The sequence below is a fragment of the Acinetobacter legionensis genome, from assembly GCF_057165765.1.
The window spans coordinates 3,171,930-3,229,600 of sequence record NZ_CM169896.1; the positions used below are offsets into that span (position 1 = coordinate 3,171,930).

The 57,671-nt window shown below is 37.6% G+C and carries 27 protein-coding genes and 1 pseudogene (1 of these 28 only partly in view); 9 read left to right on the forward strand and 19 right to left on the reverse strand.

Going from position 1 to position 57,671, the window contains the following annotated elements; all coding sequences use genetic code 11:
• The 4 genes from AC2G3J_RS14475 to AC2G3J_RS14490 all read right to left on the reverse strand — a co-directional run.
• Positions 1–275: the 5' end (the start) of an alpha/beta hydrolase gene (locus AC2G3J_RS14475; RefSeq protein ID WP_483770184.1), read on the reverse strand. Its footprint begins 829 nt before the window's first position; only the first 275 of its 1,104 coding nucleotides appear in the window; the start codon lies at positions 273–275; the stop codon falls past the left edge of the window.
• An 11-nt stretch (positions 276–286) separates the two neighbouring features.
• Positions 287–1,420, reverse strand: coding sequence for a cupin domain-containing carboxymuconolactone decarboxylase family protein (locus tag AC2G3J_RS14480; RefSeq protein WP_483770185.1), 1,134 nt, complete (start codon positions 1,418–1,420; stop codon positions 287–289).
• A gap of 87 nt (positions 1,421–1,507) precedes the next feature.
• Entirely contained in the window at positions 1,508–2,557 is a 1,050-nt protein-coding gene (locus AC2G3J_RS14485) for an alpha/beta hydrolase (protein WP_483770186.1), read from the reverse strand.
• Positions 2,558–2,578: 21 nt separating this feature from the next.
• Positions 2,579–3,430 carry an aldo/keto reductase gene (locus tag AC2G3J_RS14490; RefSeq protein ID WP_483770187.1) on the reverse strand — a complete coding sequence of 284 codons (852 nt, stop codon included), beginning with the start codon at positions 3,428–3,430 and terminating at the stop codon, positions 2,579–2,581.
• Between the two features lie 155 nt (positions 3,431–3,585).
• On the opposite strand from AC2G3J_RS14490, the gene AC2G3J_RS14495 reads away from it, so the two are divergent.
• A complete protein-coding gene (locus AC2G3J_RS14495; protein ID WP_483770188.1) occupies positions 3,586–4,488 on the forward strand; it encodes a LysR family transcriptional regulator in 903 nt (300 codons plus the stop codon).
• 288 nt (positions 4,489–4,776) lie between these two features.
• Here AC2G3J_RS14495 and AC2G3J_RS14500 read toward each other — a convergent pair.
• The 7 genes and pseudogenes from AC2G3J_RS14500 to AC2G3J_RS14530 form a co-directional block, all read right to left on the reverse strand.
• Positions 4,777–4,994: pseudogene (locus AC2G3J_RS14500) on the reverse strand (transposase); the annotation flags it as partial.
• Positions 4,995–5,472: 478 nt separating this feature from the next.
• A complete protein-coding gene (locus tag AC2G3J_RS14505; protein ID WP_483770189.1) occupies positions 5,473–5,742 on the reverse strand; it encodes a hypothetical protein in 270 nt (89 codons plus the stop codon).
• A gap of 32 nt (positions 5,743–5,774) precedes the next feature.
• Positions 5,775–6,374, reverse strand: coding sequence for a recombinase family protein (locus AC2G3J_RS14510; RefSeq protein ID WP_483771084.1), 600 nt, complete (start codon positions 6,372–6,374; stop codon positions 5,775–5,777).
• A 2,087-nt stretch (positions 6,375–8,461) separates the two neighbouring features.
• Positions 8,462–31,090 (reverse strand): Ig-like domain-containing protein, encoded by a 22,629-nt coding sequence (locus AC2G3J_RS14515; protein WP_483770190.1) that lies wholly within the window; start codon positions 31,088–31,090, stop codon positions 8,462–8,464.
• Positions 31,091–31,415: 325 nt separating this feature from the next.
• Entirely contained in the window at positions 31,416–32,606 is a 1,191-nt protein-coding gene (locus tag AC2G3J_RS14520; RefSeq protein ID WP_483770191.1) for a beta-barrel domain-containing protein, read from the reverse strand.
• Positions 32,603–34,747, reverse strand: coding sequence for a type I secretion system permease/ATPase (locus tag AC2G3J_RS14525; RefSeq protein WP_483770192.1), 2,145 nt, complete (start codon positions 34,745–34,747; stop codon positions 32,603–32,605). Before AC2G3J_RS14525 ends, AC2G3J_RS14520 begins: the two co-directional genes overlap by 4 nt.
• Positions 34,744–36,261: a TolC family protein gene (locus AC2G3J_RS14530; RefSeq protein WP_483770193.1), complete on the reverse strand. Its 1,518-nt coding sequence runs from the start codon at positions 36,259–36,261 to the stop codon at positions 34,744–34,746. Before AC2G3J_RS14530 ends, AC2G3J_RS14525 begins: the two co-directional genes overlap by 4 nt.
• Positions 36,262–36,777: 516 nt before the next feature.
• Between AC2G3J_RS14530 and AC2G3J_RS14535 the strand changes: the two genes are divergently transcribed.
• The 7 genes from AC2G3J_RS14535 (at position 36,778) to AC2G3J_RS14565 (ending at position 45,625) form a co-directional block, all read left to right on the forward strand.
• On the forward strand, positions 36,778–37,242 hold the full coding sequence (locus tag AC2G3J_RS14535; RefSeq protein ID WP_483770194.1) for a MarR family winged helix-turn-helix transcriptional regulator: 465 nt from the start codon (positions 36,778–36,780) through the stop codon (positions 37,240–37,242).
• A gap of 693 nt (positions 37,243–37,935) precedes the next feature.
• Positions 37,936–38,997 (forward strand): HlyD family secretion protein, encoded by a 1,062-nt coding sequence (locus AC2G3J_RS14540; RefSeq protein WP_483770195.1) that lies wholly within the window; start codon positions 37,936–37,938, stop codon positions 38,995–38,997.
• Between the two features lie 24 nt (positions 38,998–39,021).
• The gene (locus AC2G3J_RS14545; RefSeq protein WP_483770196.1) at positions 39,022–40,569 is read left to right on the forward strand and encodes a DHA2 family efflux MFS transporter permease subunit; all 1,548 of its coding nucleotides are present in this window, start codon (positions 39,022–39,024) and stop codon (positions 40,567–40,569) included.
• Positions 40,570–40,707: 138 nt separating this feature from the next.
• A complete protein-coding gene (locus tag AC2G3J_RS14550) occupies positions 40,708–41,523 on the forward strand; it encodes a hypothetical protein (protein WP_483770197.1) in 816 nt (271 codons plus the stop codon).
• A gap of 43 nt (positions 41,524–41,566) precedes the next feature.
• Positions 41,567–43,114 carry a GH3 family acyl-acid amido synthetase gene (locus AC2G3J_RS14555; protein WP_483771085.1) on the forward strand — a complete coding sequence of 516 codons (1,548 nt, stop codon included), beginning with the start codon at positions 41,567–41,569 and terminating at the stop codon, positions 43,112–43,114.
• Positions 43,115–43,131: 17 nt separating this feature from the next.
• Positions 43,132–44,439 (forward strand): TolC family protein, encoded by a 1,308-nt coding sequence (locus AC2G3J_RS14560; RefSeq protein ID WP_483771086.1) that lies wholly within the window; start codon positions 43,132–43,134, stop codon positions 44,437–44,439.
• Positions 44,440–44,449: 10 nt separating this feature from the next.
• Complete coding sequence (locus tag AC2G3J_RS14565) at positions 44,450–45,625, forward strand: hypothetical protein (RefSeq protein WP_483770198.1); 1,176 nt, start codon at positions 44,450–44,452, stop codon at positions 45,623–45,625.
• 362 nt (positions 45,626–45,987) lie between these two features.
• On the opposite strand, the gene AC2G3J_RS14570 is transcribed toward AC2G3J_RS14565, so the two are convergent.
• The 6 genes from AC2G3J_RS14570 to AC2G3J_RS14595 form a co-directional block, all read right to left on the reverse strand.
• Complete coding sequence (locus tag AC2G3J_RS14570; protein ID WP_483770199.1) at positions 45,988–47,475, reverse strand: tryptophan 7-halogenase; 1,488 nt, start codon at positions 47,473–47,475, stop codon at positions 45,988–45,990.
• Between the two features lie 300 nt (positions 47,476–47,775).
• On the reverse strand, positions 47,776–47,979 hold the full coding sequence (locus AC2G3J_RS14575; protein ID WP_483770200.1) for a hypothetical protein: 204 nt from the start codon (positions 47,977–47,979) through the stop codon (positions 47,776–47,778).
• Positions 47,980–49,300: 1,321 nt separating this feature from the next.
• Complete coding sequence (locus AC2G3J_RS14580) at positions 49,301–49,684, reverse strand: hypothetical protein (protein WP_483770201.1); 384 nt, start codon at positions 49,682–49,684, stop codon at positions 49,301–49,303.
• 28 nt (positions 49,685–49,712) lie between these two features.
• Complete coding sequence (locus AC2G3J_RS14585) at positions 49,713–50,480, reverse strand: hypothetical protein (RefSeq protein WP_483770202.1); 768 nt, start codon at positions 50,478–50,480, stop codon at positions 49,713–49,715.
• A gap of 23 nt (positions 50,481–50,503) precedes the next feature.
• Positions 50,504–52,093, reverse strand: coding sequence for a CAP domain-containing protein (locus AC2G3J_RS14590; RefSeq protein ID WP_483770203.1), 1,590 nt, complete (start codon positions 52,091–52,093; stop codon positions 50,504–50,506).
• Positions 52,094–52,117: 24 nt separating this feature from the next.
• A complete protein-coding gene (locus tag AC2G3J_RS14595; protein WP_483770204.1) occupies positions 52,118–52,726 on the reverse strand; it encodes a hypothetical protein in 609 nt (202 codons plus the stop codon).
• 1,043 nt (positions 52,727–53,769) lie between these two features.
• On the opposite strand from AC2G3J_RS14595, the gene AC2G3J_RS14600 reads away from it, so the two are divergent.
• Complete coding sequence (locus AC2G3J_RS14600) at positions 53,770–54,105, forward strand: hypothetical protein (protein ID WP_353164312.1); 336 nt, start codon at positions 53,770–53,772, stop codon at positions 54,103–54,105.
• Between the two features lie 151 nt (positions 54,106–54,256).
• Here the strand turns inward: AC2G3J_RS14600 and AC2G3J_RS14605 are convergent, their stop codons facing one another.
• Together AC2G3J_RS14605 and mobC are read right to left on the reverse strand one after the other, a co-directional pair.
• The gene (locus AC2G3J_RS14605) at positions 54,257–56,686 is read right to left on the reverse strand and encodes a MobA family protein (RefSeq protein WP_483770205.1); all 2,430 of its coding nucleotides are present in this window, start codon (positions 56,684–56,686) and stop codon (positions 54,257–54,259) included.
• 38 nt (positions 56,687–56,724) lie between these two features.
• Positions 56,725–57,294, reverse strand: coding sequence for a plasmid mobilization relaxosome protein MobC (mobC, locus tag AC2G3J_RS14610; RefSeq protein WP_483770206.1), 570 nt, complete (start codon positions 57,292–57,294; stop codon positions 56,725–56,727).
• Positions 57,295–57,671: the final 377 nt, after the last annotated feature.

The window sequence follows — 57,671 nt, forward strand, 5'->3', positions numbered from 1 at the left end:
AGAAATACCAATGGATAAGGACGGGTATGTTCAGGGATTTGATAAAATACCGAAGCATGATCACCATGCAAGGTTTGACCTTGCGGGTTAAATAGTTGTTTATCATCAAACTGTCCTGCACTTTGAATAACTTTACCCCCTGCGGCAAAATTGCCTTGCTGGGCAATACTTAAAGCAGTCGATTGATGCGGAGTTGTAGAACAGGCTGAAATGGTCAGCACAACTCCTATTGAAAGCAAGGTATTTCTAAATCTTGTGTTTAGGCGTTTATTCATTGTCATTATTCCTATTGCAACTGTTGTAAAACGTCTTGTGCATTATTTGCCAGACCACGTCCAACCGCCTGCTGTAAGGTGCTGATGATTTTTTGCATCTGGGTAGCATCTACCCCCAGATTTCGGGTAATTCTTAAATGCGAACGCAGTTGGGCATTAACATCACCCATGGCAGACAATGTGCTCACTACAACAATTTCACGTTCCAGAGGCGTCAAGTTGTCCTGACTAAACAAATAGCCAAATAAATGGGCTTTTAAGGCGAAATCCATCGTGGGTGAGAAGTTTTCAACCAGTGGTTTTGAACTTTTCTCAATTGAGGTCTTGTTAAGATCAGCTAACTGTTCTATACCGAGTTGATAGTAGTCAGTACCACTTGGTAACTTGCTTGGCAGTGCGCCCTGTATATCCTTAATGCCCTGTTTTTGGCGCTCCTCAAGCAGGCTTTTAAAGGTCAATGTGCCATTTAAGGCACGGGGAAAACCCGCATAGGCGTATTGATGAGCAAACACTTGCTTGATTTCATTTACCGTTAAGCCCTTTTCTAATCCCTTGATTAAAGCAGGTTTTAGTTTTTCCAGCTCCCCTGTTGCAGTAAATGCAGCAATTGGGATTAAGCTTAATTGTTTTGTGCTGAGCTGTACTGTTTCAGCCTTTACAGGTGTTCGTAAAGGTTTTGCTTGTGTAGGTAAATCCACTTTTTCCAGCCATGTTACACTCTTGCCATCTGTTGCCACAGGGGTCATGGCAATATGCAACATCGCACTATGCTCACTTGCACCATGCCAGTGTTTGACATTGGGTGGACACCAGATCGTATCGTCCTTACGAATGGTCTGGATGGGTTTGCCCCATTCCTGAGTACGCCCCTCACCCTCTGTCACAATCAGATATTGACCGTGTGGATGGGTATGCCAGTTGGTGATTGTCCCTGCTTCAAAATTGACAATGGCAGGTGCAACATCACCTTGTGAGGGCATCACTGGATAACGGGAAAAATTTGCCTTGCCAGAAAAATTACTTCTAGGCGCCTGACTAATCTCGTGCTGATTCACTGAAGTAATCTGCTGGTCCATTTTATCCTCAGCCCAGACCATACCTGATAGAGAACTCATCACCAATAATGCATTAACCTGATGTTTCATGTTATCCCCGTTACCCCTATTCAAAAAATAGGTCAATGATTCAAGAAAATTCACTCAATGATTGCTTATCATTCAGTCCAGTACTCTTTATTTCAGGTGCTTGCCATAAAATGCAGTCAGTTGCTCCATCGCCTGTTTGACATATACAGGCTTCCAATAGGTTTCAATATGGGTGGCATCTGGGATTATGAATAAGGTTTTGTCTTTTGTACCTGTGGCTTTAGCAAAGGCATCTTCAGTCATGTAAAGACTGTCTGCTTTACTGCCTGCAATCATGAGTAAGGGCTGATTGATCAATTCAATTTGATCTGTTGCATCCCAGCGCATCAGGTCAAGCAAGCTGCTCATGGTATATTTAAAGGTTGAATTTGGATGGGCATGGGTACGCCAATAGTATTCATACCCCTGTCTGTACATCTCAAATGGCAATGCAGCAATTTGCTCATCGGTCATATCTGCATCACCTGCATAAAGAACTTTGCCACCTGCAACTTCTTGTGCGCGGGCATCCGTGGCTTGTTTCAAACGCTGCTGAATGGTATCCAGTTGTGAATCCGCAAAACCATTACGACGTACTCGTCCAGAATTGAACATACTTAGCGTAGCTACCACTTTAAAACGTTTATCCGTTTCTGCTGCAGCCAATGAATAGCCACCACCACCACAGATTCCGAGTAAACCTAAACGGTTGTTGTCCACCCCAGCATATTGGGTAATAAAATCAGCCATACCATGTACATCTTCAATACGGTTGACAGGTTTATCAACACTGCGGGGCTGCCCACCACTGCCACCTTGATAGGCTGCATCGGCAGTAATTGTGATATATCCCTGTTCAGCCAGACGCTGGGCATATAAGCCTACGACCTGTTCCTTGACACCGCCATTTGGATGCGCCACTACAACCGCAGGATACTTTTTACTTGAATCATAATTGGCAGGCGTATAAATATTGGCAACAATATCCAGTCCATTAAGTTTATAGCTAACATGATGAATATTAACCTGACCTTTGACATTTTCAGTAATTGCACCGTTGTACACTAATCCAAAAGGATTCGATTTTTTATCTGCGGCAAAACCCGCACTTGAAGTCGTAATGGCTGCCGACATTAAAACAGTTTGTAAAATTTTCATGTTCGCACCTGAATTTTAAGTTTAGACATCCATTTTTCGACTAGCCAGCCATTCAATCATGGCGGGGTCACGATGAGAGAAAAAGGAACTGGTGGCGGTATCCATTGCCGTGATTTGGGTCATATCCTCAATTGACAGCTCAAAATCAAAAATATCAATATTTTCCTGCAAACGTTGTTGACGTACCGATTTAGCTAAGGACACAACATTTCGTTGTAGTAACCAGCGTAGTACCACTTGCCCAACGGATTTACCATATTTCTTGCCAATCTCAACCAATACAGGTTGGTTGAATAAATTATTGCGCCCTTCTGCAAACGGTGCCCAAGCTTCTGGTTGAATATCTCGTGACTGCATCCACGGCACGGCATGGAGTAGCTGGTTAAATGGATTCACTTCAACCTGATTCACCGAGGGTTTGACCTGATTAAATGCCATCAGATCAGCTAAACGATCAGGGTGAAAATTACTCACGCCAATAGCACGAATTTTACCTGCGGCATACAGTTCTTCCATTGCTCGCCATGCCCCATGTACATCACCAATCGGTTGGTGAATCAGATACAGATCAAGATAATCCAATTGTAAACGGTTCAGTGAACGCTCAAACTGCGCTTTCGCCCCCTCATAACTGGCATCTTGTAACCATAATTTTGTGGTCACAAACAATTCTTCACGTGCAATCTGGCTTTGGCGAAATACATTACCGACCTGAGTTTCATTCTGGTAAGAGGCTGCGGTATCAATCAATCGGTAGCCTGCATCAATTGCATGTAAGACTGCCTGTTCACATTCCACGGGGTCGTTCATTTGGAAGACACCAAAACCAGCGAGGGGCATTTCAATATCATTGTTTAATCGAATTGTTTTCATTGCTATCTCTCACCACGTTCATGCAGGACATCGGTTAAAAAATAACTATACCCTGACAATAAACGATTTATTAGTCAGGCAATTTCGATTACATTTATATTGATTTTTGATTAATTACATTCAATTAACAAAATAATCGTATTTTGAGGTAAATCATGTCTGAGAACTTAGATGACTTAAAAGCATTTATCGTAGTCGCCCAAACTGGCAGTTTTACCAAGGCCGCAGGACAGTTGGGAGTTTCACAATCAGCCCTGAGTTATACCCTCAAAATGCTGGAACAACGTCTTGGCGTTAAATTACTCAATCGAACGACTCGAAGTGTTTCTACCACACAAGAGGGAGAACAGCTTCTGAATGATATTGCCCCACTCATTACTGGTATTGAACAAAAACTCTATAACCTCAACGAATTTAGAGATTCTCCTCGTGGGCGATTGAGAATCAATGGAACTGAAATCAGCCTTAACTTTTTATTGTGGGATAAATTATCCAAATTTTCTCATGATCATCCCAATATTCAGCTTGAATTAACCATGGATTATGCCTTTGCAGATATTGTTAAAGACCGCTATGACATTGGTATTCGATTAGGAGAAAATGTCCATAAAGACATGATTTCGGTTAAGATCAGTGATGAATTAGAAATGATGACTGTCGCCTCTCCTCATTATTTAGAGACTTATGGGACACCACAAAAACCTGATGAGCTACATCAGCATCGATGTATTGGACTACGCTTACCTAGCCATGAACGCATTCAATCATGGGAATTTAAAAACTCAAAACTAAATCAAGAAGTTCAAACCATATCTCCAGAATCCTCCATGGTCGTCAGCCATGCGAGATTACAACTAAAGGCCGGACTAGATGGTCTTGGAGTAGTATGGCTACCCAAGATGATGGTTGAAACAGAAATACAAAAAGGAAATTTTGTCAGAGTATTAGAAGATTGGGATATGAGCTATTCTGGATACTACATGTATTATCCAAGCCGTCGTGAATCTTCACCATTATTTAGGCAATTGGTTGATGCTTTACGCTTATCTAACTCCTAAATTTCAACAAAAAATAATGAGGTTCGTCATCTCCCCCAAAATTATTTCAAAGCTTGAACTAATGGCATTAAACCTTGGTAATCTTTCGGTGGAGTTGACGTCAGTTGAAGTAAATCCATAACTTTTTGTTTTATTCTTTTAAGAGTTACAATTCACCATATTTTAACTCATAACTTTTTTGGATAATTTTTGATAGGGTTTAAAATTCTGATCCAATAAAATCAAAGGGAACCCATGCAGCTCTTGAATTGATAATGCATCTTGAAGAATATCTGCTTTAAGACTTTAGTCAGCATACATACATTCTATACGAGCATTTTCCGCTTTAACTCTTCAAGTCGTGTCATCATGGCAATATCCAACAGCAATATTTCGCATTCCATTTATTTAATATAGCGGAACTCATTCCATGTTCATGACACAGATTAGGAGAAGAAGCCCAGATTCAGTCTACTTAAAATACTCAAGATTAAACTTTCTGAATATTTAGATGTTTTAAAAAAAATAGCGTTTAAAAGATTATTCAATTTTGTATTTTTAAGTTCAATAATTTTGAAGAAGATTGCCAAATTTCATCACCAAACTTAAGCCTTGTAAAACTTTTATTAATTTAAGCTGATTCAAAATTTTATAACACACTTACAAAATAATTTAATTCTGACAAGTATTATTTAGAATTTAAATTTCATTAAATTAATAAAACTTCCAACATCTATACATCAAAAACAAGAATCAAAGGTGGAAATGGTATTTTAAAATTAACAAACTCTTCACAAAACACAATTTTACAATTTTACAATTTTACAATTTTACAATTTTACAATTTTACAATTTTACAATTTTACAATTTTACAATTTTACAATTTTACAATTTTACAATTTTACAATTTTACAATTTTACAATTTTACAATTTTACAATTTTACAATAAATATTCTACTTTTATAAAAAAGCAGAATATAATTACTCAAATTAAAATTTACAACTAAATTTCACAAGAACATACTCCAAACATATTATAGATAAACGCTACAGGAGCATTTGATGGATATACTTTGCATTTATCAACTCTAGAAAACCCAAGACAACTTACAACATAAACATAATCAAATTCTAAAAATAATACACACCCAGCCATATACCTTAAAAAAGGACCTTCTTTACATATCAAAAAATCAACACTATCACCTATATTAACATCTTCAAACTTAAATAAAATATATTTATTACAAAAATCACACTTCCATCTTTTCATAAAATAAATTCCACATATAATTTAAAATAAAATTAATTATTCTTTATATTAATAAGCTTCTCACTTTCCTTATTTAATAATCTTTGTATTACTGTCCTTGTAACAGAATATTCTTTTGCAAGAGAATAAACACTAAAACCTTTTTTAAACTTATCAATAACTTCTCTTTTTTGTTCTAAACTTAAAATTTCTGGCCGCCCTACTCTTTTTACAGCACTACTTCTGATTGAATTTTTTCTATTTTTCTTAAAATTCATTTCAAAATTTGCCCCCAATTTAATAAAATGGAAAAAAATTTTTTTAACATCACCTTTAATCTCATTTCGAGAATAATCCAAACAAATCAATACAATTTTTTTGGAATCAATCAAATTAATAAAATCGTAAATCTCTATAAAATTAGCACCTAAACTATCCAATCCTTTTATAATGAGTATATTATCTTCTTCTAAACTATAATTAATTAAATTAACTATTTTATCTCTATAATAGATTGGCGTATCGACAGCAACTTCCTCACAAATTAACCGATTTTTTTGAATATGATAACCAAATTTATTAAAAAAAGTATAATTCTCATTTAAATCATCAGCATACCCTGGATCAATTCTCAAATAACCATATATTCTCATATAGACACCCCTGTCAAAAAAAGTTAACTGATTCACATTTTACATACTTTTCAATTTGATTAAATATGTATAAAAATAATTAATATTAATCATAAAATAGAACATATTATTAAACATATATTTTTCTTAAATACAATAGATAGAGTTTTTTTTTACCTTTCAAAAACACATAGTTGATCGTTAACAAATCTTAATATTTTATATTGTTATTAAAATAATAATTATCAATATAGAAGTTAATTTTAATATTTGGTAAAAACCAACAAATTAAAAAAAATAAAATAAAAAAACTTTATTATTAAGCTTTATTTAAAACAATTATAAAAAAAAATAAAATTATCACTTTTAAAAATATTTTTAGATTAGTAAATCTTTTATATTAAATCTATAAGTAAAATTTTAAATAATTTAAATATAAAATTTTAATTAATTAGAATAAAAACCCTTATTTTAAAGTAAATATTAATTTATTTTACCGTATAAGAATTTACACTTATTCCTCATATCTTGTTATTTAAAATATAATTATTTAAAAAATTTAAATCCATATAAAATATAATTTTTAAATCACATACCAAATAAGTAAAAATACATATTAAATTAACAATATACATTTAAAACCCTAATTTTCTTAAAAATTATAATAAAAAAGCTCAATTCAAATTCTTTACCATAAATACTCATTTTGCAACTTATTGAGATCATGCCGTCTTAACATCTTAGATCTCAAACCCTTCGATGATTTTTCATGATTACCCCCTTAAATCACGATAAATTTTAATAAATATTCACCTTGAAAACATCATTACACATTCATATTATTATTTTAAACTATGTTAATTTTCTATATATGTTTTACTATGAACCTCTAAAATTAAATAAAATTACTTTATAAAAATTATTAATTAAATATAATTATATAAGAACTATAGTCATAAAAATAGCACCCTGATTTAAAAAAACTAAAACATTATCAAAATAATTATATTTCATCAAAAATTTCACCCCTATGATTCAAACATCTTTTTTAATTTTTTTATTTTTAACCATAGATTATTCCATTTCATTCATTGCATTTTCTTCAGTAGAATAACCACTATTGATAAAATATATTGCATCAATCTAACTAATAAATAATTCTACGACATTTAAATGGCATTTATAGCAGTAGCATGACTAACTAACTCTGGCTTAATTTAGGTGATATATGAAACCGATTTTTAATAGACAACCATTAGACAAAACTTGAGCAACTTTATAACTATTAAAATTTAAAGATGGCCAAACTCTTTGACCGCTATTTGATAAGATTTTTTCTGCTTCTTGTTGCGAAGTTCCACTAATTAATACATTAAAAGCAGGTATTGCATTGCTTATGGAATAAATTGACGTACAAACTTTCAGATAATTTTCATTTAGATATGCTGAAAATAGGCTAATTTCAAATTGTCAAAAAGACGTTAAAATTTATCTAATTTTCTACCAGCGTCTCCTAATTTAAATACCCACTATTCATATCTTTGGATTCTCCATAAGTTTAATTAGACAAGTAGAATTAAATATCTTTCTTAAGGTTAAAGTACAAACCATGTATCAGAACTTCATCTAGTAAAGATATATTGTTTATATTTCGTAAATCTATCATCATAATGTACTTATATAGTTACGTCCATAATCAAAAAACTTAATATTCCCCCCAAATTTTTCCCAAAAAATTAAGTTTTAAATTTTTTAAACAGTTATCATTAATGATGTTGTTAATGGCTTCCATTTGGCTAAGGTCGGTACAGATAGCAATGCAGATATCATTGATTTACATGAATTATTAGATCGTTATACTGGAACACCAAGTTTATATACTGATACAGATGGTGTAAAATTAGAAGTCATATACTTGAAAAATTTCAAGTGATGGAAGTAACACTACTATTGCAATTGACCGTGATGGTGGGGCTGATAACTATTCGAATGTTTTGACTTTGAACGAGATTGATACAGATTTAATTACTCTACTATTGAATAATCTGTTAGTTATTTAAAATTAAAAAAATGGCGCCTAGGCGCCATTTTTTATTACTCAACAAATTTTAGCCAATTACAATTTGATGATTTGCAAGCAATGTTTCCAAATCTGTATGAATATTATTTAGAGTTACTAATGGTGTGTAATTTGTACCACCAACCAAACCATCACGGTCTATACTCACTACAGTATTATTACCAACTTGAGTTACACTGAGATAATTAGCAATCAGATCACCAGCGTCAATCGTCGCTGTACCATTGATATAATGAGCAGCACCATCAGCATCCGCTGTGTAACCAATCAATAAATCTTTGATATTGATAATATCAGCATTTGGCGTTGCTTCAACCGTACCGACTTTAAAACCATTGACAGTATCTGAACCGTTTCCACCTGTTGCATCTGCTGCAAGCAACTTATACATCAAGGTATCTTGTCCACCACTGGTGAGATTGAAGGTATCATTTCCACCACGACCATCGAAGTAGTTGTTCAGCGCATTGCCTGTAAAGGTATCAGCCGCTGATCCACCTGCAATTCCTTCAATATTCTTAAAGGTTGCTGTACCAAACCCAGTATTTTGTGCAGTTATCAATGATAAATCAATCGTCAATGCTGCACCTGAGAGCTTATAGTCCACAATATCTAGACCACCCGTATTACTCCAAGCTTTAACACCTGAAATCGTGGTGGTACCACCTGCACCGTTATAGATATCCACTCCCAAAGTCGCAAAGAATGTATCGTTATAACCTGTGCCGACAATACCATTGACTTTATTGGCATTTGCAACATTAGTACTAGATTCAGTAGTGAGTACATAAGCATTATTTGCTTCAGTGGCTTTTAATCCAGCCCAAGCCGCATTCACAATTTCAACCGTATTACTACCCACTGTTGCAACACCACCCACATCTGCGGCAGCATTATTTTTCTGACGCAAGATCACCGCACTATAGGTTTTAGTTGCATCTAGATTATAGAAGTCAACAATTGCCGTACTGTCATTGGTCTGGTTGCCTGATTGTGCATTGATAATCTGGGTCGAAACAACTAACCCAGTCGCCTGATCAATCAATTGAACCGTATTACCATATAAAGAGTTAATGCCTTCTTCATCAAGAATTCGTAAATGAATACTTGTTCCATAAGCCACATTATTTTTGTTCTCGATATACGTGGTTTGGCCATTTACTGTAAAGGCAAGTAAGTCACGATCGCCATCCCAATCGATATCCACCGCAATAGCACCTGTCACTGGACCACTATTGGTTCCTGTAGTACTGCTGGTACCAATCGTTGTTTTGCCCACTTGGGTCAATAAATTACTGGTTGAGAAACTGTTCGTCGTAATACCAGCAACTGTAGTTGTGGTATTGGTATATAAGTTAATTGGACCGGTATTGGCAGCATTATTCACACCACCATTATTACCCATACCAGGCAATTCGATCACATCTATCTTGCCATCATGATTCCAATCTAACGCAATAGATGCTCCACCTGCAATATTATCGGTAAAGGTATATTTGCCAGTCAGTGTATTTGGGTTACCAATACCATTAGCATCAGGATCAATAAACGATAATTTGCCCGTACCATCGTTGTAATAAATACGGCTTGCATATTCACCCGCATTATTACCCGCGCCAGAGCTCGCTATATCCGACTCACTGCCTCGACCAAGGAACAGATCCATATAGCCATCGCCATTGAAATCTGCCCAAGTCATGGCAACACCATTACCAATATTAGGGTCATCATCTGTGCCACGCTGGAATACGTTTTCAACAATCTGATCTACATTCCAAGCACCAGTATTTGTTCCTTTGGAAATTACTAAGCGTGCCTGATTCGTACTAATTGCACCTGAAGCAGTAATTCTTGAACCATCAGCAACAATATTTTGACTATGCATAGCAAAATCGACAATACCATCATTGTTAATATCTACGCCTGAAAGTTCCATATCAGGTTGAGATTGATCACGTCCAATAGGCTGATGTGTACTATCTGCCGCATAATCAGTCGCAAAATTACCATCCTTCGACATTCCAGTTATAGTTCCATCATTGTTGAGAATAATTTGAGAACCATAACCACCACGTATTGCAGAGTCATTTGGTGTTTGATCACCATTGATTAGATCAACTAAGCCATCACCGTTTTTATCGATAGCGACAATACCGCCATACCAAGACCAGCTATTTGCACTTCCAGCGGTATTTGCATCACCTGCAAAAGCGCCAGTTTGCGGTGCATTTGTATTTGCTCCGACTTGATAAGCTGTGTATGTAGTTCCATTGTAGTAGAACATTTGCTGACCATCATCAAATCGATTATCAATCGCAAATAAATCCATCAGACCATCACGGTTATAATCCATAAAGGTTGCATTTTGTACATAGTTTTGTGTGTCATACCCTGTACCACCATTATTACTTACCAAAGCTGTGCTTGTAAAACTTCCTAGTGTTGAAGATGAAGTACCATTGGCATCCAACATAGTCTGGTTGCTATGAATACGCCATGTACCATCCTGACCAATGGTTACTGCAGTTGCTTTTTGATCAGGGTCGCCACCACCAGCACCCACCGTTACCACAGGTGTAGCAGCAACAACTAATTCATTAGTTGTATCATCTTGAGTAATCGTCGTTCCAGTCGCATCTTTTAATAATGCACTTACATTATAAGTTCCTACAGCTAGAACATCCGCTGCTGGAATTTGCACATACCAAGTATTGTTAAGAGGATCAACTACTACAGCACCCGTCTGAGATGAATAAGTTTTACCATTCACCGTAACTTCAAGATACTCACCTGGAAGAATTTTGAAACCTGTCGATCCACTGACAATCGGGGTGGTATCCAAAGTGTTCTGAGTGTTCACATTGACTGTTAAGTCTACATTAATCACAAAGTTTGCACTTTGGGCACCTGTATTTCCTGATGTATCCACCACTCGAGCATAATAGGTATAGCTTTGACCATCATTTAAATTAGAGTTAATTTCATAGGTCCATGCTGTCCCAACAGTGTTGGCATAACCAAGTAGACTAGTTACTGCACCATTTACCTGATAAATCGCAATTTGCTCGCCTGCACCCAATGTTGCATTCACTGTTCCATTTAATACTGGTGTACGATCATCTGTGGTCGTTCCACTATTAAAGTTACCCGTACTTACGCCAACATCATCGGTATAAGTTGTAATTGCTACAAGCTGAGTTGGTGCAGTGGTATCAATCACTATTGCTTGACTGTCGGTACTTCCAATATTTCCTGCTGTATCAATGACACGTGCTTGATATGTAAAGTTGCTGCTATGAACTACTGCATCAACTAAACTCCATGTTGTACCTGTCGTGATTGCATCAATCCAAGTCGTACCACCATCATTTGATACTTGTACTTTTTCTCCGGCATTCAATGCTGTCGTTAATGTACCGCTGAGAGTCAATGTTGTATCACTGGTAATAAAGTCAGTACTTGATGTGCCGGTATCTGTACTAATTGCTGTGATATCAATCACAGATGTTGGTGCAGTGGTATCAATCACTATTGCCTGACTATCTGTACTTCCAATATTTCCTGCTGTATCAATGACACGTGCTTGATATGTAAAGTTACTACTATGAACTACTGCATCAACTAAACTCCATGTTGTACCTGTCGTGATTGCATCAATCCAAGTCGTACCACCATCATTTGATACTTGTACTTTTTCTCCGGCATTCAATGCTGTCGTTAATGTACCGCTGACAGTCAATGTTGTATCACTGGTAATAAAGTCAGTACTTGATGTGCCGGTATCTGTACTAATTGCTGTGATATCAATCACAGATGTTGGTGCAGTGGTATCAATCACTATTGCTTGACTGTCGGTACTTCCAATATTTCCTGCTGTATCAATGACACGTGCTTGATATGTAAAGTTACTACTATGAACTACTGCATCAACTAAACTCCATGTTGTACCTGTCGTGATTGCATCAATCCAAGTCGTACCACCATCATTTGATACTTGTACTTTTTCTCCGGCATTCAATGCTGTCGTTAATGTACCGCTGACAGTCAATGTTGTATCACTGGTAATAAAGTCAGTACTTGATGTGCCGGTATCTGTACTAATTGCTGTGATATCAATCACAGATGTTGGTGCAGTGGTATCAATCACTATTGCTTGACTATCTGTACTTCCAATATTTCCTGCTGCATCAATGACACGTGCTTGATATGTAAAGTTACTACTATGAACTACTGCATCAACTAAACTCCATGTTGTACCTGTCGTGATTGCATCAATCCAAGTCGTACCACCATCATTTGATACTTGTACTTTTTCTCCGGCATTCAATGCTGTCGTTAATGTACCGCTGACAGTCAATGTTGTATCACTGGTAATAAAGTCAGTACTTGATGTGCCGGTATCTGTACTAATTGCTGTGATATCTACAAGGTTTGAAGCACTAGGAGCAGTTGTATCTACAGAAATCGCATAGTTGTTCGATACTGAACCTTGGTTACCAGCCGCATCTTCTACTCGTGCTATATAACTATAAGTCGTACCATCAACTAAGCCATTATCAGCATAGGTCCAAGTTGTACCTGATACCGTTGCTGTGCCAACCTTGACACCATCACGATATACCACAACAACTTCACCTGAACCCAATGTAGTACTAATCGTACCTTGAACTTCTGGCGTTACATCATTTGTTGCACCGTTATTAGCAACAATACCTGTTTGTGGATCAACATCATCGATTACTTGAGTAATTACGGTCGTTTGTGTCGGCGCTATAGTATCAACAGTAATTGTATATGCTGAAGATGCTGGGCTTTGATTACCACCCGCTGTTTCAACGCGTGCTGTATATACATAGGTATTGCCGTTACTTAATCCACTGTCATTAAAGGTCCATGTTGTACCTGTAACTGTTGCAGTGCCAATCACCACACCGTCACGTAATACTACAACTGTTTCTGTACCTGTAAGTGCTGTTGAAATTGAACCTGTTAATTGCGGCGTCGTATCATTTGTTGCACCATTATTGGCAACAACTCCTGTTTGCGGAGCAAAGTCATCTAATACAGATAAGATTTGTACAGATTGACTTGAACCACTGGTATCTACAGAAATCGCATAGTTGTTCGATACTGAACCTTGGTTACCAGCCGCATCTTCTACTCGCGCTGTATAGCTATAGGTTGAACCACTTGCCAAACCTGCATCAGCATAGGTCCAAGTTGTACCTGATACCGTTGCTGTGCCAACCTTGGCACCATCACGATATACCACAACAACTTCACCTGAACCCAATGTAGCACTAATCGTACCTTGAACTTCTGGCGTGTCATCATTGGTGAAAGCACCATTGGCAACATTTCCTAAACCTGGTGCAACGTTATCAACAACTGTTGTAATCGTTGTGGTTTGTGTCGGCGCTACAGTATCAACAGTAATTGTATATGCTGAAGATGCTGGGCTTTGATTACCACCCGCTGTTTCAACGCGTGCTGTATATACATAGGTATTGCCGTTACTTAATCCACTGTCATTAAAGGTCCATGTTGTACCTGTAACTGTTGCAGTGCCAATCACCACACCGTCACGTAATACTACAACTGTTTCTGTACCTGTAAGTGCTGTTGAAATTGAACCTGTTAATTGCGGCGTCGTATCATTTGTTGCACCATTATTGGCAACAACTCCTGTTTGCGGAGCAAAGTCATCTAATACAGATAAGATTTGTACAGATTGACTTGAACCACTGGTATCTACAGAAATCGCATAGTTGTTCGATACTGAACCTTGGTTACCAGCCGCATCTTCTACTCGCGCTGTATAGCTATAGGTTGAACCACTTGCCAAACCTGCATCAGCATAGATCCAAGTTGTACCTGATACCGTTGCTGTGCCAACCTTGGCACCATCACGATATACCACAACAACTTCACCTGAACCCAATGTAGCACTAATCGTACCTTGAACTTCTGGCGTGTCATCATTGGTGAAAGCACCATTGGCAACATTTCCTAAACCTGGTGCAACGTTATCAACAACTGTTGTAATCGTTGTGGTTTGTGTCGGCGCTACAGTATCAACAGTAATTGTATATGCTGAAGATGCTGGGCTTTGATTACCACCCGCTGTTTCAACGCGTGCTGTATATACATAGGTATTGCCGTTACTTAATCCACTGTCATTAAAGGTCCATGTTGTACCTGTAACTGTTGCAGTGCCAATCACCACACCGTCACGTAATACTACAACTGTTTCTGTACCTGTAAGTGCTGTTGAAATTGAACCTGTTAATTGCGGCGTCGTATCATTTGTTGCACCATTATTGGCAACAACTCCTGTTTGCGGAGCAAAGTCATCTAATACAGATAAGATTTGTACAGATTGACTTGAACCACTGGTATCTACAGAAATCGCATAGTTGTTCGATACTGAACCTTGGTTACCAGCCGCATCTTCTACTCGCGCTGTATAGCTATAGGTTGAACCACTTGCCAAACCTGCATCAGCATAGGTCCAAGTTGTACCTGATATCGTTGCTGTGCCAACCTTGACACCATCACGATATACTACAACAACTTCACCTGAACCCAATGTAGCACTAATCGTACCTTGAACTTCTGGCGTGTCATCATTGGTGAAAGCACCATTGGCAACATTTCCTAAACCTGGTGCAACGTTATCAACAACTGTTGTAATCGTTGTGGTTTGTGTCGGCGCTACAGTATCAACAGTAATTGTATATGCTGAAGATGCTGGGCTTTGATTACCACCCGCTGTTTCAACGCGTGCTGTATATACATAAGTATTGCCGTTACTTAATCCACTGTCATTAAAGGTCCATGTTGTACCTGTGACTGTTGCAGTACCAATCACCACACCGTCACGTAATACTACAACTGTTTCTGTACCTGTAAGTGCTGTTGAAATTGAACCTGTTAATTGCGGCGTCGTATCATTTGTTGCACCATTATTGGCAACAACTCCTGTTTGCGGAGCAAAGTCATCTAATACAGATAAGATTTGTACAGATTGACTTGAACCACTGGTATCTACAGAAATCGCATAGTTGTTCGATACTGAACCTTGGTTACCAGCCGCATCTTCTACTCGCGCTGTATAGCTATAGGTTGAACCACTTGCCAAACCTGCATCAGCATAGGTCCAAGTTGTACCTGATATCGTTGCTGTGCCAACCTTGACACCATCACGATATACCACAACAACTTCACCTGAACCCAATGTAGCACTAATCGTACCTTGAACTTCTGGCGTGTCATCATTGGTGAAAGCACCATTGGCAACATTTCCTAAACCTGGTGCAACGTTATCAACAACTGTTGTAATCGTTGTGGTTTGTGTCGGCGCTACAGTATCAACAGTAATTGTATATGCTGAAGATGCTGGGCTTTGATTACCACCCGCTGTTTCAACGCGTGCTGTATATACATAAGTATTGCCGTTACTTAATCCACTGTCATTAAAGGTCCATGTTGTACCTGTGACTGTTGCAGTACCAATCACCACACCGTCACGTAATACTACAACTGTTTCTGTACCTGTAAGTGCTGTTGAAATTGAACCTGTTAATTGCGGCGTCGTATCATTTGTTGCACCATTATTGGCTACAACTCCTGTTTGCGGAGCAAAGTCATCTAATACAGATAAGATTTGTACAGATTGACTTGAACCACTGGTATCTACAGAAATCGCATAGTTGTTCGATACTGAACCTTGGTTACCAGCCGCATCTTCTACTCGCGCTGTATAGCTATAGGTTGAACCACTTGCCAAACCTGCATCAGCATAGGTCCAAGTTGTACCTGATACCGTTGCTGTGCCAACCTTGGCACCATCACGATATACTACAACAACTTCACCTGAACCCAATGTAGCACTAATCGTACCTTGAACTTCTGGCGTGTCATCATTGGTGAAAGCACCATTGGCAACATTTCCTAAACCTGGTGTAACGTTATCAACAACTGTTGTAATCGTTGTGGTTTGTGTCGGCGCTACAGTATCAACAGTAATTGTATACGAATTAGATACACCACCTGAAATTGATGCCGCATTTTGTACATATGCTGTGTAGGTATAACCCAACCCATTGCCCAAACCACTGTCATTAAAGGTCCATGTTGTACCTGTGACTGTTGCAGTACCAATTACAACACCATCACGAACAACAACTACACTTTCACCAACATTTAATACTGCACTAATCGTACCTTCAATTAGAGGAGTCGTATCATTTGTTGCACCATTATTGGCAACAACACCAGTTTGTGGAGCGAAGTCATCTTGCACCGCAGTGATCATAGTCGTTTGTGTTGGACCACCTGTCTGAATGGTCACACTATAATCAGCTGAACTATTTCCTGTATTACCCGCTGCATCTTCAACACGTGCTGTATAGCTATATGTTGATTCACTCGCCAACCCACTATCAGTATATGTCCAACTTGTATTAGTTACTGTTGCTGTGCCAACTTTAACACCATCACGGTATATCGCAACAACTTCACCTGAACCCAATACAGTGCTGATCGTACCTTGTAATTCTGGTGTTGTGTCATTCGTTGTACCGCCATTAGCAACATTTCCTGTTTGTGGTGCAACATCATCAACTATGTTACTGATCACTACAGTTTGTGTTGGTGCACTGCTATCTACTGAAATACTATAATTAGTAGAAATCGCACCACGGTTACCCGCTGCATCTTCTACACGTGCTGTATAGATATAAGTACTACCATCCACTAAACCAGCATCAGCAAATGTCCAAGTTGTACCTGTGACTGTTGCAGTTCCAACCACTGCTCCATCACGTAAAATAACAACTCGCTCACCACTGTTCAAAGCAGCACTGATTGTTCCACCAAGTAATGGTGTAGTGTCATTGGTTGAACCACCATTAGCAACATTACCTAAGCCTGGTGCTACATCATCTGTAACTGTTGAGATGATGACTGATTGTGTTGGTGCACTGGTATCTACAGAAACTGCATAGTTATTTGATACTGAACCTTGGTTACCAGCCGCATCTTCTACTCGTGCTGTATAGACATAATTTACGCCATCAGCTAAACCTGTATCTGCGAATGTCCAAGTCGTATTGGTCACAGTTGCTGTGCCAATCTTAACTCCATCACGATATACCGCAACAACTTCACCTGAACCCAATACAGTACTGATCGTACCTTGCAATTCTGGTGTTACATCATTCGTTGTACCGCCATTAGCAACATTTCCTGTTTGTGGTGCAACATCATCAACTATGTTACTGATCACTACAGTTTGTGTTGGTGCACTGCTATCCACTGAAATACTATAATTAGTAGAAATCGCACCACGATTACCCGCTGCATCTTCTACACGTGCTGTATAGATATAAGTACTACCATCCACTAAACCAGCATCAGCAAATGTCCAAGTTGTACCTGTGACTGTTGCAGTTCCAACCACTGCTCCATCACGTAAAATAACAACTTGCTCACCACTGTTCAAAGCAGCACTGATTGTTCCACCAAGTAATGGTGTAGTGTCATTGGTTGAACCACCATTAGCAACATTACCTAAGCCTGGTGCTACATCATCTGTAACTGTTGAGATGATGACTGATTGTGTTGGTGCACTGGTATCTACAGAAACTGCATAGTTATTTGATACTGAACCTTGGTTACCAGCCGCATCTTCTACTCGTGCTGTATAGACATAATTTACGCCATCAGCTAAACCTGTATCTGCGAATGTCCAAGTCGTATTGGTCACAGTTGCTGTGCCAATCTTAACTCCATCACGATATACCGCAACAACTTCACCTGAACCCAATACAGTACTGATCGTACCTTGCAATTCTGGTGTTACATCATTCGTTGTACCGCCATTAGCAACATTTCCTGTTTGTGGTGCAACATCATCAACTATGTTACTGATCACTACAGTTTGTGTTGGTGCACTGCTATCTACTGAAATACTATAATTAGTAGAAATCGCACCACGGTTACCCGCTGCATCTTCTACGCGTGCTGTATAGATATAAGTACTACCATCCACTAAACCAGCATCAGCAAATGTCCAAGTTGTACCTGTGACTGTTGCAGTTCCAACCACTGCTCCATCACGTAAAATAACAACTCGCTCACCACTGTTCAAAGCAGCACTGATTGTTCCACCAAGTAATGGTGTAGTGTCATTGGTTGAACCACCATTAGCAACATTACCTAAGCCTGGTGCTACATCATCTGTAACTGTTGAGATGATGACTGATTGTGTTGGTGCACTGGTATCTACAGAAACTGCATAGTTATTTGATACTGAACCTTGGTTACCAGCCGCATCTTCTACTCGTGCTGTATAGACATAATTTACGCCATCAGCTAAACCTGTATCTGCGAATGTCCAAGTCGTATTGGTCACAGTTGCTGTGCCAATCTTAACTCCATCACGATATACCGCAACAACTTCACCTGAACCCAATACAGTACTGATCGTACCTTGCAATTCTGGTGTTACATCATTCGTTGTACCGCCATTAGCAACATTTCCTGTTTGTGGTGCAACATCATCAACTATGTTACTGATCACTACAGTTTGTGTTGGTGCACTGCTATCTACTGAAATACTATAATTAGTAGAAATCGCACCACGATTACCCGCTGCATCTTCTACACGTGCTGTATAGATATAAGTACTACCATCCACTAAACCAGCATCAGCAAATGTCCAAGTTGTACCTGTGACTGTTGCAGTTCCAACCACTGCTCCATCACGTAAAATAACAACTTGCTCACCACTGTTCAAAGCAGCACTGATTGTTCCACCAAGTAATGGTGTAGTGTCATTGGTTGAACCACCATTAGCAACATTACCTAAGCCTGGTGCTACATCATCTGTAACTGTTGAGATGATGACTGATTGTGTTGGTGCACTGGTATCTACAGAAACTGCATAGTTATTTGATACTGAACCTTGGTTACCAGCCGCATCTTCTACTCGTGCTGTATAGACATAATTTACGCCATCAGCTAAACCTGTATCTGCGAATGTCCAAGTCGTATTGGTCACAGTTGCTGTGCCAATCTTAACTCCATCACGATATACCGCAACAACTTCACCTGAACCCAATACAGTACTGATCGTACCTTGCAATTCTGGTGTTACATCATTCGTTGTACCGCCATTAGCAACATTTCCTGTTTGTGGTGCAACATCATCAACTATGTTACTGATCACTACAGTTTGTGTTGGTGCACTGCTATCTACTGAAATACTATAATTAGTAGAAATCGCACCACGGTTACCCGCTGCATCTTCTACGCGTGCTGTATAGATATAAGTACTACCATCCACTAAACCAGCATCAGCAAATGTCCAAGTTGTACCTGTGACTGTTGCAGTTCCAACCACTGCTCCATCACGTAAAATAACAACTCGCTCACCACTGTTCAAAGCAGCACTGATTGTTCCACCAAGTAATGGTGTAGTGTCATTGGTTGAACCACCATTAGCAACATTACCTAAGCCTGGTGCTACATCATCTGTAACTGTTGAGATGATGACTGATTGTGTTGGTGCACTGGTATCTACAGAAACTGCATAGTTATTTGATACTGAACCTTGGTTACCAGCCGCATCTTCTACTCGTGCTGTATAGACATAATTTACGCCATCAGCTAAACCTGTATCTGCGAATGTCCAAGTCGTATTGGTCACAGTTGCTGTGCCAATCTTAACTCCATCACGATATACCGCAACAACTTCACCTGAACCCAATACAGTACTGATCGTACCTTGCAATTCTGGTGTTACATCATTCGTTGTACCGCCATTAGCAACATTTCCTGTTTGTGGTGCAACATCATCAACTATGTTACTGATCACTACAGTTTGTGTTGGTGCACTGCTATCTACTGAAATACTATAATTAGTAGAAATCGCACCACGATTACCCGCTGCATCTTCTACACGTGCTGTATAGATATAAGTACTACCATCCACTAAACCAGCATCAGCAAATGTCCAAGTTGTACCTGTGACTGTTGCAGTTCCAACCACTGCTCCATCACGTAAAATAACAACTTGCTCACCACTGTTCAAAGCAGCACTGATTGTTCCACCAAGTAATGGTGTAGTGTCATTGGTTGAACCACCATTAGCAACATTACCTAAGCCTGGTGCTACATCATCTGTAACTGTTGAGATGATGACTGATTGTGTTGGTGCACTGGTATCCACAACCACTTGAATTGGATCACTTGGAACACTGGTGTTACCCGCTGGATCTGTGATCGTATAGGTAATCTCGTGTGGACCTTCAGTTAACGGATCAACTGGTGTCAAGGTACCAGTAGTTGGATCATAAGTAGATGGAACTTCTACACCATCTACAATCAATGTTGGTGTCTCACCTGGTGTCACTGGACCAATGACAATCCCTGGTGTGGTGTCATCTGTCTGAGTACCACCTGGGAAAGTCCCTTGGTTGTCACCTTGGTTATCAACAAAGTCTGTTGGTGTTGTTGGTTTAATTGGCGCTGTTGTATCCACAACCACTTGAATTGGATCACTTGGAACACTGGTGTTACCCGCTGGATCTGTGATCGTATAGGTAATCTCGTGTGGACCTTCAGTTAACGGATCAACTGGTGTCAAGGTACCAGTAGTTGGATCATAAGTAGATGGAACTTCTACACCATCTACAATCAATGTTGGTGTCTCACCTGGTGTCACTGGACCAATGACAATCCCTGGTGTGGTGTCATCTGTCTGAGTACCACCTGGGAAAGTCCCTTGGTTGTCACCTTGGTTATCAACAAAGTCTGTTGGTGTTGTTGGTTTAGTTGGCGCTGTTGTATCCACAACCACTTGAATTGGATCACTTGGAACACTGGTGTTACCCGCTGGATCTGTGATCGTATAGGTAATCTCGTGTGGACCTTCAGTTAACGGATCAACTGGTGTCAAGGTACCAGTAGTTGGATCATAAGTAGATGGAACTTCTACACCATCTACAATCAATGTTGGTGTCTCACCTGGTGTCACTGGACCAATGACAATCCCTGGTGTGGTGTCATCTGTCTGAGTACCACCTGGGAAAGTCCCTTGGTTGTCACCTTGGTTATCAACAAAGCCTGTTGGTGTTGTTGGTTTAGTTGGCGCTGTTGTATCCACAACCACTTGAATTGGATCACTTGGAACACTGGTGTTACCCGCTGGATCTGTGATCGTATAGGTAATCTCGTGTGGACCTTCAGTTAACGGATCAACTGGTGTCAATGTACCAGTAGTTGGATCATAAGTAGATGGAACTTCTACACCATCTACAATCAATGTTGGTGTCTCACCTGGTGTCACTGGACCAATGACAATCCCTGGTGTGGTGTCATCTGTCTGAGTACCACCTGGGAAAGTCCCTTGGTTGTCACCTTGGTTATCAACAAAGTCTGTTGGTGTTGTTGGTTTAGTTGGCGCTGTTGTATCCACAACCACTTGAATTGGATCACTTGGAACACTGGTGTTACCCGCTGGATCTGTGATCGTATAGGTAATCTCGTGTGGACCTTCAGTTAACGGATCAACTGGTGTCAATGTACCAGTAGTTGGATCATAAGTAGATGGAACTTCTACACCATCTACAATCAATGTTGGTGTCTCACCTGGTGTCACTGGACCAATGACAATCCCTGGTGTGGTGTCATCTGTCTGAGTACCACCTGGGAAAGTCCCTTGGTTGTCACCTTGGTTATCAACAAAGTCTGTTGGTGTTGTTGGTTTAGTTGGCGCTGTTGTATCCACAACCACTTGAATTGGATCACTTGGAACACTGGTGTTACCCGCTGGATCTGTGATCGTATAGGTAATCTCGTGTGGACCTTCAGTTAACGGATCAACTGGTGTCAATGTACCGGTAGTTGGATCATAAGTAGATGGAACTTCTACACCATCTACAATCAATGTTGGTGTCTCACCTGATGTCACTGGACCAATGACAATCCCTGGTGTGGTGTCATCTGTCTGAGTACCACCTGGGAAAGTCCCTTGGTTGTCACCTTGGTTATCAACAAAGTCTGTTGGTGTTGTTGGTTTAATTGGCGCTGTTGTATCCACAACCACTTGAATTGGATCACTTGGAACACTGGTGTTACCCGCTGGATCTGTGATCGTATAGGTAATCTCGTGTGGACCTTCAGTTAACGGATCAACTGGTGTCAAGGTACCAGTAGTTGGATCATAAGTAGATGGAACTTCTACACCATCTACAATCAATGTTGGTGTCTCACCTGGTGTCACTGGACCAATGACAATCCCTGGTGTGGTGTCATCTGTCTGAGTACCACCTGGGAAAGTCCCTTGGTTGTCACCTTGGTTATCAACAAAGTCTGTTGGTGTTGTTGGTTTAGTTGGCGCTGTTGTATCCACAACCACTTGAATTGGATCACTTGGAACACTGGTGTTACCCGCTGGATCTGTGATCGTATAGGTAATCTCGTGTGGACCTTCAGTTAACGGATCAACTGGTGTCAAGGTACCAGTAGTTGGATCATAAGTAGATGGAACTTCTACACCATCTACAATCAATGTTGGTGTCTCACCTGGTGTCACTGGACCAATGACAATCCCTGGTGTGGTGTCATCTGTCTGAGTACCACCTGGGAAAGTCCCTTGGTTGTCACCTTGGTTATCAACAAAGTCTGTTGGTGTTGTTGGTTTAGTTGGCGCTGTTGTATCCACAACCACTTGAATTGGATCACTTGGAACACTGGTGTTACCCGCTGGATCTGTGATCGTATAGGTAATCTCGTGTGGACCTTCAGTTAACGGATCAACTGGTGTCAATGTACCAGTAGTTGGATCATAAGTAGATGGAACTTCTACACCATCTACAATCAATGTTGGTGTCTCACCTGGTGTCACTGGACCAATGACAATCCCTGGTGTGGTGTCATCTGTCTGAGTACCACCTGGGAAAGTCCCTTGGTTGTCACCTTGGTTATCAACAAAGTCTGTTGGTGTTGTTGGTTTAGTTGGCGCTGTTGTATCCACAACCACTTGAATTGGATCACTTGGAACACTGGTGTTACCCGCTGGATCTGTGATCGTATAGGTAATCTCGTGTGGACCTTCAGTTAACGGATCAACTGGTGTCAATGTACCGGTAGTTGGATCATAAGTAGATGGAACTTCTACACCATCTACAATCAATGTTGGTGTCTCACCTGATGTCACTGGACCAATGACAATCCCTGGTGTGGTGTCATCTGTCTGAGTACCACCTGGGAAAGTCCCTTGGTTGTCACCTTGGTTATCAACAAAGTCTGTTGGTGTTGTTGGTTTAATTGGCGCTGTTGTATCCACAACCACTTGAATTGGATCACTTGGAACACTGGTGTTACCCGCTGGATCTGTGATCGTATAGGTAATCTCGTGTGGACCTTCAGTTAACGGATCAACTGGTGTCAAGGTACCAGTAGTTGGATCATAAGTAGATGGAACTTCTACACCATCTACAATCAATGTTGGTGTCTCACCTGGTGTCACTGGACCAATGACAATCCCTGGTGTGGTGTCATCTGTCTGAGTACCACCTGGGAAAGTCCCTTGGTTGTCACCTTGGTTATCAACAAAGCCTGTTGGTGTTGTTGGTTTAGTTGGCGCTGTTGTATCCACAACCACTTGAATTGGATCACTTGGAACACTGGTGTTACCCGCTGGATCTGTGATCGTATAGGTAATCTCGTGTGGACCTTCAGTTAACGGATCAACTGGTGTCAATGTACCGGTAGTTGGATCATAAGTAGATGGAACTTCTACACCATCTACAATCAATGTTGGTGTCTCACCTGATGTCACTGGACCAATGACAATCCCTGGTGTGGTGTCATCTGTCTGAGTACCACCTGGGAAAGTCCCTTGGTTGTCACCTTGGTTATCAACAAAGCCTTCTGGTGTTGTTGGTTTAGTTGGCGCTGTTGTATCCACAACCACTTGAATTGGATCACTTGGAACACTGGTGTTACCCGCTGGATCTGTGATCGTATAGGTAATCTCGTGTGGACCTTCAGTTAACGGATTAACTGGTGTCAAGGTACCGGTAGTTGGATCATAAGTAGATGGAACTTCTACACCATCTACAATCAATGTTGGTGTCTCACCTGGTGTCACTGGACCAATGACAATCCCTGGTGTGGTGTCATCTGTCTGAGTACCACCTGGGAAAGTCCCTTGGTTGTCACCTTGGTTATCAACAAAGTCTGTTGGTGTTGTTGGTTTAATTGGCGCTGTTGTATCCACAACCACTTGAATTGGATCACTTGGAACACTGGTGTTACCCGCTGGATCTGTGATCGTATAGGTAATCTCGTGTGGACCTTCAGTTAACGGATCAACTGGTGTCAATGTACCAGTAGTTGGATCATAAGTAGATGGAACTTCTACACCATCTACAATCAATGTTGGTGTCTCACCTGGTGTCACTGGACCAATGACAATCCCTGGTGTGGTGTCATCTGTCTGAGTACCACCTGGGAAAGTCCCTTGGTTGTCACCTTGGTTATCAACAAAGTCTGTTGGTGTTGTTGGTTTAGTTGGCGCTGTTGTATCCACAACCACTTGAATTGGATCACTTGGAACACTGGTGTTACCCGCTGGATCTGTGATCGTATAGGTAATCTCGTGTGGACCTTCAGTTAACGGATCAACTGGTGTCAATGTACCGGTAGTTGGATCATAAGTAGATGGAACTTCTACACCATCTACAATCAATGTTGGTGTCTCACCTGATGTCACTGGACCAATGACAATCCCTGGTGTGGTGTCATCTGTCTGAGTACCACCTGGGAAAGTCCCTTGGTTGTCACCTTGGTTATCAACAAAGTCTGTTGGTGTTGTTGGTTTAGTTGGCGCTGTTGTATCCACAACCACTTGAATTGGATCACTTGGAACACTGGTGTTACCCGCTGGATCTGTGATCGTATAGGTAATCTCGTGTGGACCTTCAGTTAACGGATCAACTGGTGTCAAGGTACCAGTAGTTGGATCATAAGTAGATGGAACTTCTACACCATCTACAATCAATGTTGGTGTCTCACCTGGTGTCACTGGACCAATGACAATCCCTGGTGTGGTGTCATCTGTCTGAGTACCACCTGGGAAAGTCCCTTGGTTGTCACCTTGGTTATCAACAAAGCCTGTTGGTGTTGTTGGTTTAGTTGGCGCTGTTGTATCCACAACCACTTGAATTGGATCACTTGGAACACTGGTGTTACCCGCTGGATCTGTGATCGTATAGGTAATCTCGTGTGGACCTTCAGTTAACGGATCAACTGGTGTCAAGGTACCAGTAGTTGGATCATAAGTAGATGGAACTTCTACACCATCTACAATCAATGTTGGTGTCTCACCTGGTGTCACTGGACCAATGACAATCCCTGGTGTGGTGTCATCTGTCTGAGTACCACCTGGGAAAGTCCCTTGGTTGTCACCTTGGTTATCAACAAAGTCTGTTGGTGTTGTTGGTTTAGTTGGCGCTGTTGTATCCACAACCACTTGAATTGGATCACTTGGAACACTGGTGTTACCCGCTGGATCTGTGATCGTATAGGTAATCTCGTGTGGACCTTCAGTTAACGGATCAACTGGTGTCAAGGTACCAGTAGTTGGATCATAAGTAGATGGAACTTCTACACCATCTACAATCAATGTTGGTGTCTCACCTGGTGTCACTGGACCAATGACAATCCCTGGTGTGGTGTCATCTGTCTGAGTACCACCTGGGAAAGTCCCTTGGTTGTCACCTTGGTTATCAACAAAGTCTGTTGGTGTTGTTGGTTTAATTGGCGCTGTTGTATCCACAACCACTTGAATTGGATCACTTGGAACACTGGTGTTACCCGCTGGATCTGTGATCGTATAGGTAATCTCGTGTGGACCTTCAGTTAACGGATCAACTGGTGTCAAGGTACCAGTAGTTGGATCATAAGTAGATGGAACTTCTACACCATCTACAATCAATGTTGGTGTCTCACCTGGTGTCACTGGACCAATGACAATCCCTGGTGTGGTGTCATCTGTCTGAGTACCACCTGGGAAAGTCCCTTGGTTGTCACCTTGGTTATCAACAAAGTCTGTTGGTGTTGTTGGTTTAGTTGGCGCTGTTGTATCCACAACCACTTGAATTGGATCACTTGGAACACTGGTGTTACCCGCTGGATCTGTGATCGTATAGGTAATCTCGTGTGGACCTTCAGTTAACGGATCAACTGGTGTCAAGGTACCAGTAGTTGGATCATAAGTAGATGGAACTTCTACACCATCTACAATCAATGTTGGTGTCTCACCTGGTGTCACTGGACCAATGACAATCCCTGGTGTGGTGTCATCTGTCTGAGTACCACCTGGGAAAGTCCCTTGGTTGTCACCTTGGTTATCAACAAAGCCTGTTGGTGTTGTTGGTTTAGTTGGCGCTGTTGTATCCACAACCACTTGAATTGGATCACTTGGAACACTGGTGTTACCCGCTGGATCTGTGATCGTATAGGTAATCTCGTGTGGACCTTCAGTTAACGGATCAACTGGTGTCAATGTACCAGTAGTTGGATCATAAGTAGATGGAACTTCTACACCATCTACAATCAATGTTGGTGTCTCACCTGGTGTCACTGGACCAATGACAATCCCTGGTGTGGTGTCATCTGTCTGAGTACCACCTGGGAAAGTCCCTTGGTTGTCACCTTGGTTATCAACAAAGTCTGTTGGTGTTGTTGGTTTAGTTGGCGCTGTTGTATCCACAACCACTTGAATTGGATCACTTGGAACACTGGTGTTACCCGCTGGATCTGTGATCGTATAGGTAATCTCGTGTGGACCTTCAGTTAACGGATCAACTGGTGTCAATGTACCAGTAGTTGGATCATAAGTAGATGGAACTTCTACACCATCTACAATCAATGTTGGTGTCTCACCTGGTGTCACTGGACCAATGACAATCCCTGGTGTGGTGTCATCTGTCTGAGTACCACCTGGGAAAGTCCCTTGGTTGTCACCTTGGTTATCAACAAAGTCTGTTGGTGTTGTTGGTTTAGTTGGCGCTGTTGTATCCACAACCACTTGAATTGGATCACTTGGAACACTGGTGTTACCCGCTGGATCTGTGATCGTATAGGTAATCTCGTGTGGACCTTCAGTTAACGGATCAACTGGTGTCAATGTACCGGTAGTTGGATCATAAGTAGATGGAACTTCTACACCATCTACAATCAATGTTGGTGTCTCACCTGATGTCACTGGACCAATGACAATCCCTGGTGTGGTGTCATCTGTCTGAGTACCACCTGGGAAAGTCCCTTGGTTGTCACCTTGGTTATCAACAAAGTCTGTTGGTGTTGTTGGTTTAATTGGCGCTGTTGTATCCACAACCACTTGAATTGGATCACTTGGAACACTGGTGTTACCCGCTGGATCTGTGATCGTATAGGTAATCTCGTGTGGACCTTCAGTTAACGGATCAACTGGTGTCAAGGTACCAGTAGTTGGATCATAAGTAGATGGAACTTCTACACCATCTACAATCAATGTTGGTGTCTCACCTGGTGTCACTGGACCAATGACAATCCCTGGTGTGGTGTCATCTGTCTGAGTACCACCTGGGAAAGTCCCTTGGTTGTCACCTTGGTTATCAACAAAGTCTGTTGGTGTTGTTGGTTTAGTTGGCGCTGTTGTATCCACAACCACTTGAATTGGATCACTTGGAACACTGGTGTTACCCGCTGGATCTGTGATCGTATAGGTAATCTCGTGTGGACCTTCAGTTAACGGATCAACTGGTGTCAAGGTACCAGTAGTTGGATCATAAGTAGATGGAACTTCTACACCATCTACAATCAATGTTGGTGTCTCACCTGGTGTCACTGGACCAATGACAATCCCTGGTGTGGTGTCATCTGTCTGAGTACCACCTGGGAAAGTCCCTTGGTTGTCACCTTGGTTATCAACAAAGTCTGTTGGTGTTGTTGGTTTAGTTGGCGCTGTTGTATCCACAACCACTTGAATTGGATCACTTGGAACACTGGTGTTACCCGCTGGATCTGTGATCGTATAGGTAATCTCGTGTGGACCTTCAGTTAACGGATCAACTGGTGTCAATGTACCAGTAGTTGGATCATAAGTAGATGGAACTTCTACACCATCTACAATCAATGTTGGTGTCTCACCTGGTGTCACTGGACCAATGACAATCCCTGGTGTGGTGTCATCTGTCTGAGTACCACCTGGGAAAGTCCCTTGGTTGTCACCTTGGTTATCAACAAAGTCTGTTGGTGTTGTTGGTTTAGTTGGCGCTGTTGTATCCACAACCACTTGAATTGGATCACTTGGAACACTGGTGTTACCCGCTGGATCTGTGATCGTATAGGTAATCTCGTGTGGACCTTCAGTTAACGGATCAACTGGTGTCAATGTACCGGTAGTTGGATCATAAGTAGATGGAACTTCTACACCATCTACAATCAATGTTGGTGTCTCACCTGATGTCACTGGACCAATGACAATCCCTGGTGTGGTGTCATCTGTCTGAGTACCACCTGGGAAAGTCCCTTGGTTGTCACCTTGGTTATCAACAAAGTCTGTTGGTGTTGTTGGTTTAATTGGCGCTGTTGTATCCACAACCACTTGAATTGGATCACTTGGAACACTGGTGTTACCCGCTGGATCTGTGATCGTATAGGTAATCTCGTGTGGACCTTCAGTTAACGGATCAACTGGTGTCAAGGTACCAGTAGTTGGATCATAAGTAGATGGAACTTCTACACCATCTACAATCAATGTTGGTGTCTCACCTGGTGTCACTGGACCAATGACAATCCCTGGTGTGGTGTCATCTGTCTGAGTACCACCTGGGAAAGTCCCTTGGTTGTCACCTTGGTTATCAACAAAGCCTGTTGGTGTTGTTGGTTTAGTTGGCGCTGTTGTATCCACAACCACTTGAATTGGATCACTTGGAACACTGGTGTTACCCGCTGGATCTGTGATCGTATAGGTAATCTCGTGTGGACCTTCAGTTAACGGATCAACTGGTGTCAATGTACCGGTAGTTGGATCATAAGTAGATGGAACTTCTACACCATCTACAATCAATGTTGGTGTCTCACCTGATGTCACTGGACCAATGACAATCCCTGGTGTGGTGTCATCTGTCTGAGTACCACCTGGGAAAGTCCCTTGGTTGTCACCTTGGTTATCAACAAAGCCTTCTGGTGTTGTTGGTTTAGTTGGCGCTGTTGTATCCACAACCACTTGAATTGGATCACTTGGAACACTGGTGTTACCCGCTGGATCTGTGATCGTATAGGTAATCTCGTGTGGACCTTCAGTTAACGGATTAACTGGTGTCAAGGTACCGGTAGTTGGATCATAAGTAGATGGAACTTCTACACCATCTACAATCAATGTTGGTGTCTCACCTGGTGTCACTGGACCAATGACAATCCCTGGTGTGGTGTCATCTGTCTGAGTACCACCTGGGAAAGTCCCTTGGTTGTCACCTTGGTTATCAACAAAGCCTTCTGGTGTTGTTGGTTTAGTTGGCGCTGTTGTATCCACAACCACTTGAATTGGATCACTTGGAACACTGGTGTTACCCGCTGGATCTGTGATCGTATAGGTAATCTCGTGTGGACCTTCAGTTAACGGATCAACTGGTGTCAAGGTACCGGTAGTTGGATCATAAGTAGATGGAACTTCTACACCATCTACAATCAATGTTGGTTTGTCGCCTGGTGTCACTGGACCAATGACAATCCCTGGTGTGGTGTCATCTGTCTGAGTACCACCTGGGAAAGTCCCTTGGTTGTCACCTTGGTTATCAACAAAGCCTTCTGGTGTTGTTGGTTTAGTTGGCGCTGTTGTATCCACAACCACTTGAATTGGATCACTTGGAACACTGGTGTTACCCGCTGGATCTGTGATCGTATAGGTAATCTCGTGTGGACCTTCAGGTAATGGATTAACTGGTGTCAAGGTACCGGTAGTTGGATCATAAGTAGATGGAACTTCTACACCATCTACAATCAATGTTGGTTTGTCGCCTGGTGTCACTGGACCAATGACAATCCCTGGTGTGGTGTCATCTGTCTGAGTACCACCTGGGAAAGTCCCTTGGTTGTCACCTTGGTTATCAACAAAGCCTGTTGGTGTTGTTGGTTTAGTTGGCGCTGTCGTATCTTTGCTATTGTTATGATCATTATGAGCCCACCAAAGTATCCCTGCTGCAGCTGTAGGAATGAAAGACCATGCCAAAGGCCCAGCAACAGAGTCGTGATAAAGAAGTGGTTCTATATTTTCAATATATCCATATGTAATATTATCTAATAAAGCACCATTTGCATCAGTAAACTGTACCCATAAAAGCTTATGTTGATCATCTTCAAAAACTAAACTATTTTCAGTTTGGTAATTTGTATTATTAAAGAAATTCTCAATAATAATATGTTCACCATTTTTAAGAGTAATAATAGCACTATTACCATTTTGCTCTATTTTTAAAACATCCTCTTTATTTATTTTCAATACAACCACAGATGCTTCAGATAAAGAAACTTTATTTTCATTTATCTCCATCAATGTATTATGTGTTTCTTTTGAAATTACTTTTATATTAGACATGCAATAACCCTCCAGGGTTTTAATTACAAAGCAAATTAAAAACAAGACCTTATAAGCCCATTACTATTTGTTAATATTAAATCTAAATTCTGCCATTTCAACATGACCAACAATTAAAAACATGAATTGCATCACATTTTTTTTATACATAATTTTGTTTTGAAAAAAATTTGTTTTAAAACACTATCTTACAATTACATTTTAAAGTTATTTATTATTTTTATGCATTTAATTATGATTTAAACACAAGCAACTTAACAACATGAATTTTAAATAAGGTATTAAAATATTAAAGCTAAATAATTTTAATACCTTATTTTTTTATTTACCTCTCCCTCAAAGCCTCTTTAGCTTTATTAAACGGTTTAAGTAAATAGTCTAATATCGACTTTTCACCTGTTTGAATATCAACAGTAGCAACCATACCAGGTGTAATATTAAATACAATTCCTTTTTTATTATAAAGTTTATCAGCATCAGTTCTAATATAGACACGATAATAAAACTGATCCTGTTTTACCTCATCACGAATAGTATCTGGAGAAATTACTGTTACTTTTCCTTTTAATCCTCCATAAATAGAATAGTCATAGGCTGTAATTTTAACGAGGGCATCTTGTCCAGGATGAATGAATGCAATATCTCTTGGAGAAATGCGAGCTTCTATTAATAATCGTTCATCTAAAGGAACTATAGTCATTAGCTTACCATTTTGAGGAACAACACCTCCTTGAGTTGTCACAGCAATCTCCTTTACAATTCCACGCATAGGAGCTTTAAATGTTGTTCTATTTAAAGTATCTGTACGCCCCCTTACAACTTGAAGTTGTTGCTCTGTATCAGCATTTGCTTTTGAAAGCTCCTCACGTGACTTAACGTAATATTGATTACGAGCATCATTAATTTTATTCTGTAAATCATTAGCTTCACGTTTCAAACGCAAAACCTCTACTTCACTGGCGGCACCTTTAATAACTAAAGGTTCTGTCATCGCCAACTCTTGTTTTACTAGTTGCAATGCTTGTTTTAGACCCGAAATTGAACTTTCAAGATTTACTCTCCTAGAATTATATAGCGCAGTTTCAGCCTTTATTAACTCAGAATCCTTCTTTACTTCTTCAGGAAAAGTTAATGGTGTATCACTAACTTCTGATCTCAATCTCGCTGCTGTAGCTTGAGAAGCAATCAGTAAAGATTGAGACTCTCCAACATTTGAAGCAAAACGTGTAGGATCAAGCTGAGCCAATACTTGTCCTTTTTGGACAATATCACCCTCATGAACATCTAATTTTGTTAAAATACCACCTTCAAGCGACTGAATTATTTGCTCTTTTGAGGATGGAATTACTTTTCCAGTACCTGTCGAAACCTCTTCAAGATTAAATAACCATGCCCAAATGAATAAAACCATTAAACCTATCCCAATGATCCAAATCACCAAACTAGCGCTTGGTAATGGCGGTTCTTTATAAGAAACTTTGGTAGGACGCTCAGGTAGTTGAACTTGATTATTCATGAACCTACTCCATTCTGAACCTGTGCAGGAGCTGATGTATAAGATTGATTTAAAATTTGATCTCGTGGCCCATCCATTACAATCTTACCTTCACTGACCACAATTATTCGATCTACCAATTCCAATACTGCACGACGATGTGTTGCTACAACCAACGTTTTTTGCCCCAACCACAATTTTAAATGATCAATTAATATTTTCTCTCCAATATCATCAATTGATGCAGTCGGCTCATCTAATAGCAATATATTAGGATCACGTATTAGAAGCCTAGCCAATAACAAAGCTTGCCTCTGACCACCAGAAAAACCGACCCCACCTTCCAAAATCAAATGATCTAAGCCTTCTTTTTTCTCTTCAACAAAATTTAATGCCCCAGTTACCTTTAAGACACTAAAGATATCTTCATCAGTTGCCAAAGGTGCACCCAACTTCAGGTTTTCACGAATCGTGCCATAAAACAAATGTGCATTCTGATTGAGCAATCCCATGTCACGTCTAACATCAGCGGGATCTATAAGTCCCAAATCCAAACCATCTAAATTAATTTTACCTTGTAGTGGAAACTGCATTCCTGAAAGTAGCTGCAATAGAGTTGATTTACCCGCTCCATTGCGTCCCAATATGGCAATTTTTTCACCTGCTTTTATATTTAAATTAGAAATAGTTAAAGCAGTTTTAGGATCATCTGGACTATATTGAAAAACAACATTTGTTAGCGAATATTCGCCATAGATAATATGTTTTTGAATTAAATGCTTTTCGTCAGGTTGATCAACTGGCTTTTTCATTAATTCATCTAAACTTCTCTTTGCAACCTTCGCTTGCTGTAAACGACCTAAAACTCCAGTAATTTGAGAAATTGGTGCAAGCATCCGTGAAGAAAGAATTGAACATGCAACTAAAGCACCTGTTGTCATATCACCTTTTATTACAGCAAAACAGCCAACTAAGACCACAATTGCATAGGTGAGTCCTTGAATTTTCTGCGTCCAAGCAGTGAGCACCCCAACAATTTTACGCTGTCGCATACTAATATCAGATGAAACCTCATTCATATGATTCCACTGATTTTGGAATCGAGATTCAGCGCGTAATAGCTTAATATCCTCAATCCCTTGTACTGTCTCTATTAAAATAGCATTTCGAATAGACGATTCACGCATACCTTCTTGTGCCAACTTTGCTAATGTCTTTTGCATTAATATCCCAGGCACAATTATTAGCGGAACAACCAATACCATTACCCAAAATAGATCCCCACCAATCAACCAAAAAATGCCAAGGAACAAAAAGAAAAAAGGTAAATCAGCAATCGCACTAATAGTCGTGGACGTAACCAGTTCACGAACACCTTCCAACTCTCGTATTTGAGAAATAAAAGTCCCTGTTGACTTCGAACGTTCATTATTTTTTATACGTAGCGCATGTCCAAAAACACGATCTGATATTTTTAAATCAGCTCTTTTTCCAATAACATCCGAGAGATAAACTCGAGAAACACGCAGAACAAACTCAAAAATTGCAGCCAATAAAACACCACCCGCAAGTACCCACAAGGTTGGATAAGATTGTGAAGGGACTACACGGTCATAAACCTGCATTGAAAAGATAATCGTCGCTAATGCCAATATGTTTGCGATTAATGAACCAAACATAACATCGATGTAACGCTTCCAATCTTTTAAAACAATCGACCAAAACCAACTTGGCTTATATGGTTTAATATATTCATCAACACGGGCATCTGGTATTGATGTTTGGGGCCTAACTATATAAATGTGATGAATAAGTGGGTGAAGTTGTGCCATACTAAAACTTTGAGATAAACCTTGCTCCTCGCTAAATTGAATATTTACATTACCTGCAGTATCCATTTTATCTATAACACCAATCAGACCATCTTTGAATTCAATAATTACTGGTAGGCGCCAAGGATGTAAAAAATCTTGAGAAAATGTAACTTTGCGAAAGCTCATTCCTATCTGACGACAAATTAGAAATAAAATATCATCTATATGTTGACTTTTATTCCAATCAAGTTGAAGTCGGATACGTTCTTCTGATGGCTCAATACGATAATGTTTTGCAATAATAAGTACAGATTGCAACCATGGTTGATAATTCGTTATTTGACTCATGGTTGTACCTCAAACCCTTGTATTGAAATATTGTTAATTTTGTAAACCTGACGTGTACGACCAGTAACTTGCACGTATTGCAGTAAGCTAGCATAAATATCATAGCGAGCTGTTTCCATTTCATTGTTAGCCGAGTGAATAGCCATCTCCGCATTCAATAAATCCAATACAGAACGTGTGCCTAATTTATATTGCTCTTGATAAAGTTCTCTTGTTTTAATACTCGTTAACTGTCTCTCAGCCAAGACCTGCATTTGTCTCTGTTTACTTTCAATGTTTTCTCGTGTTGTACGTAGTTGATCTAAAGTATCTAAATAGACTGCCTGCACCCTTGAACGAGCAGCTTGCTCAGCATAACTCGCTGATTTTACCTGAGCTGAAATTGCCCCTCCTTGATAAAAATTACTTGTTGCCTCAACCATTACGGAACTATATAACCCATTATCTTTATTATTATTTGGATTCACGCCATTCAATGCTTGATTTAAAGAACCTTTTACAGAAAAAGTTGGATACCGACTAAGATCCGTCTGTTTTTTTTGATATTTAGCAACTTCAACCTCTGCTTGAGCTTCAATTATTTTAGGAACTGTATTAAACTCAGGGTCAGCATATAAATCAGATAGCTTCACTAGATCATCAGGAATGATCCATCTTTTATTTGCAATATCAAAGCCAATTAAAGTCGTCAAACGTTGTTGGTACTGTCTTAATAGAGACTTTTGAGCAATCAAGTTAGATTCAGCTGATTGCAAATAGGATTCGGCTTGAATAGGATCGGCTTGACTGCTAATTCCAGCTTTAGCACGCAAATTCGCTATATCTAAAATTCTTTTAATCCCAATAATTTGCTGTTCACCAATTTGAGTAATTCTTCTATAGCGCTCTATATTAATGATCGATGATGCGGTTTGATAAGCAATATCATCAATACTCACCAGTACGTTTGCTTGCTGAGCACTGAGTTTTGCGCGTTGTGTATCTACACTAGATTTCACTTTTCCAAAATCATAAAACATTTGTGTAGCACTTAAATTTAATAACTGACGTCCTCTCTCGCTAGAACTTAAATCCCCAGTCACAATACCTCCTGATAATTGAGGGTAATATTGTGATTTTGCCACATCAATATTCGCATTTTGAGAAGAAAGCATAGATATAGCTTGGCTAATTTCAGGATCTCGTTGAATTGTCAACTTCACAGCATCCAGTAGACCAATAGTGTTTTGTGAACGTATAGAAATATCTTCTTTATGAATTAGATTTGTGGATGCGTTTGGAACAATTTTTGGTAACTCATAAGCTGCATTTTCATCGAATTTAAAATCACTTAACTGCTTAAATTGCACAGTTTTATAAGTATCGTCAGATTTAGGTGTGAAGATTTTATTTAAAATCTTTACTTCTGAACTAGCTTTTGAAGAGAAAACAACAATGAGAAAAAATATAAAACCTTTACTAATCTTAAATTTCAAATATTCATGAGTTTTTTTAAAGTGATGAGAAGAATACATCTACAAACAAACCTAAAATAATTATTAACATATGATAATCAAACCTTAAATTTAAGTAATTATTTTTTCAATATCCACTACAGGAAAAAACTAAGATACTGATAATAAAGATAATTAATTACACTTATTTTCACCATTGTTTTAAACATAAGCAATTAAGTACACAACACTTATAATCGTTTGCATACATATCAATAAAATATTTAATATTTAAGAATCAATAAGTTAATATAAATTATATTTAAAAAGTAGATATCAGAGCACCACCTCATTAATTACCGTTTAATATAATAATTAAAAAAATAAAATATAATAAAACATAATAAAATACACACTATTACAAAAAAAACCATCTATATATATAATTTTTAAATAAAAAAATTTTTTTTAGGATTTAATTTCAGAAGCACAAACAATGATATCAAACAAAAATAATTATATTAGTTACTATATAACTTCAATATCACAATTTCATAGCAAATATATATGAAATTTAAGACTTAAAGAGTTTTAAATATGCGAAGAAAGTACAAGAATTTTCTGTCAATAGGCGATAATCTTAACTTAGACAAATCACCTTTTTATTGGATATCTAAAATCCACTCTCAACATGTTCAACATGTTGATAATGCATTAAAAGCTTATGGTTTGGATAATTCTCGTCGCCAAATTTTATTAGCACTAAAATCAAATGATAATGCAAGTATCTCAGATCTATCCACAACTTTGATTTCTAAAATATCAACCACAACAAAAATTGTTCATCGCTTAGAATATGAAGGATTAGTTGAAACCATGAATTGTAAAATAGATGGTAGATTTACTCGTGTAAAATTAACCGAAAAAGGAGAATTTGCAATTCAAAATATTAATGCTTTAAATAATATATTTTTAGTAAAATCACTTGAAGGTTTATCAGAACTACAAATTGAAAAATTCTTGGTTACACTGAAACATATTTTTAGTAGATTATCTGACTAGCTCTCTATAAAACTTTTTAAATTAGAAACTTTAAGTAGATAAAAAAATGAACAATTTATTCGAAAATTCTTTAAATTTAGCTTTTTTTTTATTAGACAATAAAATTAGAAAAAGTTTTAATAAAACTTACATTTTTCATGGAAAATCCAAATACTACATAAATAATACAAATTACATCACTTACAGTCAAGTAGCTATAATAATTAGTCAAAAGGAACCCAGTAAAATAATTATTTTTAAAAATTTTTATATTTCAGGGAAATCACAAGATTATAAATATGATATTTACGAAAAATGCTTAATAATTACATGGAGTTATGTGAAATCAGATAAAATCTACAAAATAAAAATATTCAAATATTGAAAACCAACAAAAAATTTACGCAGATATAAATAAACGAATATGTTTTAAAACATAAACAATAAAAGACGTAGATTTAAATCAGTTGATTACTATTTGCAATTCACGATAAATTTTAGATAAGAAATTTAAATCTTAGTATAAACAAAAGTAAATGTAATATTATCATTAAAGTCATTTTTTTGACTTTCTAAAGAAAACAGAGACTTTTATTTATAGATACATCAAATCCCACTTAAATAAGGATTAATTTTTCTCTTTTGTTTTCTAAATTTAAATATCCTATGGATATAAAAAATTTTAATATTTTTGATTAAGCACGGATACTAATCATGGATGATTTAGTTCAAAATAAAGTAAATATAGATTTTAATAAAAGAAAGAAAATAGCTTGGATTGTGTTTGCTATAATTTTTTTATGTTTTTTAGTTAGTATATTTTACTATTTTTTCTTCTATCGTTTTTATCAATCTACAGATAATGCCTATGTACAAGCAGATATCACATGGATAATGCCTAAAGTTTCTGGAGAAGTTAGAGAAGTTAAAATTAAAGATAATCAATTTGTTAAATCGGGTGATATTCTAGCTGTTTTAGATAATCGAGATTATCAGGCTCGCTATGATCAAGCAAAGTCACTCGTCCAACTTAAAGAAGCAGCTTTAGATGTACTGAGTCAAAATGAAAAGTCGGCGCAATCATCTATAGAGGAAGCTTATAGTGGATTTCAGGCTGCCCAAGCAGACTTTAATCGACTTAAAAAAGATTTTAATCGATACCTTTCTCTGTTCAATGATGGAGTCATTACCCGACAAAATTTTGAAAGCATTCAGTCACAGTATATTTCCGCAAATGCTCAGATTAGTAAATCAAAAGCAACTGTCAATTCAGCCAAATCCCAGTTAGGAAGTTTACAGGCTAGTCGTGCCCAAATATTAGCAGAGATTGAAAATGCAAAAGCAAGTCTAAATTTATTTAAAGTTGACCTGGACTCTACCCATGTTATTACGCCTGTTACAGGGAAAGTAGGAAATTTAGGAATACGCTTAGGTTCTCGAGTTACTCCTCAAACTCGACTTATGGGTATTATTCCTGTGAATAGTATATTTATTCAAGCTAACTTTAAAGAAACACAAATTGAAAAAATACGCATCGGTCAAAAAGTTAAATTAAAACTTGATGCTTATCCTAGTTTGACCTTTTCAGGAAAAATTCAAAGCTTTTCACCTGCATCTGGAGCAACTTTCTCATTAATGCCACCCGATAATGCAACGGGAAACTTTAATAAAGTTGTACAACGTATTCCTATTCGAATTTCTATTGACTCATCACCACATGAGAATTTGATTAAGCCAGGAATGTCTGTGGTTGCCACTGTAGATTTAAGATCCTAATAGGCTATCAGAGGTAATGGCATTATGAAAAAATTTTATATTCAAGAATCTAATTTATCTCCACATATCTCATGGATGATATTTGTAGCTATGATTATTGGAAATTTCATGGCGATTTTAGATATTCAGATAGTTGCAAGTTCGCTAAATGAAATTCAGGCGGGAATGAGTGCTAGTCGATATGAAGTGACTTGGGTGCAGACCGTTTATTTGATTGCTGAAATTATTGCAATTCCAATGTCTAGCATTATCTCCAAAATATTATCAACTCGTATCTATTATAGTATTTGTGCTATTGGATTTACATTAAGTTCACTTTTATGTGCTATGGCATGGAATTTAGAAAGCTTACTAGTATTCCGTGGAATACAAGGCTTTATGGGAGGAGGAATGATTCCCACATCCATGACTGCATTATTTTTACTTTTTCCAGAACAAAAACGTTCACTTCCATTAGTACTTTTTGGGATGGTGAGTACTCTAGGTCCTGCCATTGGACCAACAATTGGTGGTTGGTTGACTAACAGTTTTTCATGGCACTGGATGTTTCTAATTAATATATTACCTGGAATTATCATTTCAGTTTTTATTTTTTCAGGCCCAGATATTGACCGACATAATTATTCTTTAATAAAAACCTTAGACTGGTTAAGCCTGTCTGGTATGGCAATGTTTCTTGGTGGTTTAGAGTACTTTCTAGATGAAGGCGCGCGTAATGACTGGTTTTCTGACGTAGGTGTTCGTTTTTCATTTGGGATTTGCATTCTAGGGGCTATGATTTTTTTCTATCGAAGTCTTACTAAACCAAACCCATTACTTGACCTAAGTGTATTTAAAAATAAAAACTTTAGCTTAAGCTCAATTATTAGTTTTGTTATTGGTATGGCCCTCTATGGGCTTGGATATATGATTCCAGTTTTTCTTGGCCAAGTTAGAGAAATGAATAGCAGTCAAATTGGTCATATCATGATGGTAACTGGTATTGTTATGTTCTTTTTTGCACCCTTTCTTGCATGGTTAATTCCAAATTTTGATGGCAGAAAAAATGTATTATTCGGCATGCTTTTAGCTGGATTTGGAGTGTGGCTCAACTCACATTTAAGTATCCAAAGTGATTACGATTTTATGTTTTGGCCACAAGTTTATCGTGGTATCGGATTAATGATTTGCCTCATTGTAGTATCACATCTCGCAATGAGCACTCTTCCTCTTTCTAAAGTAGCCGATGCTAGTGGAATATATAACGTAACACGAAATATTGGAGGTGCTGTAGGTTTAGCATTAATTAATTCTTCTTTGGACTGGCTAACTGCAATACATGTTAATCAGATCAATCAGTTTATGACTCCTGAAAACTGGATTTTTATAGAACATCTAGATCAATTGACTGTCCAATACAGTCATATTGGAGAAGATGCTCAACAGGTTGCCCTCAGTATTATATATCGCGATATTTATTATCAGGCTTTAACTTCAAGCTTTAATGATTTACTCAGGATGTTATCTATAATTATGTTTATCACTGCTTTTCTAACTATTTTAATGGATAAAGTAAAAAAAATTAATATTTAATAATTTAGGAGGATCTTAACAAAGGAATGTATTAGTTAAGTATATGTAAAATACTTTCTTCAAACAAGTAATTTAACTCATCTCTAGAAGATGAAAAATGGATGTAATTCTTTAAGATTTTATGGACAGGAATAATTTATGCTTAAAAAAACTATATACAAAACTTCAGCGATACTTAAAAATAATATTGCACCTAATGGTAAGTATGTTGAGTTGGAAAAAATTAAATTCACACAACTGAAAGAAATGTTTCTTATTTATGAAAAATATTATGCGAATACAAAGTTTTCAATCTTCGAGGAAGATTTTAAAAAGAAAAGTGGAGCAATATTAATTTTTCACCCATTATCTAATAAAGTTATTGGATTCTCAACTGTAGTAGTACAACATTTTTATTTGAATGGTAAAAATTATACGACTCTTTTTAGTGGAGATACAGTTATTGAAAAAGAGTTTTGGGGAACACGTACATTACAAAGTACGATGTTAAAACTCCTCATCAAACTTAGAATCAGTTTTCCATTTAATAAGTTATATTGGTTGCTTATTTCAAAGGGTTATAAAACATATCTACTTTTAGCGAATAATTACTATGTTTATTACCCACATGTAAAAGGCAAACACTCACATCTGTCCTATGTAATTGATTATTATTGCAAGTCATTTTTTTCACAATATTATGATCAGAAAACAGGATTAATTAATTTTGGAGACGATTATCAACCTTTAAAAGGTGAGGTTGCCCCAATTACAGATGACATGCGTCGTAATAATCCTAAAATCCGTTTTTTTGAAGAATTGAATCCAACATGGATGGATGGAACTGAACTTCCTTGCATAGGTGAAATTGCCTGGAAAGATCTAGCAAGATATCCAATGCGTTTTTTTACTAAGCCGATTAGTAAGGGTCAAACTGAAGCCTCATTGGCAAAAATACAATTCGCTAAGGAGTAATTCTTTGAATACTAATATCTTTACTCTGATATCCCATTCTATTATGAGGCAATGGTGTAATTCCGCGGATAAAATTTTTAATCAAAATATCCATCAATTGGAATTGCAGCAACGTCAGAAACTTAGATCTATCTTAAAAAATTCAACATTGGCTTGTGAAAAAGGAATTGATAATTACAATTTGTTTACTAAAACTTTTCCAGTTTCTCACTACATTTCGTGGAGAGACTCAATTAATTCTTACATGAGAGGCAATTCCAAGCTTTCAAAAAGTGCTTTAGTACGCTTTCAACCTACAAGTGGTTCAAGTGAACAGATCAAATTTATTCCCTATACCAAACTATTTCTTGATGAACTTGATCATGCCATTGCACCATGGTTGGCAAGTTTATATCGGAAATATCCAAAATTAGAAAATGGTACTCATTATTGGTCAGTGTCATGGCTTCCTGAAAGTCAACGAGAAGTATTAAAAGATAAAAATTTAAATGATGACAGTGCTTTACTTAGTATTGGAAAAAGAATTCTATCAAAATTCACTCAAGCAGTTCCAAGTAATGTGGCATTTGCTTCCAATGCTGATGATGCATTATTTGCAACAATTTGCTATTTGGTGGCAGATCATAATTTATCCATGATCTCAGTCTGGAGTCCAACATTTGCATTACAACTATTTGAGCGAATTGAGCAAAATATTGACGAAGTGTATACGATATTATCAACAGGTTCTTGGGGTAAACGTAAACATTCTTTAAAAAAAGTAAAATGCCCATTTAATCCTAAGCAGGCAGCTATACTTCTAAAAAGCAGAATTGGACTTAATATTGATTTTGAATGTGTATGGCCTAAATTATGTCTCATTTCAAGCTGGGATACTGCTGGTTCAAAAGAATGGGCAAAAAAACTTCAAGAGCGCATTTCTTTTGTAGACTTTGAAGGTAAAGGCTTATGGGCAACAGAAGGTGTTGTCACAATTCCATATAATAATAGTTATCCACTCGCCTATCAAAGTCATTTTTATGAGTTTGAATATTTAGAAGGAATAAAACAAGGAGAAATAATTCCATCTTGGGAATTAAAACTAAATGATCTAGTCAGTCCTATTATTAGTTCAGGGAACGGCTTACTCAGATACTGTTTGGATGACTGTTTAAGAGTCACTGAATTTATAGGACAAATCCCCTGTTTCGAATTCCAAGGTCGCCGCTTCGGTGTAGATATGGTAGGAGAAAAGCTTGCCCCAGAAATGGCTCAAGAACTTTTAAACAAATTGAGCATTGGAGAGTGTAAAGCAATATCTTTACTTGCTGTAGATACTCAACTTCAGATTAAACCCTTTTATTGTGTTCTATTTGATGGTGTTAGAAATGAAGATATCAATACAGATTATATCGATACACTATTACGAAAGAACTTTCATTATGATTTAGCGCGTGATTTGGGTCAGTTAGATCAACCTAGAATTATATACACAATAAACGCGTGGGAGAGTTATAAACAGCTTGTTATGAAAGACGGCATGATTGAAGGAAACATAAAGCCTGAACCATTGAAAAAAATAACTTTAAATAGTCTACAACAAATATGTTAAATCATGGCGAACTAATGATGAATAATATAAAACTAAGGGAATCTAGAGCTTTTATATATGCTTGTTTATTGAGTTTATTAATTCCATGCTCTGTTTATGCATTAACTCTAGATGATGCTTTAAATGCAAGTCTAGATCATGAAAGCCAGCTAAAGTTGAGTCAACTTTATGTTAAGCAATCAATTAACGTCTTAAATCAGGCTAAAGCACGAGATGGGCTAAAAGTAAATTTAGTTAGTCAACTAGATTATGAAAAAATTGAAACACCTTCAGGAGTATTGTTTCCAACCGAAGGTAATAGGAATGGTCGAAGCGCTCAACTTCAAATTGATTATCCTATCTATACTTCAGGACGTCGTAAACTTGGAATTGATATAGCAGATAAACAGCTTGCTGCCAGCACAGCAGCATTAACTGACCAAAAATCAATCACAATTCTGAATACAGTAATTGTCTATACCGATGTTTTAAAGAGTAGTACTAAATTAGATTTAAGAAAGCAGCTTTTGAATAATTTGCAACACTCATTGTACGAAGCACAACGACGTTTTAACGCTGGTGTCATTACTCGTGCCGATTTAGCACAGGTCGTATCACAAGTAGCTCAGGGTCAAGCCGATACAATACAAGCAGAATCTAATCTAAAAATAAGCCATGCCAGATTTTATCAAATCACTGGACTAAATCCTGATCATCTAGAAAAAATTAAAAACATACCGAATATTCCTGATGATTTAAATCAAATAATCACTATGACTAGCAATCATCCTGCTCTTGAACAAATTTTCTATGAAAAGCAGTCTGCTGAAAAACAGCTGGCTTTAACAAAACGAGAACTATGGCCCACTGTCATATTTACCAGTCGAATTGGTAAGCAAAATGAAGCTAATTATATCGGTTCAGAAAGCAATAACTATATGTTTGGTATGCAACTTAATATACCTTTATATGATGATGGATTAAATCGTACAAATATTAAAAAAGCTCATGTAGATATCGAGTTGGCACAGCAAAAGTTAGATAGTCTGAAAATTGATTTACACCAGCAAGTCCAAAGCAGTTATGCTCAACTACTTGCGATACGTCAAAACCGAAAAGCATTACAAAATGCCATCGAATCAGCTTCTATTGCATTGACTTATACTAGAAAAGAATTTGAATTAGGAACAAAAACCACATTTGATTTACTGACTGCAGAACAAAAACTATTAGATATTCAAACTCAGGCAATGGTCAATGATCAGGATGAAATTGTACTCGTTTACCAATTAATTTATCAAATGGGTAATTTAAGTACTGATTTCATTTCACAAAAAAAATTATAGGATTATTAAAATGAATTCAGAAAAGACTCAATTATCTGATCAGACAAAATTTATAATACGTGAAGCAACACCGCTTGATGATAAAATGTTGAGAAATTTGATTACAGTTCCCATGACCACACGTGGTGTTTTACTTAGTTTTCAACGTGAGCCAAGCTATTTTAATGCATCTGATGTCATTTATAAAAACAAATTGCACATCATCATTGAGGATGTTGAAAAAAAACAAATTGTTGCATGCTATAGTAATGGTTCTCGTCCCTGCTATATGAATGGGATTATACAGAATACAAGATACATCTGTGACCTACGTGTTGATCAAAGCTCGAGAGGAAAATCTTTGGTAAAAATGCTTGCTGAGAATGTTAAGCAAACAATGTATGATCCAAACTTTAGTCAACTTATTATTTTTAATGATAATCATGCAGCTCGTGCTGTCATTCAGACAGGCAAAACTGGTATGCCTAATTATTATGATGAAGGTTTAATTGAAACACTAACTATGACAGGTTTAAAGGATAGAAAGGGACTTTCTCAATTTCTTCAAAAAATGTATTCTGACAAACATTGTTCAAATTTGGATGATATCTCCATACAACAAGTAACCCCTCAACACATACCGTTAATAAATAAATTTATAATGGAAATGTCAAATTATTATAACTTTATCCCGGCTTATGATTTTAATGAGCTAATTGAAGAAATAGCCTATTTTAGGGGATTGAATATTTCTGACTTCTCACTTTATTTCAAAAAAAATAAAATAGTAGGCATGTTTGGTCTCTGGGATCAACATGCCTTTAAACAAACTAGAATATTAAACTATAGTAAATTGATTCAGTTTATTAGACCTTTTTATAATTTTTATTCAATTTTGAAGAGAAGAATGATATTGCCTAAAAAGGGCAACGCTATTCAATATCATCTACTTCATACTCTACTTTGTCACCCTAAAGATTTGACCTTACATCATAAAATGATTCTAGATGCTTATCAACTTTCCAAGAATAAGGGACTTGGAATAATCAGCTTTACACTATCACATCAGGATCCTCGATATTTACTTAATAAATTTTACATAGGGGAAAAATTAGTAGGTATGCATGGTTTTATAAGTTATGAACAGGATCCTCGTAAGTTATTAGATAAAAATAGAATCCCCTATTTTGAGGCTGGGCGAATTTAGCAAGACTGGACTGACATCTATCTCCCAGTCACATATCTTCATTTTTTTATAATAGTGATTATTAAAGAGTAATATATATTTTCCTTATTAGCTTTAAGGTAAATCAATAAAATTTTTTAATGAAATTAGTATATTGTGTAAAAACACATAAGCATAATTAATGTGTACTATTTGAACCAACCATTTGAGAGTGATTTAAAGAACTAGAATATATATTATATAAATGTATTAATTTACTTCAAGATAATTTAGAATCGGATAATATTTGATTCAGATCTCTAAGTAATGATTTCTGAAACATTAAATAACTTAGAGATCTGAATTTCCCATGTGTAGGATACTAAGAGAAATCCAATTCTCAGTTATATGTGTACTTTATTTAAGTTATTCATATAATTAACAACAAATTCTAAATCGCTAGTTGATAACGTTTTGAGTTCCTCTAGGCACTTTTGAGGAGAAATCAAATTTAAAGCTTGTGCAACAAATATCCAATTCACAACGTGAAATATTCCCTTCCATTGATGTAGTGCATAACCCTTTACATCTTGCATACGAGGAGATCTTTGCATAAAAACTTCTTTAAGTGCTAAATAACTTTCTGGATAAGGTGTTTTCGCAACTTTTTTCCAAAAGTCTGTATCTCTACGTGGACAGTCATAATGCATGCGCAGAAAATCTCGGATCCCTTGCCAACTGGCTTCATTCGCCTTATTAAATTGTTGAATACTTAAATCTGAAATAACGCCGCCACTTTGAGTAATCACCTCTTCAAACATGCGAAGTTGCTCCAACATTTGACCAATTGAAGTAGCTTCTAAAGGTTCAACAAAACCAGAAGACAAACCCAAAGCCAACATATTTTTTTGCCATACTTTTTCAAAGTGCCCAGGCTCAAAAGTTAACATTTTCTGAACTTGTATATCACGTCCAAAATATTGTTGAATTTCATCAATTGCTTGTTGTTCGGTAGTAAACTCACTACTAAAAACATAGCCTGCACCAATACGTTCAAGCAGAGGAATTTGCCACATCCAACCAGCTTTCATAGCAGATGCTCTTGTTACCAACTCGGGGGGGGATCCTGTATGTGCCAAATGGAAAGGTATAGCTTTATCTAACCATAGATGTTCTTTAAATGACTTCCACTGACTGTTTAATTTTTTTCCAATGACCAATCGTGCAAAGCCAGAAGCATCAATAAGTAAGTCCGTATTAAAGTTTCCAATATTCGTTTGAACTGAAGTAGCAAAACCTAAATGATCTAGTTCGATATCTTGTACTTTCGCTTGAGAATGTATCACACCTCTTTCTAATGCAATTTTCCCAAGATAATTCGCTACACGATGACTATCAAAATGAAAAGAGGTTGAGATACCTGGTTGATTCTGTAAAACTTGAAGTGCATCCTCCTGAGAAGCCCGATCAATAATATGGCTAAAATCTTTAACTACCTGAGCTAATGGAATCTGTTGTGTAATCAATCCAGATATCAATGGGAAAAAAGAAGCCACCTCTTTATTAAAAGGTGGTAATGAGGGATTAATAAATAAGTGATAGAATTCATCATCTTTTGTCCCATTACGCCAACCTTCATAGCAAAAGCCCCATTTAAAAGTGGCCCCTGTTTCTTTCATGAATTGACCAATTGGAATTTTTAACTTATTTAAAGTAGTAATGAAATTAATTAATCCACCCTCCCCCACACCAACTATTCCAATTTCAGGTGACTCAATCACACGTATATTCACTTTAGATTGAAACATTTTTCTTAACGTCAATGCAGCCATCCACCCTGCTGTTCCTCCTCCAATAATAGTGATATCTTTTGCATTTCTAATATCTAACATATAACTACTCAATCAAATTGTTGTAAAAATAGATTACAAAGCCGCATTATTTACTCATTTTTTCAAATTTGCTAATAATTTTGCAATGTCTCTCGTGGATTAATTTCAGTTTTGGGAAGAATCAATAATGTCGATTTTTTAACTTTTGAATCTTAAGCAAGGTCAGATATAGAATCTAACCATAGAATAATTAAAAAACAACCAGATCAATTTACTCTTTTAAAAATTTATAAAGCAGAACAATCTATTTAAAATTCACTGTTACATTTCATATAATTAAATAAATTCTAAACTCAACAATCAAGTTTTGATATACAACTTTAGAACATTTACAAATCCCTTATAATCATTTGATTTAGCTTGAAGAACAATAGATGCAATTTCTTCATTTTTCCAATTAGCCTTCTTAGCAGAAAACACAAAATTTGCTAAAATTACAAACGGATGTTCGCCATTACGAATATATTGATTTCTTAATTTCTTTTCAGTTACTAGATTTTTCAAAGAAAGCCCTACTATAACTCGTTACATATTAAAATCATTAATTCTTTAACTTACTTAAAAAATATTTATTCCAATAATAGACAAGAAAATTTTGGCATTAAAGTTAGCATAAACATTTCTAATGTGATCTTTGTCAATTGAATCAAGATGAACATTTTTTATTTACCGCTTCATAAATTTTAAATAATTCAGCCTTTGAATTAATCTAGCAATTAACTTATAAAACCTATATAAATCTCATCTGTATAGAAACTACATGATAAGTATTTTTTACATGTAAAAATTACAATGATACTTCCAATAGTGCATATTCAATAAATCATTACGATAATTTTAATAATTTGCTCCTTCATTAGTTATGAAAAAATAGTGTTATTAGAATTTAACAAAAAAAAATTAAAATGAGAAGAAAGTCACATGGTTTTAAACATAATTAAATCCACAAAAATTTTAATTAATTTTTAAAATCAATTACTTATTAATATATAGACCATTTTGTTTTCAATGTAGTATTTGCTTCCAACTTAGTAATTAAAAGAATATAGAGTAATTTTAAAAAACTCATTTAAATAGGAATCGCAAGTACCACCCTAAATAAATGCTTTCATTCCACTCGCTAACAATTTTTTTACAAATATCGCGTTTATAAGGGTTTTAAAATCTGGAGTAAAACTAATTTATTCTTCGTCTTTGTTAGCATTAGCCTCAAATGCAGTTCCTTTTGACAACTCATATTTAGTGTTCGATTTTAAGTTCCGCACTGCAGTTCTTTCAAAAATTCATTTAATTTTAGACTGTTTAAAGTCAACTGGAATTCCTCCTTTATTTTCACCTGTTCCAATGAGCACAGTTGCAGCGGTAATACCCCCTCAAAATAATTGAAGTTAAATGTAGAAAATTGAATAATCATTTTAAAGGAGATTTTCTATGAAAACATCTAAGTATTCTGACAGCTTAATCATGAGTATTTTGAAGCAAGCCATATCACAGACATAAGTTAGTAGTTCATCCTGTTAATTATGTAAACATGTAGCTTATGCCAAATAAAATTATCAAAATGTCATTATATCTAATTAAATCAACAATATACCAACACGCAACAATTTTCATTAAAATCTTTAAATAATACTATCCTCTTCGGAAACTATCTTCAGGATGTGTATTTGCAGATTATAGTTACTGAAATTTCAGCTTTTTATATTGCCTCCTAGATTAAGTTCCCTAGAAAGGATCCTCTGCGTAGTAGTCCATTGTTTTAAACCTATGATTCATTGTTGGTTCATTGTTTTTAGCGAATTCACTAAGCTGTCAATGCTTGTCATTATTTATAGTAATAACTGACGCTCGTATCTTTATAATCTCCCCAGCCTGTCCAGATATCGGTCAAATCAACACCATTTTTCTTGTAGCTTTTTACTCGGTATAAATAAGTCCGTGGTGGCGAGATATTATTTATCTGTACTTTCTCAATTAAAATAAAGGTCTTGTCATCTAACCATTTTACTCGAAGTAATAAAGGATCTTGGCATTGCCCCATTTCGGCATACATCGCTGCATCTTTACCATTTTTGGCAAAAGACAATCCTGCACATTCAGTATCTGGTAAATTTAAGACCATACGCTTTCCTACTAGGCTTTCTTTTGCGCCTGCACAAGCCAGTGTAGAAAGACTTAAACATAATCCTGCGAATATTAATTTTTTCATTTGATTTGACTCTTTATTTATTTGGAAGTTAAAAGACATTGTCAATAAAGCCACACTGTAAAATGTGCTGTGAAGAATTGACTGGGTTGTCATAAAGACTGATAAAAGCAATCATGTCATTCAGATAAGAAGTATCACGTTTATAGGGCTGGCTATAAATATAAATCTGTTTGGGTGTATAGATCTTTTGATTTTGGAAAACTTCGCCATTGAAGGCTTTTAAATGTGGATATTTCTGAAAGACCTGTGTGGTCTTGATTCTCTTTCCGTTGACCTTATCCTGATCTAAGGCCTTATCCCACTGCTGTTTAAAGTTTTTAAATTGCTGCCCTGTATAGCGACTGAATTTAATATTTAATCTGTTCTCAATTTTTTGTTGAGTTGTCTCGATGTCATCTGCATGATAGATCGATGTACTTACTCCTGCAACACTGACATGCATTGAGGTCTTAATCCGTTGAATTGGATTGCTTTTATTTCTGGGCAAATAAACAGTTGTTTCTGGGCAGTCTTCACAGAAACCTTCATCATCTGAATCATCGATAATAGTGGTCTTTTGCTTGCTATAATGCTGTTGAAATTGTTTCTGAAGTTTAATAATAGCTGGCGTTGATATATCTGCCCTTTCACCCAACGCCAGTTGGTTACTAAAAGATTGTTCTTTTTCAGCCCAATCCAGACAGTATAATCCCTGCTCTAAAGTTAAAGATGAAGCAGAAATAGGTTGGGCCTTCGCGGTATGTATCATCAGTAGTGAGATACTAATGACGAGAAGTTTTTTAATCATACATGTCATTTTGTAGTTGTCCTTAGTTTCGATTACCGATCATTCACATTAAACCAATAGGAATATTCTTTAAGCTGACCATTCACCAGAACATTGCTGAGTTTGACATCGTAGATCACGTTCAGTTTCAAATCGTCAAAGTTAAACTGGATATGGTTGGGAACTCCGATATTTTCATAGCGGATATTGCTGATCTTCTGTTTAGCGCCACTATTTCGTTCAGTGACAATAACAGTGGCTTTGGCGTAGTCCACATTGCGATTGGCAAAGAAATTTTTCTGATCGGTTAAAACTGAAATTGAGAGAATTGAACCTGCCATATAATATTTGGCTGGATAATTGTGGTAAGGATAGGCAATCACACCGAGTGGTGCAGTGGTTCCATGATTAAAGGGATAAACCACTTTATAGGACGTACCGACCACATAAGGGAATCGGGTATCCTTAAATGATGGTGCATTGACTGAACCATACGCCGATTTTTGTAAGAATGGATTGAGCATCCAGAGTCGATGTCCTACATCTCCTGCAAACAGGTTTAATTTGTCATGCACCATATTGGTAATGCTTTCAGCAGGTGAGTAGTCATTCTTATTCTGTCTTACTCCCATTTCCAGACTACTGGTTTTTGCACCTACCGCACCAATATCGGAATAGCAGTTTGTGTTAGCTTCGGGGTAATGGGTCAGGATATTGTTGGCAGCAAGAATCAGTGCCGTCTGCATCATCTCATCTTCACGGGTATAGTCATAACTCACACTTGGTAATCCATGCAAGGAGCGAACTGTATTAAGTTCATTTAAAAATTCATTTCTAAACTTTACACTAAGCTTACCTGCATAACAGTTATTGATATCGGATGCCTCACTCATAGATGAGGCTTTAAGCACATCAAAACTGATCGTCTTACTCTCTGCTGCCAGTGTTTTAGCATCCCCCTCTTGAGTGAGTTTAAGGGTGCATGCCCCTGCGCCAACCCCCTTGAGTTCGCCCTGACTATATGTACAGGTTGTGGTAGACAGGCTGCTGATCGTGACAGGAAGTTTGGCACTCGATTCAGTATCCAGTGAATACACACTATCCGTCAGGATGTATTTCATTTTAAGTGGGGTAATGGTTTGCTTGGTCTTAGTTACACAAACATTATTTTCTAGATATTGATCGGTAGCACAAGTCACATTGACGGTCATGCTGCTATTGAGTGGTAGAACTTTTGCTGTCCCTGCCTGTGTCAGTGCTAGAGTACACTGTCCAACCTTTAGGGCTTTGAGTTCATTACCACTTACATTACAGATATTGGGGGTGTTACTGCTAAACATCACTGCCAGCCCTTGATCTGTCTGAAGCGATAATGGATAACTTTGACCTTGAATCAGCGTACTGAATGGTAGTGACTGGATATTCTGCACTGCCTTGTTTTTACATGCACCATCTTCCAGATATTGGCTTTCAGCACAGGTCACGGGCTTAGGAATTGTATTGCCATTATCTGGATTATCCGTTCCACCGCCATTGGATGAACTGGAATCTCCACCTGAACTACTGCCACCACCACATCCGAGCATTACAGTACTGATTGCCATCATCAGCACAGATGGCATAAACGATTTTGAAATCATCATGATTATTACCTTATATAATTATTGTTATTGATAATGATCAGCCGAGAGTAACTGGCGAATTTCACTTGCCATTTTTGGACTACGCCAAGGAAACAGCACTTTAAGACTATAATTTGGCTTAAATTGATCCCGTGTTCCAATATTGACTTGGAACTCACGTTTCATTGGTATTCGATGTACTTGTTGGTTAACATGGGTTCCCATCATTGGGTTACTGATCACGGTGGTTGTCGTTCTGAAGCGATCTTCAACCAGATTGTAATGTCCAACAGAAGTTATATAGTCAAAAGGATATTTGACTAGGCGCTGATCAGGCTGATCAAACAAAATGATGGTTTTGTCCTGACTGTTAATCCAGACGCCACGATTTTGATAATTAAAAGTTTCACCCTGACGTTTCAACTGCTCGGTCATCCCATCAAAGTAGATATTTCCGTATTCATAGAGGTAGTAAATGATCACAAACCAGAATAGGTCAAAGCCAAAGAAAAAGTAGCCAAACCATCCAAAGGAAAAGATTTTGCCAATGATCAAAAAGATCACAATCGGCAGCACCACACATTTTAAAAAGAGCTTGGATTTCTGTGGACGGTTTTCGATTGGAATAATTTTAGGTTTAGTGAGTTCAGACATGGTTGCTCCCCGCATGTTCAATGCAATTCACAATCACCAGCAGATATAAAAAGGTCTATTTTTTATAGGCGTGATTTAGCCATCCACCGTTGGATTGTTCTTGTTAAAAAGTTTTTTTAATACAGTCTAAAAAATTAAATTAGCCGTATAGCCCTCGATGAAAAGCACAACAAGGTTGAACAGGTGGCGAGACACAAATCAGAAAAGATAGATACAGCATGAGAAGCTCCTAGATGTTATAGAAGTTCTGCCAAATTACTGTCAAATAATGGTGGCAGAACGAAAGAGGGTTGACAGACTGATCATCTAGGAATCAGCACACCCGAAGGTGTCCCCCTTCCGTCCTACCATAGAATAAAAGGGGGACGAGAGGATTCCCACACTCAATTTATATCCAAAAATATAAATGTCATGTGCTAGATGAATACGGTCTGTCAAAACCGACTGGCAATGTAGGCCAGCGAGCCCATATTAATTTTATTCAAAGCTTTAGTCAATTTTGACAATACTAAAATCTGGACGATCAGTTCAGTCTCAATAAATTTAATTTAAGTGGTTGATTTTTGCTTATGTAAAATTCATCCCATCAAAGTGTTTATTTTGATTTTATGGATAAGTCTAAAATGTTTAAAAGAATAAATATTAGGCTGACATAGCCGTCCCTAGATACTATTAATAAAAAGTTTTCCGGCCGTCAGAAATTCAATATTTCTTCAGAATAATCAATTAATTATTTAATGTTAAGATATGTAAAAAGTTCATATTATATTGTTGACAGGTTAAGGTATACCCAGCTAACCTAGTTTTACACAGCAAAATCTGTGTTCAGGCGTGAGAACCTGTTATATTCTACAAGCGCAAATCAATGTCGCTTATGCGGCTATTTTTTTGCCTATTGTTTAGCAGTCGTTATGGCAGCTTTGCAGGGCAGCCTTTGGCTGGCCGTACCTTGTAGAACGGTATTCTCACCCCTGTCTTGCTGCCACCATTACCGTGAGAAGTGATGGAGGTAAGTATTAAAACTTATCTACAAGGAAACGACTATGAACACAATTCTTCGTGGTGCAAATACGTACACGCCTAAACAAAAAGCCTCTCAATTGATTGTTGAACTTGGAAAATCTATTTCAAATCCTCAGCGTCAGACACTCGCCAATCTTTATATTGCAGTTGATATGGCAAATTCCTTACTCAACGAGCTCGAACAAGCACATCAAATCATTCGTCAGTGTATGAATGAAATGACTGATGAGCAAATTCTCGAAGTTGCCAAACTCAATCAAAAGAGTAATTTGTCTTCATTGTGGGCATTCCGAATGCACCAACGTCAAAAGATGATTGAACGAGCACAACGTGTTTTGGGAATCCGTTCTATTTAACTCGCTTAATTATTAATGAATTTTTAGCTTGCTACTGTGCACTGTATAAATCGACTGCGTGATTATCGCTTAAACAGAAATAACGTTGAATGCAATCAGTGACAGTAGCAACGCTAAAATAAATACAACTCTTATGTTTAAAAGTGATTGCTTAAAATTCAGGACCATCGTCATTTGATTTCTGCTGTTTAGAGTCAACTTGTGGTTGACGTTGAATGTTATATTGCTGCCCCAGCATGGCAGCAATTAAGTTCATGATCAACCTGACAATTTCTTCAACGAACTTTGCAAGTTGCAGTATTGTTGCTGTAAGTTCTGCTGAATGCTCTCTATCATATTGGTATTGCTGTTGCATTGTTGCTGCATGCTCCTGATCTGCGTCTGCTTGTTCTCTAAGTCGACGCATATTTTGTTTAAATTGCTCATACTCTGAATACAATTCAACATCATCTCGTTTAAGTCTTTGATTTGTTGTTGCTGTTGCAATTGTAAATTTTTCAAATTCATCTCCTGGTTCTCTAGACCATCCAAGCGCTTGATCAAGCTGGCTGTTAAGAGCTGTAGTTTGTTGATCTGTGTAGCGCATGAAATGCTCTGTTCTTGAAGTCGCTGCTCTTTCTGATGCTGTAACTGCTGCTGTCGCTCTAACTGTTCTAATTTTTCCTGTCTCGATTGTAATTCTCTGATCATCAATCCAATATTCTGAAATAAACTGATCTCGGCTTGGCTCAAGTCTGACTGACTGCTGAAGCCTAAGATTTTCAAGATCTTGTTCATGTCGTCTCTGTTGTTCTGCTCGTAATGCTCGATCACGCTGAGCCTTTTTTTCATCTTCTCGACGTTTTCTTGCAAGCCTTGCATAGTACTCAGCGAGGATGGCGTCAAAGCTAAACTCATTTGTTCGAGTAAATCCAAAATCATCTGCTGTGTGTCGCTGCCGTTGTGGTGTTGAATAGTCGTATGTTGCTGTTCTTTCATGACTTATTTCTCCACGATGCATGGAAATGTCAGATGAATATTCGGTTCCGTCGGATGAACCATTTTTTTGTTCAAATTCAGAGTATTGCAATCGATCCATTTCGGAGAAGTAATTGCTCGGAAACGATTGCCCTTGCCGTCCGTCAAAATTTCGGTCTGGTTTTTGGTTAAAATCGGCTGTGTGAGATAATAGTTGGCGGGTAATATTGTTAAAATATTCAGCAGCCACATTCCAAGCGCCATGAGAATAAATGTTTTCAGAATTAATTTCGGGTTGTGAGTGATCGACTGAGTTAATGCCTGATCTACTTGCTGCTGCAACTGTTCCTTCTGATCTTCTAATAATAGTGTGATACTTTGGGTATTGTTTTGAATTTGGGCTTTGATCAGATTCTGATTGTCTTTGATCGTCTGTTGCAATTGGGCTTTGCTCTGCTGGAGATGCTTTTGCATGATCTGATCGATTTCGTGGAGATGTGAAGACAGCTTCATTTGAATATTGCTGATGTTCTGCTCCAGTTCTCCTCGATATGTATTCAATCCTCTGATTAAAATCTGAGTCTCGTTCTTCTGATGTTGTAACAGTCGCATAACGTTGTCTGTTGTAATCTGATCTTGCCTGTCGAGCTCCTTGTAAAGCTTGTTCTGCTCGATCTCTAAGTTGTGCACTAGGCGTTCGAGTGTATTTTGAAATCTTGCTAACTGTTCGCTGCTCATCGTTTCCACGTTCTCGATCTGCTGTTCGAACCTGTTCAAAAGATTTGATACGCTCTCGAATTGTTCTTGAACATTTTTCAATGTTGAATTGTTTTTCATAGATTTCTCCTTGAAAATAAATAGGTTTTTTACCAAAAGGTGGAACTAGGCTGAACTGTTTTTCTCGAATTTTGACTACTTCACTTGCCAGCTTGTTGCTTAACACAAACTGCATAAAGTCATCACGGTTTCTGACTAAAAGTTCGGACGGAATTACTTGAGCATGCTTTTTTTCTAGTTGTTTCAACGATATTGATAAAAGGTGTAAATAAGTGTTTTCAATGTACTGTTTATAATTCTCTCGATCTTTTCCAATCTTTTTCAGCGCAGCATGCAAATATGTCTCATGACCTTTTTTTGTAAATCTTGCACGCTCTGGATCATTCGGATCTGCCCAACCGTATTCAAAATTCAACTTGTCTTGCAAGGTATGAAAATGCTTTTGGAAATTACCGGGAGGTGCGATATTCATTGCTTTTCCTGACCTTAGTTCAAGCCGAGGAACAAGAATATGAACATGTTTTGATCCGTTGGGTTCCTGATGTAAAACAGCCGTCAAATGATATTGATCAGGTTCAAGACCACTAAAAGCTAATGCTTCAAACTGTTTTAAGACATCTATTATTTCAATATTATTGGGTTGATCTTCTTCAGCAAAAGCAATCACGGCAGACGTATATTTATGTTTGAAAGGAGAACTATCTGCAATTTTTGCAAAGAGATGTGGATCACCACAGAGCACTTCGACATGCGGACGGACAATATTAATGTGATCTTTTTCATCGAGCACATAACTTGCTGCACGTGCTGCACTGCCCGTTCCATGCCTCAACATCTTAATCAACATGCCCCGCTCTCCCGTTTAAAATAAAAAAGGAAATAAAATTAAATTTCTATATGGTCATCAGAAAGATCAGCGTCTGAAACTAATTCAAGTTCAGCTCCTCCAACGACTTGCATTTGTCGCAATAAATCAGCGAGATATTTTTGCTCAATATGCTGATGTCGGCGCTGAACAGTCTCATCAGAACGATGCTGTGACGGAGGACAAGGGAGTGGATAAAGTTGATAGATTTTTTTTAAATAGTCTTCGACAAGTAGGTAAGTTCGAAGCAAGTCCACAGGACTCCCCATTTTGTTAGCAATGTGAATTGCGCGAGTAATCTGATTGAGATTATTGCCAATTTTTGCAAGTTGGAATGCAATGCTTTCGCTATCTTCTTCCCTTGTCTGACGAAATGATTGCTTGGCAACGACATGCGATTCATGAATTGCAGATTGATCAACATTCAAAATATTTTGAATATAGTGATTCACGGAAAACCGAATAAAATCGCTTGTGGTTTTATTTAATATCTTTGCTGAATTTTTAATTAAATCTAGCTCCAAATCATTTAAACGTAATTCAAGCCGACTTAATCTTTTTGATTTATTAACAAAATTTGCACTCACCATAAAATATCCAAAAAACCATCAATCTATTTTTAAGCTATAATACTTTTTAAAATAAAAAAAGTGTTTTTTGATAAAAATTAAGAATATTTTTTATTTGGAATAATATTTACTCTAAAATTTTAAAATATCCAATCTATTAAAAGTTGCGGTTTGGCTGCAAGCCAACCAGATCCCATTCGTAAAAAACCACAACTTTTGTTGTGATTTTGTACGGACATGGGTAATCTGGCTCGACCGGTTAAAATCATATTTAATGTACTTTAGACTATTAAGTGTTATATTAAATTTTATATAGATTAAGAGTATTATGATCATCAAAAAATAACTAAAAAAAACTTCCAAAAGGATAAATACCCAAAGAAAATAATTATGAAATG

Coding starts and splice junctions, on each gene's coding strand:
- AC2G3J_RS14570 (WP_483770199.1), bottom strand. CDS start 47,475: ATGTTAGATATTAGAAATGCAAAAGATATCACTATTATTGGAGGAGGA.
- AC2G3J_RS14600 (WP_353164312.1), top strand. CDS start 53,770: ATGAACACAATTCTTCGTGGTGCAAATACGTACACGCCTAAACAAAAA.
- AC2G3J_RS14605 (WP_483770205.1), bottom strand. CDS start 56,686: ATGTTGATTAAGATGTTGAGGCATGGAACGGGCAGTGCAGCACGTGCA.
- AC2G3J_RS14595 (WP_483770204.1), bottom strand. CDS start 52,726: ATGTCTGAACTCACTAAACCTAAAATTATTCCAATCGAAAACCGTCCA.
- AC2G3J_RS14485 (WP_483770186.1), bottom strand. CDS start 2,557: ATGAAAATTTTACAAACTGTTTTAATGTCGGCAGCCATTACGACTTCA.
- AC2G3J_RS14490 (WP_483770187.1), bottom strand. CDS start 3,430: ATGAAAACAATTCGATTAAACAATGATATTGAAATGCCCCTCGCTGGT.
- AC2G3J_RS14495 (WP_483770188.1), top strand. CDS start 3,586: ATGTCTGAGAACTTAGATGACTTAAAAGCATTTATCGTAGTCGCCCAA.
- AC2G3J_RS14545 (WP_483770196.1), top strand. CDS start 39,022: ATGAAAAAATTTTATATTCAAGAATCTAATTTATCTCCACATATCTCA.
- AC2G3J_RS14560 (WP_483771086.1), top strand. CDS start 43,132: ATGAATAATATAAAACTAAGGGAATCTAGAGCTTTTATATATGCTTGT.
- AC2G3J_RS14525 (WP_483770192.1), bottom strand. CDS start 34,747: ATGAGTCAAATAACGAATTATCAACCATGGTTGCAATCTGTACTTATT.
- AC2G3J_RS14520 (WP_483770191.1), bottom strand. CDS start 32,606: ATGAATAATCAAGTTCAACTACCTGAGCGTCCTACCAAAGTTTCTTAT.
- AC2G3J_RS14540 (WP_483770195.1), top strand. CDS start 37,936: ATGGATGATTTAGTTCAAAATAAAGTAAATATAGATTTTAATAAAAGA.
- AC2G3J_RS14505 (WP_483770189.1), bottom strand. CDS start 5,742: ATGAAAAGATGGAAGTGTGATTTTTGTAATAAATATATTTTATTTAAG.
- AC2G3J_RS14580 (WP_483770201.1), bottom strand. CDS start 49,684: ATGAAAAAATTAATATTCGCAGGATTATGTTTAAGTCTTTCTACACTG.
- AC2G3J_RS14555 (WP_483771085.1), top strand. CDS start 41,567: ATGAGGCAATGGTGTAATTCCGCGGATAAAATTTTTAATCAAAATATC.
- AC2G3J_RS14530 (WP_483770193.1), bottom strand. CDS start 36,261: ATGTATTCTTCTCATCACTTTAAAAAAACTCATGAATATTTGAAATTT.
- AC2G3J_RS14515 (WP_483770190.1), bottom strand. CDS start 31,090: ATGTCTAATATAAAAGTAATTTCAAAAGAAACACATAATACATTGATG.
- AC2G3J_RS14510 (WP_483771084.1), bottom strand. CDS start 6,374: ATGAGAATATATGGTTATTTGAGAATTGATCCAGGGTATGCTGATGAT.
- mobC (WP_483770206.1), bottom strand. CDS start 57,294: ATGGTGAGTGCAAATTTTGTTAATAAATCAAAAAGATTAAGTCGGCTT.
- AC2G3J_RS14480 (WP_483770185.1), bottom strand. CDS start 1,420: ATGAAACATCAGGTTAATGCATTATTGGTGATGAGTTCTCTATCAGGT.
- AC2G3J_RS14535 (WP_483770194.1), top strand. CDS start 36,778: ATGCGAAGAAAGTACAAGAATTTTCTGTCAATAGGCGATAATCTTAAC.
- AC2G3J_RS14565 (WP_483770198.1), top strand. CDS start 44,450: ATGAATTCAGAAAAGACTCAATTATCTGATCAGACAAAATTTATAATA.
- AC2G3J_RS14550 (WP_483770197.1), top strand. CDS start 40,708: ATGCTTAAAAAAACTATATACAAAACTTCAGCGATACTTAAAAATAAT.
- AC2G3J_RS14585 (WP_483770202.1), bottom strand. CDS start 50,480: ATGACATGTATGATTAAAAAACTTCTCGTCATTAGTATCTCACTACTG.
- AC2G3J_RS14590 (WP_483770203.1), bottom strand. CDS start 52,093: ATGATGATTTCAAAATCGTTTATGCCATCTGTGCTGATGATGGCAATC.